General features: G+C 71.5%; 51 protein-coding genes (1 of these 51 only partly in view). 35 read left to right on the top strand and 16 right to left on the bottom strand.

Annotated features, from left to right (window positions below):
* Window positions 1-6 carry the 5' end (the start) of a tetratricopeptide repeat protein gene (locus GXP76_RS00250; protein ID WP_242569309.1) on the bottom strand. Its footprint begins 3,897 nt before the window's first position, so 6 of the gene's 3,903 nt are visible here — the first part of the coding sequence; the start codon lies at window positions 4-6; its stop codon lies off the left edge, out of view.
* Window positions 7-68: 62 nt separating this feature from the next.
* On the opposite strand from GXP76_RS00250, the gene GXP76_RS00245 reads away from it, so the two are divergent.
* Complete coding sequence (locus GXP76_RS00245; RefSeq protein ID WP_242569308.1) at window positions 69-413, top strand: trypco2 family protein; 345 nt, start codon at window positions 69-71, stop codon at window positions 411-413.
* Window positions 414-489: 76 nt separating this feature from the next.
* Here the strand turns inward: GXP76_RS00245 and GXP76_RS00240 are convergent, their stop codons facing one another.
* The 3 genes from GXP76_RS00240 to GXP76_RS00230 all read right to left on the bottom strand — a co-directional run bounded on the left by GXP76_RS00240 (window position 490) and on the right by GXP76_RS00230 (window position 4,064).
* A complete protein-coding gene (locus GXP76_RS00240; RefSeq protein ID WP_242569307.1) occupies window positions 490-1,617 on the bottom strand; it encodes a type III polyketide synthase in 1,128 nt (375 codons plus the stop codon).
* A 10-nt stretch (window positions 1,618-1,627) separates the two neighbouring features.
* Entirely contained in the window at window positions 1,628-2,836 is a 1,209-nt protein-coding gene (locus GXP76_RS00235; protein ID WP_242569306.1) for a cytochrome P450, read from the bottom strand.
* A gap of 445 nt (window positions 2,837-3,281) precedes the next feature.
* Window positions 3,282-4,064: a calcium-binding protein gene (locus GXP76_RS00230; RefSeq protein ID WP_242569305.1), complete on the bottom strand. Its 783-nt coding sequence runs from the start codon at window positions 4,062-4,064 to the stop codon at window positions 3,282-3,284.
* A gap of 215 nt (window positions 4,065-4,279) precedes the next feature.
* Here GXP76_RS00230 and hemC point away from each other — a divergent pair, with 215 nt between their 5' ends.
* From hemC to GXP76_RS00215, 3 genes are all read left to right on the top strand, one after another.
* Complete coding sequence (gene hemC / locus GXP76_RS00225; RefSeq protein WP_242569304.1) at window positions 4,280-5,215, top strand: hydroxymethylbilane synthase; 936 nt, start codon at window positions 4,280-4,282, stop codon at window positions 5,213-5,215.
* Window positions 5,216-5,415: 200 nt separating this feature from the next.
* A complete protein-coding gene (gene ligA, locus GXP76_RS00220; RefSeq protein ID WP_242569303.1) occupies window positions 5,416-7,563 on the top strand; it encodes an NAD-dependent DNA ligase LigA in 2,148 nt (715 codons plus the stop codon).
* Window positions 7,564-7,573: 10 nt separating this feature from the next.
* Window positions 7,574-8,155 carry a GNAT family N-acetyltransferase gene (locus tag GXP76_RS00215; RefSeq protein ID WP_242569374.1) on the top strand — a complete coding sequence of 194 codons (582 nt, stop codon included), beginning with the start codon at window positions 7,574-7,576 and terminating at the stop codon, window positions 8,153-8,155.
* A gap of 68 nt (window positions 8,156-8,223) precedes the next feature.
* Here the strand turns inward: GXP76_RS00215 and GXP76_RS00210 are convergent, their stop codons facing one another.
* Window positions 8,224-9,216 carry a GlxA family transcriptional regulator gene (locus GXP76_RS00210; RefSeq protein ID WP_242569302.1) on the bottom strand — a complete coding sequence of 331 codons (993 nt, stop codon included), beginning with the start codon at window positions 9,214-9,216 and terminating at the stop codon, window positions 8,224-8,226.
* 52 nt (window positions 9,217-9,268) lie between these two features.
* Here GXP76_RS00210 and GXP76_RS00205 point away from each other — a divergent pair, with 52 nt between their 5' ends.
* Window positions 9,269-9,673 (top strand): cupin domain-containing protein, encoded by a 405-nt coding sequence (locus GXP76_RS00205; protein WP_242569301.1) that lies wholly within the window; start codon window positions 9,269-9,271, stop codon window positions 9,671-9,673.
* Between the two features lie 155 nt (window positions 9,674-9,828).
* Here GXP76_RS00205 and GXP76_RS00200 read toward each other — a convergent pair whose 3' ends face one another.
* Window positions 9,829-10,302, bottom strand: coding sequence for a hypothetical protein (locus tag GXP76_RS00200; RefSeq protein ID WP_242569300.1), 474 nt, complete (start codon window positions 10,300-10,302; stop codon window positions 9,829-9,831).
* A gap of 167 nt (window positions 10,303-10,469) precedes the next feature.
* The gene (locus GXP76_RS00195; protein ID WP_242569299.1) at window positions 10,470-10,784 is read right to left on the bottom strand and encodes a nuclear transport factor 2 family protein; all 315 of its coding nucleotides are present in this window, start codon (window positions 10,782-10,784) and stop codon (window positions 10,470-10,472) included.
* A gap of 232 nt (window positions 10,785-11,016) precedes the next feature.
* Here GXP76_RS00195 and GXP76_RS00190 point away from each other — a divergent pair, with 232 nt between their 5' ends.
* The 5 genes from GXP76_RS00190 (at window position 11,017) to GXP76_RS00170 (ending at window position 19,945) form a co-directional block, all read left to right on the top strand.
* The gene (locus GXP76_RS00190) at window positions 11,017-13,422 is read left to right on the top strand and encodes an AbfB domain-containing protein (RefSeq protein ID WP_242569373.1); all 2,406 of its coding nucleotides are present in this window, start codon (window positions 11,017-11,019) and stop codon (window positions 13,420-13,422) included.
* Window positions 13,423-13,442: 20 nt separating this feature from the next.
* Window positions 13,443-13,646: a hypothetical protein gene (locus GXP76_RS00185; RefSeq protein ID WP_242569298.1), complete on the top strand. Its 204-nt coding sequence runs from the start codon at window positions 13,443-13,445 to the stop codon at window positions 13,644-13,646.
* 809 nt (window positions 13,647-14,455) lie between these two features.
* Window positions 14,456-17,335, top strand: coding sequence for a carbohydrate-binding protein (locus tag GXP76_RS00180; protein WP_242569297.1), 2,880 nt, complete (start codon window positions 14,456-14,458; stop codon window positions 17,333-17,335).
* 20 nt (window positions 17,336-17,355) lie between these two features.
* Window positions 17,356-19,083 (top strand): ThuA domain-containing protein, encoded by a 1,728-nt coding sequence (locus GXP76_RS00175; protein WP_242569372.1) that lies wholly within the window; start codon window positions 17,356-17,358, stop codon window positions 19,081-19,083.
* Window positions 19,084-19,240: 157 nt separating this feature from the next.
* Window positions 19,241-19,945 carry a GntR family transcriptional regulator gene (locus tag GXP76_RS00170; RefSeq protein ID WP_242569296.1) on the top strand — a complete coding sequence of 235 codons (705 nt, stop codon included), beginning with the start codon at window positions 19,241-19,243 and terminating at the stop codon, window positions 19,943-19,945.
* Here the strand turns inward: GXP76_RS00170 and GXP76_RS00165 are convergent.
* Together GXP76_RS00165 and GXP76_RS00160 are read right to left on the bottom strand one after the other, a co-directional pair.
* The gene (locus tag GXP76_RS00165; RefSeq protein WP_242569295.1) at window positions 19,884-21,599 is read right to left on the bottom strand and encodes an alpha-glucosidase; all 1,716 of its coding nucleotides are present in this window, start codon (window positions 21,597-21,599) and stop codon (window positions 19,884-19,886) included. The two genes, GXP76_RS00170 and GXP76_RS00165, sit on opposite strands and share 62 nt — an antisense overlap.
* A gap of 57 nt (window positions 21,600-21,656) precedes the next feature.
* A complete protein-coding gene (locus GXP76_RS00160) occupies window positions 21,657-23,825 on the bottom strand; it encodes an alpha-galactosidase (RefSeq protein ID WP_242569294.1) in 2,169 nt (722 codons plus the stop codon).
* A 2-nt stretch (window positions 23,826-23,827) separates the two neighbouring features.
* Between GXP76_RS00160 and GXP76_RS35480 the strand changes: the two genes are divergently transcribed.
* Complete coding sequence (locus GXP76_RS35480; protein WP_277992820.1) at window positions 23,828-23,959, top strand: hypothetical protein; 132 nt, start codon at window positions 23,828-23,830, stop codon at window positions 23,957-23,959.
* Window positions 23,960-23,999: 40 nt separating this feature from the next.
* On the opposite strand, the gene cynS is transcribed toward GXP76_RS35480, so the two are convergent.
* The 3 genes from cynS to GXP76_RS00145 all read right to left on the bottom strand — a co-directional run bounded on the left by cynS (window position 24,000) and on the right by GXP76_RS00145 (window position 25,895).
* Window positions 24,000-24,443 carry a cyanase gene (gene cynS / locus GXP76_RS00155; RefSeq protein ID WP_242569293.1) on the bottom strand — a complete coding sequence of 148 codons (444 nt, stop codon included), beginning with the start codon at window positions 24,441-24,443 and terminating at the stop codon, window positions 24,000-24,002.
* 70 nt (window positions 24,444-24,513) lie between these two features.
* A complete protein-coding gene (locus GXP76_RS00150) occupies window positions 24,514-24,978 on the bottom strand; it encodes a hypothetical protein (RefSeq protein WP_242569292.1) in 465 nt (154 codons plus the stop codon).
* On the bottom strand, window positions 24,975-25,895 hold the full coding sequence (locus GXP76_RS00145) for an alpha/beta fold hydrolase (RefSeq protein WP_242569291.1): 921 nt from the start codon (window positions 25,893-25,895) through the stop codon (window positions 24,975-24,977). Before GXP76_RS00145 ends, GXP76_RS00150 begins: the two co-directional genes overlap by 4 nt.
* A 163-nt stretch (window positions 25,896-26,058) precedes the next feature.
* On the opposite strand from GXP76_RS00145, the gene GXP76_RS00140 reads away from it, so the two are divergent.
* The 4 genes from GXP76_RS00140 (at window position 26,059) to GXP76_RS00125 (ending at window position 29,815) form a co-directional block, all read left to right on the top strand.
* Window positions 26,059-27,387 (top strand): PLP-dependent aminotransferase family protein, encoded by a 1,329-nt coding sequence (locus GXP76_RS00140; protein ID WP_242569290.1) that lies wholly within the window; start codon window positions 26,059-26,061, stop codon window positions 27,385-27,387.
* A gap of 90 nt (window positions 27,388-27,477) precedes the next feature.
* Entirely contained in the window at window positions 27,478-28,167 is a 690-nt protein-coding gene (locus GXP76_RS00135) for an ABC transporter permease (RefSeq protein ID WP_242569289.1), read from the top strand.
* A complete protein-coding gene (locus GXP76_RS00130; protein WP_242569288.1) occupies window positions 28,164-28,838 on the top strand; it encodes an ABC transporter permease in 675 nt (224 codons plus the stop codon). Before GXP76_RS00135 ends, GXP76_RS00130 begins: the two co-directional genes overlap by 4 nt.
* Entirely contained in the window at window positions 28,835-29,815 is a 981-nt protein-coding gene (locus GXP76_RS00125; RefSeq protein WP_242569287.1) for an ABC transporter substrate-binding protein, read from the top strand. Before GXP76_RS00130 ends, GXP76_RS00125 begins: the two co-directional genes overlap by 4 nt.
* 15 nt (window positions 29,816-29,830) lie before the next feature.
* Here the strand turns inward: GXP76_RS00125 and GXP76_RS00120 are convergent, their stop codons facing one another.
* Window positions 29,831-30,802: an acetylxylan esterase gene (locus GXP76_RS00120; protein ID WP_242569286.1), complete on the bottom strand. Its 972-nt coding sequence runs from the start codon at window positions 30,800-30,802 to the stop codon at window positions 29,831-29,833.
* A 206-nt stretch (window positions 30,803-31,008) separates the two neighbouring features.
* Between GXP76_RS00120 and GXP76_RS00115 the strand changes: the two genes are divergently transcribed.
* The 6 genes from GXP76_RS00115 (at window position 31,009) to GXP76_RS00090 (ending at window position 39,109) form a co-directional block, all read left to right on the top strand.
* Window positions 31,009-32,109, top strand: a complete 1,101-nt coding sequence (locus GXP76_RS00115; RefSeq protein WP_242569285.1) for a LacI family DNA-binding transcriptional regulator — start codon at window positions 31,009-31,011, stop codon at window positions 32,107-32,109.
* A gap of 80 nt (window positions 32,110-32,189) precedes the next feature.
* Window positions 32,190-33,803 (top strand): FAD-dependent oxidoreductase, encoded by a 1,614-nt coding sequence (locus GXP76_RS00110; protein ID WP_242569284.1) that lies wholly within the window; start codon window positions 32,190-32,192, stop codon window positions 33,801-33,803.
* 145 nt (window positions 33,804-33,948) lie between these two features.
* Window positions 33,949-36,078 carry a hydantoinase/oxoprolinase family protein gene (locus tag GXP76_RS00105; RefSeq protein ID WP_242569283.1) on the top strand — a complete coding sequence of 710 codons (2,130 nt, stop codon included), beginning with the start codon at window positions 33,949-33,951 and terminating at the stop codon, window positions 36,076-36,078.
* On the top strand, window positions 36,075-36,716 hold the full coding sequence (locus tag GXP76_RS00100; RefSeq protein ID WP_242569282.1) for a hypothetical protein: 642 nt from the start codon (window positions 36,075-36,077) through the stop codon (window positions 36,714-36,716). The genes GXP76_RS00105 and GXP76_RS00100 overlap by 4 nt, the downstream gene beginning before the upstream one ends.
* Window positions 36,717-36,720: 4 nt before the next feature.
* Complete coding sequence (locus tag GXP76_RS00095) at window positions 36,721-38,001, top strand: TRAP transporter large permease subunit (protein WP_242569281.1); 1,281 nt, start codon at window positions 36,721-36,723, stop codon at window positions 37,999-38,001.
* A 28-nt stretch (window positions 38,002-38,029) separates the two neighbouring features.
* Complete coding sequence (locus GXP76_RS00090) at window positions 38,030-39,109, top strand: hypothetical protein (RefSeq protein WP_242569280.1); 1,080 nt, start codon at window positions 38,030-38,032, stop codon at window positions 39,107-39,109.
* A gap of 59 nt (window positions 39,110-39,168) precedes the next feature.
* On the opposite strand, the gene GXP76_RS00085 is transcribed toward GXP76_RS00090, so the two are convergent.
* Window positions 39,169-40,332 carry an ATP-binding cassette domain-containing protein gene (locus tag GXP76_RS00085; RefSeq protein WP_242569279.1) on the bottom strand — a complete coding sequence of 388 codons (1,164 nt, stop codon included), beginning with the start codon at window positions 40,330-40,332 and terminating at the stop codon, window positions 39,169-39,171.
* Window positions 40,333-40,439: 107 nt separating this feature from the next.
* On the opposite strand from GXP76_RS00085, the gene GXP76_RS00080 reads away from it, so the two are divergent.
* From GXP76_RS00080 to GXP76_RS00020, 13 genes are all read left to right on the top strand, one after another.
* Window positions 40,440-41,738, top strand: coding sequence for an alpha/beta fold hydrolase (locus GXP76_RS00080; protein WP_242569278.1), 1,299 nt, complete (start codon window positions 40,440-40,442; stop codon window positions 41,736-41,738).
* A 58-nt stretch (window positions 41,739-41,796) separates the two neighbouring features.
* Window positions 41,797-42,537: a PIG-L deacetylase family protein gene (locus GXP76_RS00075; RefSeq protein ID WP_242569277.1), complete on the top strand. Its 741-nt coding sequence runs from the start codon at window positions 41,797-41,799 to the stop codon at window positions 42,535-42,537.
* A 131-nt stretch (window positions 42,538-42,668) separates the two neighbouring features.
* Window positions 42,669-43,784: a PP2C family protein-serine/threonine phosphatase gene (locus tag GXP76_RS00070; RefSeq protein ID WP_242569276.1), complete on the top strand. Its 1,116-nt coding sequence runs from the start codon at window positions 42,669-42,671 to the stop codon at window positions 43,782-43,784.
* Between the two features lie 45 nt (window positions 43,785-43,829).
* Window positions 43,830-44,816, top strand: a complete 987-nt coding sequence (locus tag GXP76_RS00065) for an NADPH:quinone oxidoreductase family protein (protein WP_242569275.1) — start codon at window positions 43,830-43,832, stop codon at window positions 44,814-44,816.
* Window positions 44,813-46,015: an acyl-CoA dehydrogenase family protein gene (locus GXP76_RS00060; protein WP_242569274.1), complete on the top strand. Its 1,203-nt coding sequence runs from the start codon at window positions 44,813-44,815 to the stop codon at window positions 46,013-46,015. The genes GXP76_RS00065 and GXP76_RS00060 overlap by 4 nt, the downstream gene beginning before the upstream one ends.
* A gap of 44 nt (window positions 46,016-46,059) precedes the next feature.
* Entirely contained in the window at window positions 46,060-47,202 is a 1,143-nt protein-coding gene (locus GXP76_RS00055) for an acyl-CoA dehydrogenase family protein (protein WP_242569371.1), read from the top strand.
* Window positions 47,203-47,311: 109 nt separating this feature from the next.
* Entirely contained in the window at window positions 47,312-48,910 is a 1,599-nt protein-coding gene (locus GXP76_RS00050; RefSeq protein WP_242569273.1) for an ABC transporter substrate-binding protein, read from the top strand.
* Window positions 48,911-48,933: 23 nt separating this feature from the next.
* Window positions 48,934-49,899, top strand: coding sequence for an ABC transporter permease (locus tag GXP76_RS00045; protein ID WP_242569370.1), 966 nt, complete (start codon window positions 48,934-48,936; stop codon window positions 49,897-49,899).
* Window positions 49,892-50,809: an ABC transporter permease gene (locus GXP76_RS00040; RefSeq protein ID WP_242569272.1), complete on the top strand. Its 918-nt coding sequence runs from the start codon at window positions 49,892-49,894 to the stop codon at window positions 50,807-50,809. Before GXP76_RS00045 ends, GXP76_RS00040 begins: the two co-directional genes overlap by 8 nt.
* Window positions 50,806-51,807: an ABC transporter ATP-binding protein gene (locus tag GXP76_RS00035; RefSeq protein WP_242569271.1), complete on the top strand. Its 1,002-nt coding sequence runs from the start codon at window positions 50,806-50,808 to the stop codon at window positions 51,805-51,807. Before GXP76_RS00040 ends, GXP76_RS00035 begins: the two co-directional genes overlap by 4 nt.
* Entirely contained in the window at window positions 51,800-52,462 is a 663-nt protein-coding gene (locus GXP76_RS00030; protein ID WP_242569270.1) for an ABC transporter ATP-binding protein, read from the top strand. The genes GXP76_RS00035 and GXP76_RS00030 overlap by 8 nt, the downstream gene beginning before the upstream one ends.
* A 122-nt stretch (window positions 52,463-52,584) precedes the next feature.
* Entirely contained in the window at window positions 52,585-53,439 is an 855-nt protein-coding gene (locus GXP76_RS00025) for a phosphatidylinositol-specific phospholipase C/glycerophosphodiester phosphodiesterase family protein (RefSeq protein ID WP_242569269.1), read from the top strand.
* Window positions 53,440-53,540: 101 nt separating this feature from the next.
* Entirely contained in the window at window positions 53,541-53,735 is a 195-nt protein-coding gene (locus tag GXP76_RS00020; protein WP_242569268.1) for a hypothetical protein, read from the top strand.
* Window positions 53,736-53,746: 11 nt separating this feature from the next.
* Here GXP76_RS00020 and GXP76_RS00015 read toward each other — a convergent pair whose 3' ends face one another.
* On the bottom strand, window positions 53,747-54,103 hold the full coding sequence (locus tag GXP76_RS00015; protein WP_242569267.1) for a DUF779 domain-containing protein: 357 nt from the start codon (window positions 54,101-54,103) through the stop codon (window positions 53,747-53,749).
* Window positions 54,104-54,299: 196 nt separating this feature from the next.
* On the opposite strand from GXP76_RS00015, the gene GXP76_RS00010 reads away from it, so the two are divergent.
* Window positions 54,300-55,070 (top strand): SGNH/GDSL hydrolase family protein, encoded by a 771-nt coding sequence (locus GXP76_RS00010; RefSeq protein ID WP_242569266.1) that lies wholly within the window; start codon window positions 54,300-54,302, stop codon window positions 55,068-55,070.
* Window positions 55,071-55,154: 84 nt separating this feature from the next.
* Here the strand turns inward: GXP76_RS00010 and GXP76_RS00005 are convergent.
* A partial coding sequence (locus tag GXP76_RS00005; RefSeq protein WP_308354011.1) for an ABC transporter ATP-binding protein occupies window positions 55,155-57,003 on the bottom strand: 1,849 nt, incomplete at its 5' end.

Genomic DNA, 57,003 nt, shown 5'->3' with positions numbered 1-57,003 from the left:
CCTCATACTGCACAACAATAGCCACGGGGGGTGACAAGTCGCCCTCGCTGCGTAACGGGAGGATCGAAATGGGCGCGGGTGACGGGCGTGGCGCACGTGGTGGGCACGGCGGTGCGGAGACCGCCGGTCTCGCCGAGGTGATCGGCCGGATCCGCGAGGAGCTGGAAGAGGCGCAGCGCGACGGCCGCGAGAGCAGACTCCAGTTCCGGGTGGAGCGCGTGCACGTCGAATTCGCGGTGCAGGTAAGGCGCGAGGGCACCGGCAAGGCGGGGCTGAACATCGGCGTCATCACGGCCGAGGCGGGCGGGACGGCGTCGAGCGAGAACCTGCACCGGATCGAGATCGAGCTGATGCCGCACGACAGGGACGAGCGCCCGGAGGGCCCCGGGATCAGCATCGGTGGCCCGAGCTAGCTCGGGAGCGTGCCGTCGGGTTGTCGTACGGGCCGACGGCACGTACGACAACCCGGCGGCGACATCGGCCGAGAGGTCAGCCGACCGCGTCCGACTGCGACATCAGGGCCGGCGCCGGCAGGATCACTTCCCGTTCGATGCCGCCGCTCTCGTGGCCGCTCACCGACCAGGTGCCGAGGGCGAGTTCGGCGGTGATGCCGGGACCGAAGCCCGCGATCACCCCCCGGGCGCCGTGCTCGGCGCCGCCGTCCTCGAAGAAGCGGTCCAGGGCGTCGAAGATGACGCCGCTGGCGATGTTGCCCCGCTCGGTGAGGGTCGCCCTGCTGTAGCGGAACATCTCCGCCGGTACGTCGAGGTAGTGGCAGAGGTCGTCCAGGATCCTGGGCCCGCCGGCGTGCACGATGTAGAAGTCGAGTCCGGAGACGTCCCAGTCGTGCGGCTCGGCCATCTCCCGCATGGCGGGGGCGAGTACGGACATGGTGCCGGGCACGCGCTTGTCGAGCATGAAGTGGAAGCCGGTGTCGCGGACCGCGTAGGAGATCCAGTCCTCCGTCTCCGGCACCAGATGGGACCCGTTGCGCTCCAGCCGCACGCCCGTGCCGCCCTCGCCCCGGACCACCGCGGCGGCGACGGCGTCGCCGAAGAGGCCGTTGGAGAGCAGATTGCCCACGGCGAGATCCGTCGGCTGGTAGCACAGCGAGCAGAACTCACAGGCCACGATCAGCACGTTCGACTCCGGGTACGCGGAGCAGAAGTCGTGCGCGCGGTTGATCGCCGCGCCGCCCGCGGCGCACCCCAGCTGAGCGATCGGCAGCTGCCGGGTGTTCGATCCGAAGCCCATCGTGTTGATGAGCCACGCGGTCATCGAGGGCATCATGAAGCCCGTGCACGACACGTAGACGATCATGTCGATGTCCCGCGGCGTGAGTTCGGCGTGGGCCAGGGCCCGCTCCGCGACCTCGGGCACCCTGGCCTTCGCCTCCACCTCGTAGGCGTCGTTCCGGGCGGTGAATCCGGGATGGCGGAGGGTCTCCTCGATGGGCCGCACCAGACGTCTGGTGCGCACGCCCGTGTTGCTGATCAGCCGTACGGCGAGGTCGAGTTGAGGGTGATCGGGATGCAGCGACCGCGCCAGCTCCACGGTCTGTTCCATGGTGATGACGTGGTCGGGGACGGCGATGGCGGGCCTGCACAGAGTTGCCATGATCAGCTCCTTACCAGGTGACCGGCAGGGCGAGCGGGTATCGCCAGATCGAGACGGTGTTCCACCGCACCTCCTCCGCCGGTACGGCCAGACGAAGGTCGGGGAAACGGTTGAGCAGTGTGCCGATGGAGACCTGGAGCACCATGCGTGCGAGATGGGCGCCCAGGCAGTGGTGGCTGCCCCACCCGAAGGTCATGTGCGGGGCGGGGTCCTCGCGGTCGAAGTCCAGCTCGTCCGGCCGCTCGTAGGCGAGTTCGTCGCGGTTGGCGGTCAGGTAGGACACGTGCACCGTGTCGCCCGCCCTGATGACCACACCGTCGAAGTCGACATCCTCCAGGGCCACACGGGGGATGCCGACTCCCTGGCGGAAGGGGATGTGACGCAGCAGCTCCTCGAGGGCCTGCGGCAGCACCTCGGGCCGGGCGCGCAGATCCGCCGCCAACTCGGGCCGGGTCAGCAGCGTGTAGACGATGTTGCTGATGTTGTACGTCGTGGTGTCGTGGCCGGTGATCACCAGGAGCATGGCCAGCACGGCCAACTCGTCCTCGTCGAGCATCTCGTCGCCGATGCGCGCGGTGGCGAGGGCGCTGATCAGGTCCTCGCCGGGCGCGCGCCGCCGCTCCGCCGTCAGCTCGGAGAAGTAGGCCCGCAGCCACGCCTTCGCTTCGACGGCCGTGTTCCGGTCGGCGGCGTTCATGGACATCATCTCCATGGCGCGCTGCCGCAGTTGGGGGCGGTCCGCCTCCGGCACGTCCAGCAGTTCGCAGATGGTCAGCAGCGGCAGCCGGTCCGCCAGGTGGTCCGCGATGTCGACCGTGGGGCCGCTCGCGGCCATGGCGTCCAGCAGCTCGTCCACGGCCCGCTGTGTCCACGGGCGCAGCGCCTCCACCTGTGGGGTGGTGAAGGCCTTGTTGATCAGCCTGCGCACCCTGTTGAGCGCGGGTGGGTCCATGAGGTTGATCGACTCGGACTGCGCGATGGGCGCCGGGGTGATCCGGGGGAAGTCCCGCCCGACCAGGGCGGCTCGGCTGAAGCGGCGGTCCGAGGTGACGGTCTTCACGTCCTCGTACCGGGTCACCAGCCAGCACTCGCCCTCGCCGTACGGCATGCGTACGCGGGTGACGGGTGCCTCGGTCCGCATCCGGGTCATGAAGGGGTCGGGTTCCAGGGCGTCGTCGTGACGGAAGGGGCAGGTCTGTACTGAGTCAACGCCGGTCATCACAGCACTCCCACAGCGAAGATGGTCACTTACGGTGACGTTGGGCAACCTTGAGTTCATTCCGCATCGGGGGAGCCGCCATGCGCGGAAAATGCCAAGCTCACCTGTACGGGTAACTGGTGGCCCGGGGCACACGTCGCCGTCGCCGTGCGCCCACCTCGAAGGGAGGTGGGCGCACGTTCGGCCATCTGCTTACGGCGCCTTTATGGCGCGCGAAGTCTCGCCCGGCGTGGCGCGAAGCCCGCCGAACGCGCCGGAGCGCGGTGTCGGGGCGCTGGTCAGCCCCCGCGCTCGCTCGTTCCGGTGGAGCGGCGGGCCGTCACGGTTCGGGAGGGCCCGCCGGGGCCAGAACCCCTGTGGTCGGGCGCGTGGGGCGCCCACAGGTCAGGGCCGCGACGTGACGCGTACTCTTCCGCACGCTGCCGGCGGCGCGGCCTGTCGTCCGTCAGCGGACGTCGACGAAGTCGCCCGTCGCCTTCTTCGGGGCCGTGGTGGTCGTTCCGGCGAAGTTCCACCGCCAGTAACCGTCGGTAGCGGCCTTGACCGTCGTACGGAGGTTGCCGGTCCCGTCGGTCTTGAGGGATTTGACGGTGGTGTAGGTGTCGCTGTTCTTCGGCCGGAACTGGAGCGTCACCGTCTGGCCGGTGTACCCGGCGTAGCGGTACGAGTCCCAGTTCGCGCGGGTCAGTTTGCCGGTGACCGTGATGGTGCGCCCCTTCGCGACCGGCTCGGGCGCGGCGTTGACGGTGAGCCTGGCGGCACGCTGGAGCCGGAAGCCACCGGCGTGTCTCACGTAGAGGGAGTCGCCGTCGACGGTGTCCACCAGCGTGTCGACGTACCAGGCACCCGCGTTGGCGTTGCTGAGATCGAAACCCTCGTTGTACACGTCACGGTGCGGATCCACGGTGAAGCGGGTGGTGCAGGCGGTGGCGCTCTCGCAGTAGGTGTCGGTCGTGTAGAAGCCGACGTTCGGCCCCAGCAGGTCGACGTCGGCGAAGTCGAGCCCGGGGACGTCGCTTCCGTGGACGGTGACGGTGAAGGTCTTGCGCTCGGTAGTGCCGACGACCACGTCCTTCCCGCCGTTGACGGTGACGCCCGTGACGACGGGGTCGGCGGGGAGGATGGAGGCGGAGGAGGGGACAGGGATGCTGTCGGCGAATGCGGTCGGTGCGGTGAGCCCGCCCACCGCCGCGGCGAGGGTCAGGGCGACAACGGCGTGTCTGGTCATATCAGGTATGACCGCCGAAAGCGGCAAAGGTTGCGGACGTCCCGGACGCCCGGGCCGTGTCCGACAGATCCGCCCGGCAGGCGGTCGGCGCCATGTGTCGGACACGGCCCGGCTCGCACACCTGCCCGAGGCGTTCAACGTATCCGTCGCACGGGGGGAGATGGGCCCCGGGGCGGATGACGGAAGCACCCGCCGGAGGCTCTATCGTGTCCGCCATGTCCACCCCTGAACTGATCCGCATCGTCTCCCGCGACTCGCCGATGGCGCTCGCCCAGGTGGAGCGTGTGCGCACCGAACTCACCGCGCTCCACCCGGGCATCGTGACCGAGGTCGTCCCGGTCAAGACGACCGGCGACAAGTGGATGGGCGACCTCTCCTTGGTCGAAGGGAAGGGCGCCTTCACCAAGGAGGTCGACGCCGCGCTCCTCGCCGGAGAGGCCGACCTCGCGGTGCACTGCGTCAAGGACGTGCCCGCGGACCGGCCGCTGCCCGCCGGTACGGTCTTCGCCGCCTTCCTCAAGCGCGACGACATCCGCGACGCCCTGATCCACCCCGCCGGACGCACCCTCGACGAGCTGCCCGCGGGCACCCGGGTCGGTACGTCGTCGGTCCGGCGCGTCGCGCAGCTCGCCGCGTCCCACCCGCAGCTCATCTGCGTACCGATGCGGGGGAACGCCAACCGCCGGCTGGAGAAGCTCGCGGCCGGCGAGGCCGACGCGCTGCTGCTGGCCGCGGCCGGCCTGGAGCGCATCGGGCGCAGCGACGTCATCACCGAGATCCTGCCGGTGGACCTCATGTGCCCGCCCATCGGAGCCGGGATCCTCGCGCTCCAGTGCCGCGAGGAGGACACCGACACCATCGACGCCGTCTCCGCGCTCGGCGACCGGGACACCTACAAGGAAGCGTCCGCCGAGCGGATGTTCCTGCACGTTCTCCAGGGGCACTGCAACAGCCCGATCGCCGGATTCGCGCACGCCGAGCGCAGCGGTGGGCTCTCCCTGCGCGCGAGGGTCTTCACCCCCGACGGCAAGACGGTCCTCAACGCACACGAATGGGCCGGTCCGCTCGACCCCGCCACCCTGGGCACGTCGGTCGCGGTGGCCCTGCTCCGCCAAGGGGCGCGCGAACTGATCGACTCCATCGCGCACTGAGGCCCGGCAGGCCCCGGGGAGCCCCCCGTCCCCCGGGGGCCGTGGCCGCCACAGTTGACACAGCTGTCACACACCATGGTCGGAATCCGTCGCGTCGCTCTCGCCGGCTGACGGCCGCTGCGCCGTCGGAAGGGACAAAACAGCTGTTCAGGACCCTGCCCGACGTTCGGGCAGGGGCGTTGTCAGTGGTGGGCGGCAAGATGAGACGCATGACGACACCCGCAGCCGTTCTTGTCGACGCAGCCGCCTACGCCGTCGCGGTGGAGACCGCGACGAAGGCCGCCGCTGCCTACTACGCGACGGGCGAGAGTGCCCTCGACGACGACGCCTACGACCGCATGGTGCGGGGCATAGCGGCCTACGAGGAAGCCCATCCCGACGAGATCTCCGCCGACTCGCCGAGCGGCAAGGTCGCGGGCGGCGCGGTGGTCGGGGACGTACCGCACACGGTGCCGATGCTGTCCCTGGACAACGTGTTCGGCGGCGACGAGTTCACCACCTGGGCCGCGTCCGTGGAGCGGCGGATCGGGCGGCCGGTCGAGCACTGGAGCGTGGAGCCGAAGCTGGACGGTCTGGCTGTCGCCGCCCGGTACGAGACCGGTCGGCTGGCCCGGCTGATCACGCGCGGGGACGGGCTCGCGGGCGAGGACGTCTCGCACGCGATCGGGATGATCGCGGGCCTGCCCGACCGGCTCACGGAGCCCGTCACGCTTGAGGTGCGGGGCGAAGTCCTCATGACCACCGAGCAGTTCGAGCGGGCCAACACGCTCCGTACGAGCCACGGCGGGACCCCGTTCGCCAACCCCCGCAGCGCCGCCGCCGGCAGCGTCCGGGCCAAGGACCGTCCGTACCAGGTGGAGATGACGTTCTTCGCGTACGCGGCCCTGCCCCTCGGCGAATCCGGTGACGGCCTCACCACCTCGCTCACCGAACTGCCGCACAGCGAGGTGCTCGCCCTCGTGGCGGGTCTGGGTGTGCTCACGACGGCGGGCACCACGGTTCCGCCCCGGACGGTGACCGACGCCGAGGCCGTGCGCGTGCGGGTGGAGGAGATCGGGGCGCTCCGCCCCGAGCTGCCGTTCGGCATCGACGGCATCGTCATCAAGGCCGACGCGGCGGCCGACCAACTGGCGGCGGGATCGGGCTCCCGCGCGCCCCGCTGGGCCATCGCCTGGAAGCTTCCGGCGGTCGAGAAGGTGACACGCCTGCTGGACGTGGAGTGGAACGTGGGCCGTACGGGCACCATCGCACCCCGTGCGGTCCTGGAACCGGTCGAGATCGACGGGTCGACCGTCACCTACGCCACCCTCCACAACCCGAACGACATCACCCGCCGTGACCTGCGCATCGGCGACCACGTCATGGTGTACAAGGCGGGCGACATCATTCCGCGCGTGGAGGCGCCCGTGGCGCATCTGCGGACGGGGGACGAGAAGGCGATCGTCTTTCCCGAGGTGTGTCCGCAGTGCGGTTCCGACATCGACACCTCGGAGCAGCGCTGGCGCTGTGTGCGGGGCCGCAACTGCCGTGTCGTGGCATCCATCTCGTACGCGGCCGGGCGCGACCAGTTCGACATCGAGGGCCTGGGCGCGACCCGTGTCGTCCAACTCGTCGACTCCGGACTCATCGCGGACATCGGCGATCTCTTCACCCTCACGCGTGAGCAGATCCTCGGCCTCGACCGGATGGGGGAGACCAGCACGGACAACCTCCTGGCCGCGATCGAACGGGCCAAGGGGCAGCCGCTGTCCCGCGTGCTCGCCGCGCTCGGGGTGCGCGGCACCGGCCGCTCCATGTCCCGCCGGATCACACGCCACTTCGCGTCCATGGACGTGCTGTGCGCGGCGGACGCGGAGGCGATGCAGCGTGTCGACGGGATCGGTGGGGAGAAGGCCCCGACGATCGTCGCGGAACTGGCCGAGCTGGCCCCCCTCATAGAGAAACTGCGTGCCGCCGGGGTCAACATGACCGAGCCCGGCGCGACGCCGCCGTCCGACGATCCGACAACCCCCGAGGACGGCGAATCGGCGGCGGACGCCGGTCCGTTGGCCGGGATGACGGTGGTGGTCACGGGCGCCATGACCGGACCGCTGGAGAAGCTGTTGCGCAACCAGATGAACGAACTGATCGAGCGGGCGGGCGGCAAGTCGTCCTCCAGCGTCTCCAAGCGCACCTCCCTCCTGGTCGCGGGGGAGAACGCCGGATCCAAGCGGGAGAAGGCCGAACAACTCGGGACGCGCGTGATGGCCCCCGACGAGTTCGCGGAGCTGATCGCGTCGCTGCTCACCGGCGACGGTGGCGGTGACGGCGGCGTCGGCGGTGACTCCGAAGCCGAAGCGGTTCGGTGAGGGCGGCGCCGTGCCGTCACTGGTGCCTCCCGTGATACCCGCAGGCTCGCTCGCGGCGCTCGGCCAGCCGACACTCGAAGCCGGCGGCGGGGCGCTGCTGCGGCCCTGGCTGATCAGCGACGCCGGCGCAGTCGTGGAGGCTTTCCGGGATCCGGCGATCCAGCGCTGGCATGTGCGCAGTGCCGACTCCCTGGAAGAGGCACAGGGCTGGATCCGGCGATGGCAGAGCACTTGGGAGGACGAGACGGAAGGCCACTGGGCGGTGGCCGGGGCGGAGAGCGGCGCACTGCTCGGCCGGCTGTCGATGAAGGCGTGGAACCTGACCGACGGCACGGCCGAGGTCGCCTACTGGACGGTTCCGGCGGCCCGCGGCACCGGCGTCTGCCCGCGCGCCGTCACGGCGCTGGCCGACTGGGCCTTGGACGAAGGCCGTTTCCACCGGCTGGAGCTGGCACACTCCACCGCCAACCCGGCGTCCTGCCGCGCCGCCGTCAAGGCCGGGTTCACGGAGGAGGGCGTCCGGCGAGGGGCGGCGCTGCACGCGGACGGCTGGCACGACATGCATCTGCACGCGCGCCTCGCCCAGGACTGACGAAGCCGGGCCCGTCCGGCGACTGAGGACACCATCGACCGGGGTGAATCCGTCTCAGTACGTGCCGGTTACCGGCCGGGCCCGGGGCCGAACCGGCGTTGATAGGCCGACGGGGTGAGGCCGGTCTCGCGGCGGACGAGCGCACGCAGATTCGTCGCCGTACCGAGTCCGCTGCGCCGCGCGACCAGCTCGAAGCGTGACTCGCCCCGCTCGATCAACCGGCATGCGAGGGCCACCCGTTCACCGGTGAGCCAGGCCAGCGGCGTCGTGCCGAGCTGAGCCTGGAAGCGGCGGTGCAGCGTCGCGGGACTGACCGACGCCCGCGCCGCCAGGTCGGCCACCGCGAGCGGGGAGCCCAGCCGCTCCTGCGCCCAGGCGAGGACGGGCGCCAGCGACTCGTCGGGCAGGTCGGGCACCGGGCGTTCAACGAACTGCCGTTGCCCGCCGTCCCGGTGGGCCGCGAAGACCAGCCGGCGGCTGACGGAGTTGGCGATCTCGGCGCCGTGGTCGCGGCGGACCACATGCAGTCCGAGGTCGAGTGCGGCGGCGCTCCCGGCCGCCGTGAGGATGTCGCCGTCGTCGACGAACAGCACGTCCGATTCGAGCCGTACGGAGGGGAAGCGGGCCCGGAAGGCGTCCGCCCACTGCCAGTGAGCGGTGGCCCGGCGCCCGTCGAGCACCCCCGCCTCGGCCAGGGTGAAGGCGCCACTGCAGAAGCCGACGAGGCGCGCGCCGCGCGCGTGCGCCCGGCGGACGGCGTCGAGCACGGCCGTGCGGCGAGGCACCTCGACATCGGGCCGGTTGGGGACGATCAAGGTGTCCGCCGTGTCGGCCGCCGCCAGCCCGGCGACCCCCGTGAGCGCGAAGAAACCGTCCCGCATCCGGATGCTCGGCTCGGGGGAGCAGAGACGGAAGTCGTACAGCTCACGCCCGATCTCCGGTCTGCGCAGGCCGAAGACCTCGGTCGCGCAGCCGAGTTCGAAGGGATTCGAGTTCTCGTCCACGATTACGACGACCCGATGGAGGCCCCGGTCCGGAGCGTGCGAGGAATCTTGTGCCATATGCGATTACTAGCACTCACGGCGGCCGGGCGGAACGGACGACCATGGGCCCATGAACAACGAACCCAACGGCCCCGTCCCCCTCGGCGAGGCGCTGGCCTCCTTCGACGCCCTGTGGAGCCCTCGTATCGTGACGCGCGTCAACGACTACGACGTGCGCGTCGCCAAGGTCGAGGGCGAGCATGTCTGGCACGTCCACGAGGACACCGACGAGTTCTTCCTGGTGCTCGAAGGGGAGCTCCGCATCTCGTTGCGCGAGCCCGGGGGTGAGCGCACGGTCGTGCTGCCGCGGGGCGCGGTCTTCACCGTTCCGCGCGGCACGGAGCACAAGCCGTACGCCCCGTCACAGGCGGCCATCCTGATGTTCGAGCCGTCCGGGACGTCGACGGTCGGGGACCGGCACGACGAGGTCCCGGACCATGTCGACGCCACGACGGGCCACGCGCTCGGCTCCTGACGCCGCCCCGCCTCGGCTCCGGAGGGCGATGCCGGCCCCTCCAGCCGGGTCGTGTCGGGTCCACGGCAGGCCCTGGGGGGTGTCCGCGAAGTCGCGCCGTCCGCCCGTAGGGCGGGGTTCGCGGCGCGGGCCAGGCGGGACTTCGCGGACACGCCCTAAGGCCGGACGCCGGGCCGGACGTACGTCACGTCGAAGTCGGTCATCCAGACTTCGCCGTCGTCCGAACGCTCCCAGCCGCCCCTGATCCTCTCTCCGCCGTCCTCGAAGGTCGCGCTGAACCGCTGGTGGAAGCCGGGCGCCGCGCGCCACTGCTTCCATACGCCGGCGGTCAGGCTCGTACGGTAGACACGCGCGACCCCTCGGCCGTCGGCGTACAGCGTCGTGAACTCGTCGGCCGTGTCGTCGTAGCCGGTGACCGTCGTCGTGGGGAAGGGCGCGTGCCCCTGCCACTCGGGCGGCAAGGCCGTCCCGGGCCCCGCGTCCGCGCGCTGGACCAGCACGGTCCCGCCCTCCAGCCAGACGAACTCGGTCCGGACCGGGCCCGCTTCATGTCCGGCGGCCCACATGTCCCACTCGCCCACGAGACCGTCCAGCCGGCGCAGGGCGGGGTGGGGTGTCGGTCGGCGCATCGGATTCTCCTTCTTCACCGTGCGGGGGAGTGCTCTCCCTGTGTCGGTAGTGACCTCCGTAGTGACTCGGAAGTGCTCCCGGACTCATCGGTCCGCGTGGTGATCCGCCGAGGAATCGGCGGACGGGACGGCCGGGCCCGACGAACGCGCGATCCCCGGCCTGCTGTCTACGCCTGGCCCGTCTCGAACCGGCTGATACGGCCGTCGGTGACCGTGAAGGCCCAGCGCGTCCGCATCGTGCCGTACGTCGAGTTGGTGAACGTCGCCGTCAGGGCGCGGCCATCGTCGGAGGCGGTCTCGATCTCCATCCGGCCGCCGGCGGAGAAGATCTCCTTGTCCACCCAGGCCGCGAGGTCACGTTCGCTTCCGTCGTCGGACATCGTGGCGTCCGGTGCCAGGACGGCGAAGAAGGCGTCCCGGTTTCCCCCGTTGATCGCCGAGATGAACGCGGCGACCGCCGGGTCCTCGGGGATGGCGCTCATGGCTGGTCCTCCTGGTGGTGTGCCGGTGGTGGACGGCCGGCTCGCGGCCGGGCGGACACGACGGACCGCTGCGGCGGGCAGTGCCATCATCACGCCTGCCGCGCCACCGCGCAGCCCGGCGGAACCGGCCCGTGCGGGGAGGGTGTACAGCCCACTTCCAACGATGTAAAAGATGCCTACGGGCCGCACCAGCACCGTCCTCGCCCGTATCACCGAGGAGGGCACATCCACCATGCACGCCTCGTACGTCCCGGACGCCTCACTGCGACGCCCCACCCCCACAGCCACCCGTAACGGCCCGGCGGGCGCCCGCCGGGCCCGGAACCGAGCGACCGCCTGGCTCGGCGCACTGCTGCTCCTGTGCGCGAGCCTGGTGGTGGCCGGCGGCCCCGCCGAGGCGAAGGCCGCCGCCTGGCAGCCCAAACTCTCCCCCATGACCACCCCGTGGACCGATCAGGTCCCGGTCGACAACCCGCTGCCGGAGTACCCCCGCCCCCAGCTCACGCGCCCCGACTGGCTCAACCTCAACGGCATCTGGGACTTCGCGGTCACCGGCGCGAACGCCGGACAGCCCGCCGCCTTCCCCGAGCAGATCAGGGTCCCGTTCGTCGCCGAGTCGGCCCTCTCCGGCATCCAGCGCAGAATCACCCAGAGCGACAAGCTCTGGTACAAGCGCGACTTCACCGTGCCGGCGAACTGGGACGGCCGCCGCGTCCAGCTGAACTTCGGGGCGAGTGACTGGCAGACCACGGTCTGGGTCAACGGCCGGCAGGCGGGCGCCGCCCACAGCGGCGGCTTCGACGCCTTCGCGTACGACATCACGCCGCTGCTGACCACCGGCGCCAACACCGTCGTCGTCTCCGTCTTCGACCCCTCCCAGACCGGCGGCCAGGCCGTCGGCAAACAGCGGATCAACGACGTCACGCCGCATCCCGGCGGAGGCATCTTCTACACGGCCGCCTCCGGAATCTGGCAGACCGTCTGGCTGGAGCCCACCGCCTCCGCCCACATCACCCGGCTCGACATGGTGCCCAGCCTCGCCGACAACACGCTGAAGGTCACCGTCCGGGGCGCCGGGATCGCCGGCCAGACCGCACGCGTGACGGTCTCCTCCGGCGGCACGACCGTGGCCACCGCGACCGGCCCCGTGAACAGCCAGTTCTCGGTGGCGATCCCGAACCCGCGCCTCTGGACCCCCGAGGATCCGTTCCTCTACGACATCAGGGCCGATCTGCTGTCGGGCCCGGGCGGCACGACCGTCGACTCCGTCGGCAGCTACACCGGAATGCGCTCCGTCTCCGTGGGCAAGGTCGGCGGCGTCCAACGCCCGCTCCTCAACGGCAAGTTCGTCTTCCAGACCGGCACGCTCGACCAGGGCTACTGGCCGGACGGCATCTACACCGCGCCCAGCGACGAGGCGCTGCGGTACGACCTCCAGAAGCACAAGGACCTCGGCTTCAACATGGTCCGCAAACACATCAAGGTGGAGCCCCAGCGCTGGTTCTACTGGGCCGACCGGCTCGGTCTGCTGGTGTGGCAGGACATGCCCTCGATGGACACCCGGACACCGGACGGCGCCGCGCGCGTGCAGTGGGAGGCCGAGTACGACCGGATCATCGACCAGCACCGCAGCTCACCGTCCCTGATCATGTGGGTGAACCAGAACGAGGGCTGGGGCCAGTACGACCAGGCCCGCATCGCCGACGAGGTCAAGGCGTACGACCCCTCCCGCCTCGTCAACAACATGAGCGGCGTCAACTGCTGCGGCTCGGTCGACGGCGGCAACGGTGACGTCATCGACAACCACATCTACGTCGGTCCCGGCACCACGACACCGACGGCCACCCGCGCGGCCGTCCTCGGCGAGTTCGGCGGGCTCGGCTGGAAGGTGCCGGGGCACGAGTGGTACCCGGGTGGCGGCTTCAGCTACGAGGACCAGTCGAGCGTGGCCGCGCTGAACAACCGCTTCGTCGGGCTCATCGACACCATCCGTGAGAACCAGATGCCCAGCGGTCTCTCCGCGTCCGTCTACACCGAGATCACCGACGTCGAGAACGAGGCCAACGGCCTGCTGACGTACGACCGGCAGGTGGTCAAGGTCGACGCGGCCCGCGTCAGGGCCGCCAACCTCGCCCTCGTCGACGCCTCCCGCAACCCGCCGCCACCGGTCACGCTGCCCACCGGCCAGAACAAGTCGCTACGGGTCACCACACCAGGCCACACCGGCAAATACCTGCGCCACCAGGACGGGCTCGCGTTCACCGCGCCGGTGGACGCGAACAGCGACAGCCTGCTGAAGAACGACGCCACCTGGAAGATCGTCCCCGGCCTCGAGGGCAGCGGCTGCTACTCCTTCGAGTCCCGCAACTATCCCGGCCAGTATCTGCGCCACCGCGACTTCCGCGTGTACAAGGAGGCGGGTGACGGTTCGGCGCTCTTCCGGGCCGACGCCACGTTCTGCGCGCTGCCCGCGACCGGGGGAGTGCGGCTGGCCGCGTACAACATGCCCGGCGGCTATCTGCGGCACATCAACTCGGAGGTCTGGATGGCCACCCGGGGCGGTCCGCGCGCCTGGGACAACGCGGCGTCGTTCTCGCAGGACACGACCTGGTCCGTCGACAACCCGTGGTCCGGCTGAGCGTGTGCGAGCATTCCGGTATGGATCTGCCCAGCCTCGAACTTGCCGTACAGCGACTGCGTGACGCCGAGGCGGCCCTGGACGCCGCACGCGCCGATGTGGAGATCGAGGCGGTACTCGCCGTGCGCCGGGGCGAGGCCGTCGAAGACGTCTCGACGGCCTCGGGAATCACGCCGCACGACCTGATGAGACTGGAGAAGACGGCAGACCGGCACCCGGCCTGACCGCCGGGCGGCCCGCGACGGCGGGCCGCCCGGCGAGTCCGCTCGTCGTGCGTGGCCCCGGCCCCGTCCCGGTGAGCCTGCTGGACGTGGAGGCGGAGCGTCGGGAACGCGTACAACCCGTCTGCCCGACGACGGCCCCCCTTCCGGCATCGGTCCCGGAGGCGGGGCGAGCTCTGGGACCAGACTCCCGGAGGTATCGGACGCTCAGAAGGCACGCCTTCCGGTCTGTTCGTGCCGGCCGGTTCGAGGGGCAGAGGCCGAGTTGCGGAGCGTGGCCGACAGCTGCGGCCGACTACAAGGTCCGGAGGGCCGGAAACCCGGACGGCGGGCGCGCCGAGAAGGGGCGCGATCAACTCGCCAGGCTGCGCGAGGAACGTGACGCGAACCGGCCGTAACGGTGCTCGTCGGGGGATACCGGGGTGACCGGCGCGTTCCCTGCCGTGCCGCAGTGCCGTTCCTGCGGCATTTGTTCAGTGTGCGAACGCAATCCGGGTCGACCGTCAACAGCCTTGAGCCCTAGGCCGGGCCGCCGCTCGCGCGTGCTCGGCGCAGGTGCAGGTCACAGCTATTTGGATAGGCTCTTGACAAATTATGATCCCGTTGCCAGCATGCGAAACTCTCGCGGGTTTTCCGCGAATGTTCGGTGCCGCATCACATGCCCTTGCACGGACGCACGGACGCACGGCTGCTCACCGGGTGACGGGACATCACCCGGTCGGCAGGTTCCTCCCTGAGTGAGACACGGTGGCGCGCTCGCCCGCGCTTCCGCCTGCCTCGCTCCCCTTGGATCAGGTAAGGAAGGAAGCTCGATGTCAGGACTCTCAGGACGGCCGCGCCCGAGACAGAAGTGGCTGAGGTGGCTCGCGGTGCTGGGTCTGGTGGTGGGTGGAGGCGCGATCAGTGTTCCCACCGCCGCCGCCCATCCCGGTCACCCCGGCCACGAGGCAGCACCCGCCGCCCCTGCCGTCATCCCGGCGGGCGACTATCAGCAGGTACAACTCGCTCTGGGCTCGGCCGAGTTGGGTGAGGCGATGTCACTCGCCGTACTGCCCGACCGCGCCGTCGTGCACACGGCGAGGGACGGAACGGTCCGCTACACGGACGCCGCGGGCAACACCAAGTCGGCGGGCAAACTCGACGTCTACACCCATGACGAGGAAGGTCTCCAGGGGATAGCCGCCGACCCGAACTTCCAGAGCAACCGGTATCTGTACCTGTACTACTCGCCCAAGCTGAACACGCCGGGCGGCGACGCGCCCGTCACCGGCAGCGCCGCGGCCTTCGAGCCGTGGAAGGGCCATCTCAACCTCTCGCGCTTCACGCTCAAGGCCGACAACACACTCGACCTGGCCAGCGAGAAGGTCGTGCTCGAAGTCCCCAACGACCGCGGCCAGTGCTGCCACGTCGGCGGTGACATCGACTTCGACGCGCAGGGCAACCTCTACCTGACCACCGGCGACGACACCAACCCGTTCGAGTCCTCGGGCTACTCGCCGATCGACGAACGCACCGACCGCAACCCGCAGTTCGACGCCCAGCGCTCCTCGGGCAACACCAACGACCTGCGCGGCAAGGTCCTGCGGATCAAGCCGACCGCGGCCGGCGGCTACACCGTTCCCTCCGGCAACCTCTTCGCCCCCGGCACCGCGCGCACCCGGCCCGAGATCTACGCGATGGGCTTCCGCAACCCGTTCCGGATGTCCGTCGACAAGGCCACCGGCATCGTCTACCTCGGCGACTACGGCCCGGACGCGGGAGTCACCAACGCGAGCCGGGGCCCCAGCGGCCAGGTCGAGTTCAACCGCATCACCGGACCGGGCAACTACGGCTGGCCGTACTGCACCGGCACGAACACGGCCGCCGAGACGTACAGCGAGTTCACCTTCCCGAGCGGCCCGTCCGCGGCGAAGTACAACTGCGCCGCGCCCGCGAACAACTCATTCCGCAACACCGGCCTGGCGACCCTGCCCGCCGCCAAGTCGAGCTGGATCAAGTACGGCGGCGACGCGGGCTCCCCGCCCGAGTTCGGCGGCGGCTCCGAATCGCCCATGGGCGGCCCCGTCTACCGCTACGACCCCAACCTCAACTCCAGCGTGAAGTTCCCGCAGTCGCTCGACGGCCGCTTCTTCGCCGGTGAGTACGGCCGCAAGTGGATCAAGGCCATCGAGGTCAAGTCCGACGGCACCCCGGGGGTCATCGAGGCGTTCCCGTGGACCGGTACGCAGGTCATGGACCAGGCGTTCGGCCCGGACGGCGCGCTGTACGTACTCGACTACGGCACCGGTGGCAACAACCAGGCCCTCTACCGCGTGGAGTACCTCGCGGGAGCCAACCGCAATCCGGTCGCCAAGGCCGCCGCGGACAAGGTGTCCGGACCCACGCCGCTGACCGTCGCGTTCTCCTCGGCCGGCAGTTCGGACCCCGAGGGCAAGGCCCTCACCTACTCGTGGAACTTCGGCGACGGCACCACCTCCACGGCCGCCAACCCCAGCCACACCTACACCACCAACGGCACCTTCCGGCCGACGCTGACCGTGCGGGACCCGGAGGGACTGACCGGTACGGCGAGTCTGGTCGTCACGGCGGGCAACACCGCGCCGACCGTGACCCTCCAGACCCCCAAGGACGGCCAGCTGTTCTCCTTCGGTGACACCGTGCCCTTCCAGGTCACCGTCAGCGACCCGGAGGACGGGACCATCGACTGTTCCAAGGTCAAGGTCACCTATCTGCTGGGCCATGACGAGCACCGTCACCAGATCACCCAGGCCACCGGGTGCTCCGGCAATCTGAACGTGCCCGCCGACGGTGAGCACGACAGCGCGGCCAACATCTACGGGGTCTTCGACGCCGAGTACACCGACGGCGCCGGGCTGACCACGCACAGCGCCCGTATCCTCCAGCCCCGGCACCGGCAGGCCGAGCACTTCGGCGCCCAGTCCGGTATCCAGGTCGCCGCGCACGGCAACGCCGAGGGCGGCAGCACCGTGGGCTTCACCGACAACAACGACTGGGTCTCCTTCAAGCCGTACAACGTCTCCAACGCCACCCGGTTCACCGCCCGCGTCGCCTCCGGCGGCGTCGGCGGCACCCTGGAGGTACGCTCCGGCTCCGCGACGGGCACGCTGCTCGGCTCGGTGGCCGTGGCGCCGACCGGCGGCTGGGAGAACTTCGTCGACGTCTCGGCGAACATCGCGGGCGCCCCCTCCGCGACGACCGAGCTGTTCCTGGTCTTCAAGGGTGTGACCGGCCAGGGCAACCTCTTCGACGTCGATGCCTTCACCTTCACCACCGGCAGCGGCGGCTCCAGCCAGACCGTCGAGGGTGAGTCGTTCAGCTCGGGGCAGGGGGTCCAGGCCGCCGACCACGCTCCGGCGAGCGGCGGCAAGACCCTCGGCTACATCGAGAACGGTGACTGGGCGGGGTACGCCTCCGTCCCGACGGCCGGGACCAAGACCTTCTCCGCGCAGGTCTCGTCGGCCGGCGCCGGCGGCACCGTGACGATCCGCTCGGGCTCGGCCACCGGGGCCGTCCTCGGCACCGTCGCCGTCCCCAACACCGGTGGCTGGGAGACCTTCAGGAACGTCTCCACCACACTGACCGGTACCGGATCGTCCGGGGCGCTGTTCCTCACCTTCTCCGGTGGGGCCGGCTCCCTGTTCGACATCGACACCCTCACCCTCACCAAGTGACGCGAGTCAAGGAGACGATGATGCTCCGTCAGCTCCGCACGCTGCCGAAGACCGCCGCCGCGGCCTTCGCCCTCACCCTCGGCCTCGCCGCCTCACTCCTGGCACCGGCCACGGCGGCCCAGGCCGCCGACCCCGCGTACAAGGTCCTCGTCTTCTCCAAGACGGCGGGCTTCCGGCACGACTCCATCCCCGTCGGCATCCAGACCATCCGCGACCTCGGCGCGGCCAACAACTTCACCGTCACCGCCACCGAGGACAGCAACGCCTTCACCACGTCCAACCTGGCCGGCTTCAAGGCCGTCGTCTTCCTCTCCACCACCGGCGACGTGCTGAACACCAGTCAGCAGTCCGCGCTCCAGGGGTACGTGGACGGTGGCGGCGGATACTTCGGCGTCCACGCGGCGGCCGACACCGAGTACGAGTGGCCGCAGTACGAGCAGCTCGTCGGCGCCTGGTTCAAGAGCCACCCGGCGACCCAGCGGGCCACGGTGAAGACCGAGGACCGGTCGCACGCGGCCACCTCCCACCTCGGCCAGACCTGGTCCCGTACGGACGAGTGGTACAACTACCGCACCAATCCCCGCCCGCAGGTCCGCGTCCTCCAGAGCCTGGACGAGTCCAGCTACAGCGGCGGGGAGATGAGCGGCGACCACCCGATCACCTGGTGCCACCCGCAGGGCAACGGCCGGTCCTTCTACACCGGACTCGGCCACACCCAGGAGTCGTACGCGGAACCCGCGTTCCGCTCCCTGCTCCTCGGCGGCATCCGTTACGCGGCGGGCTTCGCCAAGGCCGACTGCCGTGCGGAGACCGGCTACACCACGCTCTACAACGGTTCGACCACCGGCTGGTCCCAGGCCGGACCGGGCAGCTTCACCAACACCGATGCCACGCTGAACGCGCAGGGCGGCATGGGCCTGTACTGGTACCGGGCGAAGGAGTACGCCTCGTACTCCCTCAAGCTGGACTGGCGCATGGCCGGGGACGACAACTCCGGTGTGTTCGTGGGCTTCCCGGCCTCCGACGACGTCAACACCTCGGTGAACCAGGGCTACGAGATCCAGATCGACGCCACCGACGCGGCCGACCGGACCACCGGGTCCGTCTACGGCTTCAAGGCGGCGGACCTCGCAGCCCGCGACAACGCCCTCAATCCGCCGGGGAGTTGGAACACCTACGAGATCCGGGTGGAGGGGGAGCGGCTCCAGGTCTTCCTCAACGGCGTGAGGATCAACGACTTCACCAACACCGACCCGGTGCGGTCCCTGAAGCAGGGGCACATCGGGATCCAGAACCACGGCACCGGTGACGACGTGTCCTTCCGCAACATCCGGATCAAGGAACTGGGCGGCACCACACCGCCGCAGTCGGCCACCTACGAAGGGGAGTCCTACACCTCCGGGCAGGGCGTCCAGCCCGCCGACCACGCTCCGGCGAGCGGCGGCCGAACCCTCGGCTACATCGAGAACGGCGACTGGGCCGGCTACTCCCAGGCGTCGCTCACCGGCGCGAAGACCTTCACCGCGAAGGTCTCGTCGGCCGGTGCGGGAGGCACCGTGACGATCCGCTCGGGCTCGGCGACCGGACCGGTCCTCGGTACGGTCGCGGTGCCCAACACCGGTGGCTGGGAGACCTTCCGCACCGTGTCCACCAATCTGTCGGGCACACCCACCGGACCGCTGTTCCTCAGCTTCACCGGTGGGGCCGGCTCCCTGTTCGACATCGACACCTTCACGATCGGGACGTAGCGTGCCCGTCGACGGCTCCGACTGACAGGCCGTAAGCGACCTGCGGCGAAGCCGAGTCGGCCCCGGGGGATCCCGATTCCCCGGGGCCGACCCATAATCGTGCATGCTTTTCCTTGACGGCGTTGACGCGTCGTACTTCATACGTCATATATGACACATGACCTTTACGCCCACCCCGATACCGTCCCGCACCCAGTACGTGCTGGAGGCGATCAAGCACGCCATCCTCACGGCGCGGCTCCCACCGGGGCAGGCACTGGTCGAGGCCGAACTCGCCGCCCAGTTCGGCGTGTCCAAGACTCCGGTACGCGAAGCGCTCAAGACCCTCGCCGGTACCGGACTCGTCGTCATGAGCCAGTACAAGGGCGCCGTCGTGCGGCACGTCGACGCGGCCATGGCGCGTGAGGTGTACGACGTACGCCTGCTGCTCGAACCGGAGGCGCTGCGCCGCTCGGTGACCCGGCGGGCCCGGCTCGACGCGGCCCAGGAGGCCCTGGACCGGGCCGAGTCGGCGGCCGACCGGGCCGACAGGTCGCTCGCCAACCGTGACTTCCACCGGGCGCTCTACCTGCCCTGCGGCAACCCGCTCCTGGCGAGGATGCTGGACGAGGTCCGCGACCAGGCCGCCCTGGTGTCCACCGTGGCGTGGGCGGCGGTCCCGACGTGGGAACGCGAGGCGGCCGAGCACCGCGAGATCCTGCGGCTCGCGCTCGCGGGCGACGCGGCGGCCGCCGGGGACGCCCTCCACCACCACATCGCCTCGTTCGTGCGCCGCGCCTTCCCCGAGGAGGCGCCGCCCGTCAGCCCGGCGGCCGTGTCCGACGGCGGCGGTGGACCCGTGCCTCCCAGGGGGCGAGCGTGAGCGTCGTGGCGAGCGGACCGGACTCCGGGACGTTGCCGATCAGCAGCTCGGCGTCCCGCCAGCCGTCGTCCGGCAGGGCGATCTCGGCCGTGTCCGCGGTGAAGTTCCCGAGGACCAGCAGCTCGGTCGCCGTACCGTCCGCCGTCATCAGCCGCCGGGTGAAGGCGTACACACGCGGGTCGTCCGGCAGCAGCATGGTGAAGTCGCCGTGCGCCACGGCCGGTTCGGAGTGCCGGAGCGCGATGAGCCGCCGGTAGTGGTGGAAGACGGACGAGGGATCCGCGTACGCCGCCGCCGCGTTGACCTCGGTGTGGTTCGGATGGACCGGGATCCAGGGGGTGCCGGTGGTGAACCCGGCGTGCGCGGTGGCGTCCCACTGCATGGGCGTACGGGCGTTGTCACGTCCCATCGCCCGCAGCCCCGCCAGGACGCGCGCCGGGTCGGCGCCACCGCCGACCGCCTCCGCGTAGTGGTTGAGGGATTCGATGTCGCGGAAGTCGTCGACGGAGGTGAACGGGGCGTTGGTCATGCCCAGTTCCTCGCCCTGGTAGACGTACGGCGTGCCCCGGTGCAGATGCAGGACGGTGGCGAGCATCGTCGCGGACCTGACCCGGTGGGCGGGCCCGTCGTCGCCGAAGCGGGAGACGACACGCGGCTGGTCGTGGTTGTTCCAGTAGAGACTGTTCCACCCCCTCTCGCCGAGTCCGTCCTGCCAGCGGCCGAGGGACGCCTTCAGGTCGATCAGGTTCAGCGGCCGTACGTCGAACTTGCCGTCGCCGTGGTCGAGTCCGACGTGCTCGAACTGGAAGACCATGTCCACCTCGGCGCGGGCGGGATCGGTGAAGAGCCGGGCCTCCTCGACGGTGACGCCCGGCATCTCGCCCACGGTCAGAAGCCGTTCGGAGCGCCCGGCGAAGACCTCGCGGTGCATCTCCTGGAGGAATTCGTGGATCCGCGGGCCCGCGCCGTGGTGGGTGCGGTCGGCCAGCGCCGGATCCTTCGAGATCAGGTTGACGACATCCATCCGGAAGCCGTCGACGCCCCGGTCGAGCCACCAGTTCATCATCCGGTGGACGGCCGCGCGGACCTCGGGATTCTCCCAGTTGAGATCGGGCTGCTTCCGGGAGAAGAGATGCAGGTAGTACGCGTCGCCGGGCTCGTCGTACTCCCAGGCGGGGCCGGAGAAGAAGGAGCGCCAGTTGTTGGGCTCGGCGCCCGGCGCGCCGGGCTCGGCACCGTCCCGGGCGGGCCGCCACCAGTACCAGTCGCGCCTCGGGCTGTCCGGCCCCTGCCGTGACTCGGTGAACCACGGATGTTCGTCGGAGGTGTGGTTGACGACGAGGTCCATGACCAGCCGCATGGAGCGCGCGTGGACGGCGGCCAGGAGGTCGTCGAAGTCCGCGAGCGTGCCGAAGGCCGGATCGATGTCCTGGTAGTCGCTGATGTCGTAGCCGTTGTCGTCCTGCGGGGACGGGTACACCGGTGACAGCCACAGGACGTCGACGCCGAGAGCGGCGAGATGGTCCAGCCGGCCGATGATGCCGCGCAGGTCCCCGACGCCGTCGCCGTCGGAGTCGGCGAAGCTGCGCGGATAGATCTGGTAGACGACGGCGGACTTCCACCAGGCTTCCTGGGAAGGGGAGTCGCTGCTCATGTGGCTGAACCTCGTGTGATGGCGGACAGGTGGCGGTGGCCGTTGCCGTGGCGGTGGTCAGAGTCGGTGCGCCTCCACGAGCACGAGACGTTCCGGGAAGAGCGTGGGAGCCCGTACTCCGGCGACCGCCAGCATCCTGCCTGTCAGCTCCACGCCCGCCGGGCGCTCCCACCACGGCGGGTCCGACCGGCGGGGTCCTTCGGGCCGGTCGCCGGGCCGGCGGGGCAGCAGCCGGTAACGGGCGTCCGGGTCGAGTCCCGGCAGCCGTACGGGGCCCGCCGGGGACATCACGCTCGTCGCCGTCTGGACGAGGGCGTACAGCGCGTGCGAGCGGTCGGCCGCCACCACGCCGTGCACCCGCAGCGCCGGATCGGGATGGTCGCCGTGGACGACGGTGCCGGTGTGCAGCAGGGGTCGCAACTCCTTGTACGCGGCGACCCACTCGGCGAGCCTGGCGCGCTCGCCGGGGTCGGCCGCGGTGAGGTCCCACTCGATGCCGAAGTGCCCGAACAGGGCGGTCCCGGCCCGGAAGTCGAGGGTGTGGGCGCGCCCGGTGGTGTGTGCGACGGGTGAGCCGACATGCGCCCCGAGGAGTTCGGGCGGCAGTAACAGCCCTGTCCAGCGCTGTATTCGCTGCCGTTCCAGCGCGTCGATGCAGTCGCTGGTCCAGACGCGGTCGGTGCGCTCCAGGATGCCGAGGTCGACCCTTCCTCCGCCGGAGGAGCAGGACTCGATCTCCAGACGGGGGTGCCGGGCGCGCAGCTCGTCCAGCAGCCGGTACGCCGCCGCCGTCTGCGCGTGGACACCGGCCGCGCCCGTCGGGCTGTGTCCGGCCTCGACGAGATCCCGGTTGTGGTCCCACTTGAGGTAGTCGATGTCGTACTCGCCCACCAGCGCGTCGAGCCGTTCCAGCAGGTACGCGTAGGCCCCGGCGTGGCCGAGGTCGAGCACCTGCTGCTGCCGGGACTCGGGCGGGAGCCGGCCGCCCGTCGCGAGGATCCACTCGGGGTGCGCGCGGGCGAGGTCGGAGTCGGGGCTGACCATCTCGGGCTCGACCCAGAGCCCGAACTCCAGCCCCAGGGAACGGACATGGCCGACCAGCGGCCCCAGCCCCTCCGGCCAGACGGTCTCGTCCACGTACCAGTCGCCGAGTCCCGCGCGGTCGTGCCTGCGGCCCTTGAACCACCCGTCGTCCAGGACGAACCGCTCGGCGCCCACCTCCGCCGCGGCGTCCGCCAGCTCCTTGAGCGTGTCGATGTCCTGCCGGAAGTAGACGGCTTCCCAGGTGTTGAGGGTGACGGGCCGGGGCCGTCGTGGGTGGTGGGTCCTGGCACGCAGGTGCTGGTGGAAACGCCCGGCCAGTTCGTCGAGTCCGCGGCCGTACGATCCGACCAGCCACGGGCTCGTGTACGACCGGCCCCCGGCCAGCAGGACTTCGCCCGCGAGCAGGGTCTCGCCGCCGCCGAGCAGGGACACCCCGGCGGGGGTGCGTTCGGCGAGGGTGCGGTGGTTGCCGCTCCAGGCCACGTGCACGCCCCAGACCTCACCCGTACGGAAACCGAAACCGCGCTCGCCCGCGAGGTGCAGCAGTGTCGCGTCGGTGCCGGTGCGCCCCCGGCGGTTCTCCCTGAGATGCGTGCCGAGGGTGAACTCGTGCCGCTGCGGGCCGCGTTCGCGCAGATGCCGGCCGGTGAGGTCGAGGATGTCGGTGGCATGGGCGGGAACGGGGAGGGCGAGCAGCAGACCGTCGAGGGTGAACGGCCGCTCGCCGGTGGCCAGGTTGGTGACGGTGGCGCGCTGCCGCACGAGCCCGGAGGCGGTCAGCTCGATCTCCAGCACCAGTGCGAGACGGGCGTGTTCGTCCACGGCGTCGACGGTGAGCTGGTGCGGTTCGAGCAGGTCGGGCGTGCGGACGGTACGGATCGAGCGGACGGTGAAGGCCGTCGAGAAGTCGGCGCCGTCGCGGTGTCCGGTGAGACCCGGTGTGCCGAGCCAGCCCGCGGAGTGCTCCGGCAGGAGGGAGAGCGGGACGGGCAGGTCGAGGGTGTTGGTCATCGGCCGCGCGGCGCTCGCGGCCACCAGATCGGCGAGTTCGGCTCCGCCGGGGTCACCGAGGTCGTCGCCCCAGTGGACCACCCGGGGCAGCCGGGTGCCGGAGCAGTCGAGGACCAGGCTCGTCCCGGCGGCACGCAGGTGGCGGTAGTCACGGGAGTGACCGGTGGGCATACGTGCTCCTCAACTCGTCCGGTGTCTCGCTCGACGTACGGCCGGTGGACTTCGGCCTGTGGGCACGCGGCGCGGCGGTGACGGCCGTCCGGGCGTACGTACAGGGGCGGGTCGGCGGCCGGGCCGCGCCGTGACCCCGTCACGCTCGTACGTGACGGGGCCACCGACTGGTGGTCACCACTGGTAGGGGAGGTACTTCCCGTCGAGCGTGATCACCACGCGGTCACCGGCCGGGTCGGGGACGCGCCGGACATCGAGGCGGAAGTTGATGGCGCTCATGATGCCGTCGCCGCACTGCTCGTGGATCAGTTCCTTGATGGTCGGACCGTAGACCTGGACGACTTCGTAGAGCCGGTAGATCGTCGGATCGACCGGTACGGCCGCGTCCAACGCCCCGCGTGACGGCTGGAGTCGGAAGGCGAGAGCCGCGTCGTCGCCGAGTTCGAGGAGTGCCGCCGCCGTGACGGCCTCGTCCTTGCCCATCGGGTGCTGGCCGAGGAGAGCGGCGGTGGTCCAGGCCAGCGGTCTGCCCACGGCTTCGGCGAGTTGGGCCCAGGTCACTCCGGTCTTCACCTTGGCCTGTCGGACGGCCTCGGCGGCTTCGTGCTTGCTCAGCATGTGCGTCTCCATTCCCGGACGTCGGTCCTGTCGCACCCGGCCACAGCATAGGAGACGCACGTCCCGCCGGTCAGGCCGCCGACTCGCGCGCCCTGCGCAGCCCGTAGAACTGGAGATCGGCGAAGCCCAGTACCGCCACCGCCTGGATCACGATCATCACCGTGCCCAGCCCGGTCGGACCGAGCCAGCCCGCGGCGGCCGTCACGGCGCTGAGCGCGAACCACGCCAGATTGCCGCCGATCACCACCCACACCGCTCCGCGGTCCGGGACGGGCGCGGAACCGGCCCGCGCCACGAAGAGCGCGTACAGCACCAGGAATACGCCGATCCCGGCGAGGAACGCGGCAGGCAGGCCGAGCGCCGAGTCGAGCGCGGCGCAGCCGATCAGCGCGGCGGCCCCCACGGCTCCGGTGGCCACGGCGTCGAGCCGCAGCGCCAGACGCAGCAGGCCGGTGTCACCGCGCAGGACCCCGGCACCGGTGGGCGGGGAGGTACGGGACGGGGCGGGGACACCGAACGAATCCGACGAACTCATGGGTTCCTCCTCGGGGAAGCGGCTTGACCCCCCTGATGGTTCTCGAAGCCGCGGGCCCGGTCGATTACCCCGGAGGTAATGGGCGGCAGGGAGCCGAGGAACGCGCCGAGCGCGGCGTCGAACTCCGCCCGCCGCTCCAGGTTGGGCAGGTGCCCGGCGCCCTCGACGACCGCGAGCGTCGCGTCCGGTATCCCCTCGCTCATCACCCGCGCGTCGGCGACCGGCGTGTACTCGTCCTCGCTGCCCACCACGACGAGCGCCGGTACCGCGACACGCGCCAGCATGCCGACGTAGTCGGGCCGTTCGGCCCGGCCGCGCAGTGCAGCCGCCGCGCCCTCGGGCGGTGCGCCGCGCATCATGCCGCGCACGTGCCCGGCCACCCCGGGCAGGGCCTCGACGTTGTGCGGCGCCATTATCTTGGTCAGCACCTCGTCCGCGTAGGGCCCCATGCCCTCCCGCAGCAGCCGGTCTGCCATCGCGTTGCGCGCCGCCTTCCCCTGCTCCGTCTCGGCGGCGGCGAAGGTGTCGGCCAGCACCAGTGCGCGGACCCGCTCCGGGAACAGCCGGTAGAACTCCAGGACGATCTGGCCGCCCATGGAGAGTCCGCCCAGCACGACCCTGTCGACGCCCAGCCGGTCGAGCAGGGCGGCGATGTCCCACGCGAAGGTGGTCAGCGTCGTCTTGCCGGGCAGGACCGTGGATCCGCCGTAGCCGCGCAGGTCCGGGGCGATCACGCGCCGTCCGGGGCCGGCGAACGTCTCGATCTGGGGGCGCCACATCGAGCGGTCGAACGGGTGGCCGTGCACGAGGACCAGCACCTCACCGCCGCCGTCCTCGCCTCCGTCCCCGCCCGCACTCTCGTTCCCGCCCTCGTCGTCGTACGTCAGGGTGATGTCGTGCAGCGTCATGGAGCTCATGTGCGCGTCCTTCGTCGTTCGTCCGGCGCTCGGTCCGGATGCCCGGCTCCGTGCGGTCCCCCTTGCTTTCTCGATGCTAAGTGGTGCAATATCTCGATGCAATATTGAAATTGATCTCGGTGCAATGTTCTGCCGTCAAGCGCGGCAGCGGGAGGGGAGCGCCATGGAGGACTACCGGCTCATCGCCGACCAGCTCGCGGCCGACATCCGGGCCGGCCGGCTGCGCCCCGGCGAGCGGCTGCCACCGCAGCGGCCGTTCGCCCGGAGCCGCAACATCGCCAACTCCACGGCGGCCAGGGTCTACGGCGAGCTGATCCGGCGCGGACTCGCCGTCGGCGAGGTGGGCCGGGGCACCTTCGTGCGCGCCGCGCCCCCCGGACCCCAGCCGATCCTCACCGAGCCCAGCGAGGCCAGGGTCGATCTGGAGGTCAACTTCCCCGTACTGCCCGGGCAGGCGGACATGCTCGCCGCCGGTATGGCACGCCTCCAGCGCCCCGACGTACTCGCCGCGAGCCTGCGGCCCCTCGGCCGGTCGGGGGCCGCCGCCGCCCGCGAGGCCGCCGCGCCCCTCCTCGCGCGCGCCGGCTGGACGCCGGAACCGGAGCGGATCCTCTTCGCCGGAAACGGCCGCCAGGCGATCGCGGCGGCCCTCGCTGCCTGTGTCCCGGCCGGGGAACGGCTCGGAGTCGAGGAGTACACCTACCCCGTCGTCAAGGGCATCGCCGCCCACCTCGGCATCACCCTCGTCCCGCTCGCCATGGACGAGGACGGGCTCCTCCCCGAAGCCCTCGCCGACGCCCCGCCGCTGCGGGCCGTCTATCTGCAACCCACCCTCCACAACCCGCTGGGCATGACGACACCGCCGCGCCGCAGGGCTCAACTCGTGGAGACGATCCGGGCGTCGGACCTGTACGTCGTCGAGGACGCCATCTACGGATTCCTCCGCGACGACGTCCCCCCGCTCGCCACCCTCGCCCCCGAACGCACCATCGTCCTGGACAGCATGTCCAAGCGGCTCGCGCCCGGTCTGACGCTCGGCTTCGCCGTGGCCCCGCCCGCGTTCGAACAGCGCCTGGCCTCCTCCCTGCGCTCGGGCGCCTGGTCGGCGGCACGGTTCGCCCTCGACGCCGCGACGCAGTGGATGGCCGACGGCACCGCGGACGCGATCGGCCGGGCCAAGCGCGCCGACGCGGTGGAGCGGCAGCGGATCAGGACCGAGAGCCTGGCCGGCTTCACCGTGCGCGCCGACCCCCGGGCCTACCACTGCTGGTGGGAGCTGCCCGATCACTGGCGCGCCGAGACCTTCGTCGCCGCCGCGGCCCGCCTCGGTATCGCCATCGCGCCCGGCGCCGCGTTCACCGTCGGTACCGGCCGCGCCCCGAACGCCGTCCGGCTGGCCCTGGGCACCCCCTCCCACCGCGCCCTCTCCGACGCCCTGGACCTCCTCGCCGCTCTGGCACGCGGCACACCCGAGGACGCCGCGCCCGAATGACCCCCGGCGCACCGGCCGCCGCCATCGCGCCCGGTCACGTACGGGCCAACCCCGCGCGCGACACCCCCGGAACAGCGCTGGAATGGGCGGGTGACCGCACCTCCGGACGACTGCCTCGCACGCAACGACTGGATCTGCGGCGCCTATCTCACCAGCCGCAGGGGAATCCTCGGGGAAGCCGTCCTCCAGCACCTCCAGCTCACGGCCGTCGCCGTCCTCGCCGGGCTCGTGCTCGCCGTACCGCTCGCCGTCGCGGCCCGGCGGTGGCGCTGGGCATCCGCCCCGGTGCTCGGCCTCACCACCGTGCTCTACACGATCCCCTCGCTCGCGATGTTCTCGCTGCTGCTGCCCGTGTACGGGCTGTCCGCGTCGCTCGTCGTCGCCGGACTCGTCCTCTACTCGCTCACCCTGCTCGTTCGGAACATCCTGGCCGGGCTGCGCGCCGTCCCCGAAGAGACCCGGCAGGCCGCGCGCGGCATGGGATACGGACCGGTTCGACTGCTCCTCGCCGTCGAGATGCCGCTGGCGCTGCCCGCCGCCATGGCGGGCCTGCGCATCGCCACCGTCTCGGCCGTCTCCCTCGTCACCATCGGCGCGATCGTCGGCCACGGCGGACTCGGCAATCTCATCTACGCCGGGATGAACACCTTCTTCAAGGCGCAGGTGCTCACCGCGTCCGTCCTCTGTGTGATCATCGCGGTCCTCGCCGACCTGCTGCTGCTCGCGATCCAGCGGGCGCTCACCCCCTGGACGAGGCGGCCGAGGGGGCGGGGCGCGTGAACACCCTCGCCGACGCCTGGTCCTGGCTCACCAGCGCCTCCCACTGGTCCGGCTCCGACGGCATCTGGAACCGCCTCGGCGAACACCTCTTTCTCACCGTCGTCTGTCTGCTCATCAGCTGCGCCGTCGCGCTGCCCGTCGCACTCGTCCTCGGCCACCTCGGCAGGGGCGGCGCGTTGGCCGTCAACATCTCCAACACCGGCCGGGCCGTCCCCACCTTCGCCGTACTGGTCCTGCTGCTGCTCACCCCGATCGGGCAGCACGGCCAGTGGCCGACGATCATCGCGCTCGTCCTCTTCGCCGTCCCGCCGCTGCTCACCAACGCCTACGTCGGGATGAGCGGTGTGGACCCCGACGTCGTACGGGCCGCCCGGGGGATGGGCATGACGGGACGTCAGGTGCTGCGCCGGGTCGAACTGCCCCTGGCGGCGCCGCTGATCCTCACCGGTGTACGCGTCGCGGCCGTCCAACTCGTGGCCACCGCGACGATCGCCGCGCTGGTGGGCGGCGGCGGGCTCGGCAGGATCATCACGGCGGGGTTCAACCTGGCGTCCACGCCGATGGTCGTCGCGGGCGCGGTGCTCGTCGCGCTGTTCGCGCTCCTGGTCGAGGCGGTTTTCGAGGTGGCGCGGCGGCTGGCCCCGCGGTGGGTGAGGGAAGGCGCCGGATGAGCCCGCGCTTGAGGGCCTTCGGCGCACCCGTCGCGCCCGCTGTCGCCGCGCTCCTCGCGCTGGCCGCGACCGCCGCGGCCTGCGCCACCGGACCGTCCCTGGAGAACCAGGGCACGGTCACCGCCCCACCCGGCGACAGCAGGGACCTGACCGTCGGATCCGCCGGCTTCACCGAGAGCGACCTGCTGGCCCGGATGTACGCGATCCTGCTGGGCCGGGCGGGCTACCGCACCCGGATCCTCTCCGTCACCAACCGCGAGCTGTACGAACCCGCCCTGGAGAGCGGCCAGATCGACATCGTGCCGGAGTACGCCGCCACCTTCGCCGACTGGCTGAACGCCAAGGCCAACGGCGCCGACGCGAAGACCGTCGGCTCACCCGACCTGGACGCCACCATGAGGGTCCTGCGCGAACTGGCGGCGAAACGGGGGCTCGACGTACTGGACCCGGGCCGCGCCGTCGACCAGAACGCGTACGCGGTCAGCGCCGCGTACGCGAGGAAACACCGGCTCAGGACCCTCTCCGACCTCGGGCGCGCGGGGCTGCCCGTACGGCTGGCGGCGGGCGACGAGTGCGTGCGACGCGCCTACTGCGCACCGGGGTTGAGGAAGACGTACGGGATCCGTATCACCTCCCTCGACCCCAAGGGGCTGGGCACCACACCGTCCAAGCGGGCCGTGCAGAGCGGGCAGGACCAGATGGTGGTCACCACGACCACCGACGGGACGCTCGCCGCGTTCGGGCTCGTCGTCCTCACCGACGACAAGCACCTCCAGAACGCCGACCACATCGTGCCCGTCGTCAACCGGTCCCGGGCGGGCGGCGAGCGCGTGCGGAACACGCTCGACAAGCTCAACGCCGTGCTGACGACCGAGGATCTGAGGTCGATGAACGAGCAGGTCGACAGCTGGCGGCGGCTGCCCGAGGACGTCGCCGAGCGCTATCTGAGGAGCGAGGGGCTGATTCCCGCCGGATGAGGACCCGTTGGGCCGTCAGGCCCTCATCCGGCCCGGCAGCCAGGCAAGTTGGGCCTCTTCCTGGTACGCCTGGCCCCCCTCGTGGCCGTTGAACTCGTACACCTCGATCGTCCGGTCCTCGTGGGCGTAGACGTTGAAGGCCCCGAACACCGTCGACGGCGGACAGGTCTGGTCCTCCAGAGCCGCCGAGAACAGCGCCGGTGCCCGGCCGCGCGCCGCGAAGTGAACCCCGTCGAAGTAGCTGAGCGTCCGCCGGACCTGCTCGCCCCGGCGGCGGTAGGTGTTGAGGTACTTGCCCACCTCGCGGTAAGGGTCCCTGTCGGTGAGCGTCGTCGCCCGGGGGAAGTCGCACAGGAACGGCACGTCGGGCGAGATCGCCACCAGATCCGGTATCAGCCCGGCCACCGCCAGCGTGATCCCGCCGCCCTGGCTGCGGCCGATGGCGGCCGTGCGGGAGGCGTCGGCGAGCGGATGCGAGCGGGCGGCCTCCACCGCGCGGACCGCGTCGGTGAAGACACGGCGGTAGTAGAAGTCGTACGGATCCTCGATGCCCCGGGTGAGGAATCCGGGGAACGACGAGGCGCTGCCCACCGGGTCGGGGGTGTCGCCGCCGCCCCAGCCCGCCCCCTGCCCCCGCGTGTCCATCACGAAGTACGCGAAGCCCGCGGACGGCCAGAGCAGCCGGGCGAACGGCATGCCGCGCCCCCCGCCGTAGCCGACGAACTCGACCACCAGAGGCAGCGGTTCACGCGTCCCCGCCGGCACGACGAACCAGCCCTTGACCGGGTGGCCGCCGAAGCCGGCGAAGGTCACGTCGTACACCTCCACGGTCGACAGCCCCGTCGCGACAGGCGCGAAACGGGCGTCCAGATCGTGGGTGCGGGCCTCGGCGAGGGTCGTCGCCCAGAAGGCGTCGAAGTCGGCCGGTTCCACGGACCGGCTGCGGTAGCTCCGCAGCTCGTCGAGGGGGAGATCGAACAGGGCCATGTGCGGGATCACCTCTGGTTTCGCGGGCGGACGATCACACCGTACGGCCCGCCTCACCGCCGCAGAAGAGCCGGTGAGGCTCCGGAGGCGAGTCAAAGAGGTGTGCGGAACAAGTCCGGCTCGATCTATTGACCGGCGCCGTCCGAAGGTCCACAGTACTCGCTAATGCGCATAACTAATACGCATTAACGATCCGGAGGAACACGGTGGAGGAACCCAGGAAGCGGGCCCGGCCGGGCCGGACCCCCGCACCCGCGGGCCGGACGTCACGGCCGCGCCAGGCCGAGGTCGCCAGACTCGCCGGGGTCTCGCAGGCCACGGTCTCGCTGGTGCTCGGGGCGCGGAAGCAGGGCGCCACGATCTCCGAGGAGACCCGGCGCAAGGTGCTGGACGCGGTACGCATCCTCGGCTACGTCCCCGACCCGGCGGCCAGCCGGCTGGCCGCCGCCCGCAACAACCTGCTCGGGGTCTTCAGCTTCACGTCCACCTTCCCGACCGACGTGCAGCACTCGTACTACCCGTTCCTCGTCGGCGTCGAGCAGGAGGCGGCGGCACGCGGGTACGACCTGGTGCTCTTCACCGGCTCCAGCACGGGCGGCGCGGGGGCCTCCGGACCGCACGCCCTGGGCCGTGTACGGCTCGCCGACGGCTGCCTCTTCCTCGGCCGCCACGCCCCCGCCGGTGAACTGCTGCGGCTGGTCGCCGACGGCTTCCCCGTGGTCCACCTCGGCCGGCGGGACGAACTGGAAGGGCTGGCCTGGGTCGGCGCCGACTACGTCAGCGCCAGCCAGGAGGTCGTCGCGCACCTCGCCGCGCTCGGCCACCGGCGGATCGTGCTCGTACGGGAGGACGACGACGCCCCCGCGTCCACCGACCGTGAGCACGGCTTCCTCAAGGGCCTGGAGGAGGCGGGGCTGCCCGGCGGCCCGGACGCCGTCTTCCGCTCCGCCGACCCGGAGCACGACCTCACCGCCGCACGGCTGCGCGGCTGGCTCGACGACGGCGTGACCGCGTTCGTCGCCGAGGAGACCGACACCGGCGACGCCTGGCGCGCGCTGCACGGCGCCGCGCACTTCGTCGGTATCGACTGCCCGCGCGACGCCTCGCTCGCGCTGCTCGGCAGCCCGCCGCCGGACCTGTCGGACGGGCCGGTGCCCACCGGATTCGACATCCCCCGACCGCAGTTGGGCGCCGCCGCCGTACGGATGCTCGCCGCGCTGGTCGCGGGGGAGCAGGCCACGGAACCGCTCGTCGCCTGCGCCTTCAGGCCCGGCACGACGGCGGCGCCACCACCCGCCCACCTCTGACCCGCCCACCGGGCACCCACCGCACCGACCGCACACCGCGACAACCGCACCAGGAACCACACAGCTATTCAAGGAGACCCGTGACATCCGCACCCGACATCCTCATCGTGGGCTCCGGACTCGGCGGCGTGGCCGCCGCACTGGCCGCCTGCCGTGCCGGACGCACCGTCGTCCTCACCGAGGAGACGGACTGGATCGGCGGCCAGCTCACCTCCCAGGCCGTCCCGCCGGACGAGCACCCGTGGGTCGAGCAGTTCGGCACCACCGCCTCCTACCGCACCCTGCGCCAATCCATCAGGGACCACTACCGGCGGTGGTACCCGCTGCGCTCCGAGGCGCTGGCCCTCACCGACCTCAACCCGGGCGCGGGCCGCGTCAGCAAGCTCTGCCACGAACCGCGCGTCGCCCTCGCGGTGATGGAGGCGATGCTCGCCCCGCACCGCTCGTCGGGCCGGCTCACGCTCCTGACCGAGCACTGCGCGGTCGCCGCCGAGGCGGGCGACGACGACACCGTACGGTCGGTCACGCTCACCGATCTGCGCGACGGCACCCGCCGTACTATCGCCGCCCGTTACGTCATCGACGCGACCGAGACCGGTGAACTGCTCGAACTCGCCGGTGTCGAGCACGCGATCGGCGCCGAGGCACGGAGCGAGTACGACGAGCCGCACGCCCCCGACGAGGCACAGCCCCTCAACCAGCAGGGCATCACGGTGTGTTTCGCGCTCTCCCACCACGAGGGCGAGGACCACACCATCGAGCGGCCGGCCGACTACGACTTCTGGCGGAGCTACCAGCCGGACTTCTGGCCCGGACCGCTGCTCGGTTTCCTCGCGCCCGACCCCCGCACCCTTCAGGCCGTACCGCGCACCTTCGTCCCCAACCCGGACCTCGACCCGCTCGACGTCACCGCCGACCAGTCGGCCGACGCGGGCGACAAGGAACTGTTCGGCTTCCGCCGGATCCTCGCCCGCAAGCTGCACCGGCCCGGCGCGTTCGACTCCGACATCACGCTCGTCAACTGGCCCCTGAACGACTACTGGCTCAAGCCCCTGATCGGCGGCGGCGAGGAGACGTCGGCCGCCGCGCTCGCCGAGGCGCGCCAGCTGTCGCTGTCCGTCCTGTACTGGCTCCAGACCGAGGCGCCCCGCGCCGACGGCGGCCAGGGATTCCCCGGGCTGCGGCTGCGCCCCGACGTCACCGGCACGCGCGACGGGCTGGCCAAGGCGCCGTACGTACGCGAGTCGCGCCGTATCAAGGCGGTCACCACCGTCACCGAGCACGACGTCGCGATCGACATCGTCGGACCCTACGGCGGCACCCGCTACCGGGACTCCGTCGGCGTCGGCAACTACCGCATCGACCTGCACCCCTCGACCGGCGGCGACAACTACATCGACATCGGCTCGGTGCCCTTCGAGATCCCCCTCGGCGCCCTCGTACCGCGCCGCGTCCGCAATCTGCTGCCCGCCGGAAAGAACATCGGCACCACCCACATCACCAACGGCTGCTACCGGCTCCACCCGGTGGAATGGAACATCGGCGAGGTCGCGGGCGCACTGGCCGCGCACTGCGTCGCCGAGGGCGTCGAACCGCACCAGGTCCAGGCCGAGGACAAGCGGTTCGACCAATTCGCCCGGCTGCTCGACCGCGAAGGAGTTCAGCGCCACTGGCCGGACGTACGCGGCTACTGACAGAGCCGCCACTCACGCGGCGGCCGTTCACAGCAGTTCACAGAACGACAACGGCGGCGGACAGCCGGGCAGGAGCAGCTCCACCTGCCCCGCCCGGCCTCACCGCCCGCGCCATGCCCACCCTGCACAAGGAGGTGCCCAAGCCATGAACACCCACCGCATCCGCGTCGGCATCGACGTGGGCGGAACCTTCACCGACGCCGTGGCCGTAGACGCCACGACCCTGCGACTTCTGGGGCAGGTGAAGGTCCCCACCAGCCACCATCACGAGGACGGCGTCGCCCACGGCATCGTCGAAGCTCTCGACCGCCTGCTGGAACAGACCGGACACGCCCCGAAGGACGTGGCCTTCCTGGCCCACGGCACGACCCAGGCTACCAACGCCCTGCTGGAGGGCGACGTCGCCACCGTCGGTCTGATCGGCATCGGCGCCGGTCCGAGCGCCGCGTTCACCCGCAGGCTGGCCGCCTTCCGGAAGCTCGAACTCACCCCCGGCAAACGGCTTCCGCTCGCCTACGCCCATGTCGCCGACCCGGACGACGCGCCCGCCGTACGCGCCGCCGTCGACGCGGTCGTCCAGGAAGGCGCCCAGGCCGTCGTCACCAGCCAGCCGTTCAGCGTCGACCGCCCCGAGGGCGAGGACGCGGTCGTCGCCGCCGCCGGGGAGCGGGGACTGCCCACGACCGCCGCGCACGAGATCACCTCGCTGTACGGGCTCCACAAGCGCACCCGGACCGCCGTCGTGAACGCCGCGATCCTGCCCCGCATGCTCGCCACCGCCGATCTCGTCGACACCTCCATCGTCAAGGCGGGCGTGAGCGCGCCGCTGATGGTGATGCGCTGCGACGGGGGAGTGATGTCGCTGGACGAGATGCGGCGCAGGCCGCTGCTGACGGTGCTGTCCGGACCGGCGGCGGGTGTCGCCGGCGCGCTCATGCAGGAGCGCGTCAGCGAGGGCCTGTTCCTGGAGACCGGCGGCACGTCCACCGACATCAGCGTCGTACGGCGCGGCAAGGTCGCCGTCCGGCACGCCACCATCCTCGGCAAGACGTCGTACCTGTCGGCGCTCGACGTGCGGACCGTCGGTGTCGGCGGCGGCTCCATGGTCCGCATCGGCGGCGGCAAGGTCACCGGCGCCGGACCGCGCAGCGCGCACATCGCCGGGCTGCCGTACGCCTGTTACGCGACACTCGACGACCTGCGGGACGCGAAGGTCACCACGATCCGGCCGATGGACGACGACCCCGCCGACTACGCCGTGCTCGACGCCGCCGGGGGACGCTTCGCGATCACCATGACGTGCGCGGCCAACGCGCTCGGCCGGGTCCCGGAAGGGGACTTCGCCCACTGCGACCCGGCCGTGGCGAAGGCCGCGATCGAACCCCTGGCGGCCACGCTCGGCACCGACGTCGCCACGGCGGCGGCCCGCGTCCTGGACGCCGGCACCGACCAGGTGAAGTCCGTGGTCGACGCGATGATCCGCGACTACCGCCTCGACAAGGACACCGCCGTGCTCGTCGGCGGCGGCGGAGGCGCGGCCGCCGTCACCCCGCACCTCGCGGCCGTCTCCGGCCAGGAGGGCAGGATCGCCCGCCACAACGAGGTCATCAGCCCCATCGGTGTCGCCCTCGCTCTCATCCGTGAGCAGGTCGAACGCATCATCCCCGGCGCCGGGCAGGAACAGATCCTCGCCGTCCGGGCCGAGGCCGAGGCCGCCGTGGTCGCCCAGGGCGCCGCCGCCGACGGTGTCGAGGTGGAGGTCACCGTCGACCCGCAGACCAGCACCGTGCGGGCCGTCGCGACCGGCGCCACCGAACTGCGCACGCAGGACCGTGCCCACCGGGCCGACGACGCCGACCGGCTGCGCGCCGCCGCCGAGAGCCTCAAGACCGACCCGGCGTCGGTGCGCGTGCTCGCGGGCACCCCCGCGCACACCGTCTACGGCACCGACGTGCGCCGCCGGTTCCGCGCGGACCGCCACCCCGTGCGGGTCGTGGACGCCGACGGGGTCGTACGGCTCCACGCGCCGGACGCCCATGTCGAGACCACGACCGTCGGCCGCGCCCCCGAAGTCCTCGCCGGGCTGGTCAAGGACGCCACGTCGTACGGCGACGGCGGCGTCCGCGCCCCCGCCCTGCGGCTCCTCCTCGGCTCCCGGATCGCCGACCTCTCCGGCGTACTCGATCCGCAGCCCCTGCTGGCGCTCGCCCGCAGCGAACTGCGCGCACGCGCCGCCGACGAACCCGTCGTCGCCGTGCTGGAGGTGCGGTCATGACCGCCTCGCTGCTCGACCGTGTCCGGCCGGGGACGCTCGAAGAACTCGACGCGCTCGTGGCGACCGACGACATCGAGTTCGGCGTCCGGCTGCTCGCGAACACCCCCACGCACGAGGGCCGCGACCCCGGGCGCCTGCGCCGATGGGCGCGTACCGCCGACGAGTTCGGCGCCGCACTCGCCCATGTCGAACCCACCGCACGCGTCGTGGAGCGCGGCGACGGCCTCGCGAAAGGTCTCCTCGCCCGCTACACCTCCCGGCCGGTCCCGACCGTCGAACTGTTCACCGACACCCTGGCCCTCGCCGAGGAGTTGACCGACCGGCTCGGCTGGCGCCACTGGTATCCCGCCGGTTCGGTACGCGCGGCGGCGATCGCCCACGAGGCCGTGCACGAACAGCTCCACCACGGCCCGGCGAAGACGGCCCTGAAGCGGTCGCTCGGCCATGTCGTGCTCCGCGCCGGACGCCACCGTCTCCACGGCCATGTCGCGGGCGCCGACGAGATCGCCGCCCATGCCTACGCCCGCACCGTATGCGGCCTCGGCCGCAGCCCGCTCATGCTGACGGCCGCCCTCGCCGCCGTGGCCGAACCGCAGCACGGGACCCCGCAGAGGCCCTCGCACGGAAGAAAGAAGTAACGCCATGGGCGTCGTCATCCTTCTCGTCATGGCGGCCGGTGTCGCCGCGATGCTCACCCGCAGACTCCCCACCGCCTTCGCCCTCGTCATCCTGGCCGTCGCCATCGCCTTCCTCGCGGGCGCCCCGCTGACCGGCGAGAACAGCGTCCTGGACACGGTCATCCAGGAGGGCGCGCCGGCCCTCGCCGCCACGATGATCGCGATCCTGCTGGGCTCCTGGCTCGGCAAACTCCTCGACGAGACCGGCATCGCGGGCACCCTCGTCCGCAAGATCGTCGAGTTCGGCGGCGACCGCCCGGTCGTGGTCGCCCTCGGGGTACTCGGCGTCTCCACCCTCGTCGGTACGGTCACGGGCTCGGCGCCCGCCGCGATGCTCGCCGGGATCATAGGCATCCCCGCCATGATCGCCGTCGGCATCCCCAAGGTCACCGCCGCCGGCACGATCCTGATGGGCATCGCCGCGGGCATGCCCTTCGAACTGCCCATCTGGCAGTTCTTCTCGACCGCGCTCGAACTGCCCGTCGAGACGGTGCGCGGCTTCATGCTGAAGCTGTTCCCGTTCGCCCTGGCCGCCGCCGTCCTCTTCGTCCTCATCGAGACGCGGCGGCGCGGCGTCGAACACGCCTGGTCGCTCAAGTCCGCCTCCGCGAAGCCCGCTTCACGCCGCAAGCAGCTCGGCGACGCACCGTGGTACGCGCTCCTCACCCCGCTCGTCCCACTGGTCCTCGCTCTCGGCTTCGAGATCCCGATCCTGCCGTCGATGCTGGCCGGTGTCCTGTACGCGCTGTTCACCACCACCCGGCCGGGCGAGATGAACAAGCGGCTGCTGCGCACCCTGTACGGCGGTTTCGAGATCGCGGCGGCGCCGATCGTGCTGTTCATCGCCATCGGAATCCTGCTGGCCGCGGTGAAGCTGCCCGGCGCGGTGGAGGCGCTGGAGCCGCTGATCAAGGCGGTCAGCCCGCAGAACCCGGTGCTGTTCGTCGTGGTCTTCACCCTGCTCGTGCCGCTCTGCCTCTACCGGGGACCGCTGAACGTCTTCGGCCTCGGCGCCGGAATCGCCGGTGTCCTCATCGCCGCCGGCATCTACCCGGCCGTCGCGGTACTGGGGCTGGCCACCTCGTACAACCAGGTCTTCGGTGTGTCGGACCCGACCAGCACCCAGACCGTATGGAGCGCCCAGTACAGCGGGGTCACACCGCAGCAGGTGATGGTGCGGACCCTGCCGTACGTCTGGGCTGTCGCCCTCGGCGGATTCTGCGTCACCGCCGCCACCTATCTGTGATCTCTCAACTCCCGGAACGGAGAACGACATGACACAGCACGACAGCAACGCGCACCGGCACGAGACGTCCGAGCCGCGGAACCCCGGCCGGCGGATGTTCCTGCGCGCGGCGGCGGCGACCGCGGCGGTGGCCTCAGGCGTGGCCGCCACCGGCGCGGCGGCGGGCAGCGCCGCCGCGGCTCCCGCCGGGGCCGCCCCCGCCCCCGCGGCGGCGCCCGGCGGATTCCCCGACTACCGCTATCTCAAGACCCTCCTGACGCCCTCCCAGCTCAAGTACAACCCCACCGGCGAGATCATCTTCCCGTGCATCCGGGGCGTCTACGACAAACTGGCCAATCCGCTGGGCCGTTACTACCTCTACTACGGTCCGCACGACGCGCCCGGCGGTATCTGCCTGGCCTACGGCGACTCCCTGGAAGGGCCGTTCACCGAGTACACCGCCAACCCGATCGTCTCCAACAACTGGCAGCCGCACTACAAGGTCAGCCACGTCGCCTCACCGCACGTCATCTGGCGGGCGGACCTCAAGGAGCTGTGGCTCTACTTCCACGGCGAGAACGGCACGACCCGCCTCGCCCGTTCCAGGGACGGGATCACCTTCACGTACGACAAGGTGGTCCTCACCACCGCGATGATGCCCGCCGGCAGTACCGAGACCTCGTACGCCCGTGTCTTCGCGCACGAACTGCCCTCGCGCGGCGCGCACTACGTGATGCTCTTCATGCTGAACAACACGTCCAACCACCGTGACATCGCCTGGGGTTGGTCGAGCGACGGCCGCAACTGGACCTTCGACCAGACGCCGCTCGTCCGCCACTCCGACGTCGGCGCGAACAACATCGGCGGGCCGCACCTGCTCAGCCGCGGCGGCAGCACGTACGTCGTCTACAACAACAGCAAGGAGAACGGCGGCAATCTGCTGATCACCGAGGTCGGCAACGACTTCGGCCGCCGCAACCACCTCGGTCTGTTCTACGACTCCGCCAACACCGCGCCCGACAACGGGCGCAGCGCCGCGCCGAGCTTCGGGACCGACCGCGGTGTGCCGTACATGGTCTACGAGGCGGGCGAACGGCTCAAGGGCTCGATCGCCGTCGCACGGGGCTGAACCGTCGTCGCCGGGCGGGGTCCTTGCCACACACCCCCGCCCGGCGGCACGGGCATGTCCTACGCGTCCGCCACCGAGTCGAACCCGACCTCGCCGCGCGCGATCCCGTGCGCGTCCGCGCCCACCGCCCGGCGCAGCGCCTCGTGCAGCTTCGCCGGCGTCAGCACACCCGCGAACCGTGAACCGTCCACCACCGCCACCCACCCCGCGTCATGCTGGAGCATCTCGCCGAACGCCTGCTTCAGCGGCGCCCCGACCGGCACCCGGGCCTCCATACGGCGCGCCGTGTCACCCACCGTCCCGTACCCGTCCGTGCTCTCCAGCGCCCGCGCCGACACCCAGCCGTGCAGCTCACCGCCCCCGTTCAGCACCACCGCCCAGCGCGCGCCCTCCTCGCGCAGCCGCCGCGCCGCGTTCGCGGCCGGCTCGTCGAGCCGCGCCACCGGCGGCTGCTCCAGGTCGGCCGGCTCGATCGTGGTGACCGACAGCCGTTTCAGCCCCCGGTCGGCGCCGACGAACTCCGCGACGTACGGGGTGGCCGGTCTGCCGAGCACGGCGGCCGGGGTGTCGTACTGCTCGACGCGCCCCTCCCCGTACACCGCGACGCGGTCGCCCATCCGCACCGCCTCCTCGATGTCGTGCGTGACCATGAGCACCGTCTTGCGGACCGTCGCCTGAAGCCTCAGGAACTCGTTCTGGAGGCGCTCGCGCACCACCGGGTCCACCGCGCCGAACGGCTCGTCCATCAGCAGCACCGGCAGATCGGCGGCCAGCGCGCGTGCCACCCCCACCCGCTGACGCTGCCCGCCCGACAACTGCGCCGGGTAGCGCGGCCCGTACCGCTTCGGATCGAGACCCACCAGGTCCAGCAGCTCGGCGGCCCGCTCGCGCGCCCTGGACCGCTTCCAGCCGGTCAGGGCGGGCACGGTCGCGGTGTTGTCGAGAACCGTGCGGTGCGGAAAGAGCCCCACCTGCTGGATGACATAGCCGATACGGCGGCGCAGCCTCACCGGGTCCACGGTGGAGATGTCGTCCCCGGCCACCAGGATGCGCCCCGAGGTGGGCTCGATCAGCCGGTTCACCATCATCATCGTGGTGGTCTTGCCGCAGCCGGAGGGGCCGACCAGCGTCACCAGCTCGCCTTCGCCGACCTCGAAGGACAGGTCGGCGACGGCTGCCGTACCGTCCGGGTAGACCTTGCCCACCTGCTCGAACCGGATCATGCGCCCACGCTAGGAGCGGGCGCGGACCTCCGCACACGGGCAGCGGCCGAACGGTCGCGGTCCGCCCACGGACCAGTACGGAACACCGCACCGAACCAGGAGCACCGTTGACCAGCTACCGCCAGCCCGGCGTCACCCTCACCGACCACCGCTTCTCGGTCCCGCTCGACCACGCGAACCCGTCGGGGGAGCGGATAGAACTGTACGGCCGCGAGGCCGTGGCCACCGCGAAGGCCGGCGCCGACCTGCCATGGTTGCTCTACCTGGAAGGCGGACCCGGCTTCGGCGCCCGCCGCTTCACCGGCAGGCAGGCATGGCTCGGGCGTGCCCTGGAGGACTTCCGGGTGCTCTTCCTCGACCAGCGCGGCACCGGCCTCTCCACGCCCGCCAACCGCCAGACGCTCCCGGCGCGCGGCGACGCCCGGCAACAGGCCGACTACCTCGCCCACTTCAGGTCCGACAACATCGTGCGGGACTGCGAGGTGGTCAGGCGCGAGGTCACCGGCGGCGCCCCGTGGACCCTCCTCGGCCAGAGCTTCGGCGGTTTCTGCGCCGTCCGCTATCTCTCGACCGCGCCCGAGGGACTGCGTACCGTACTGATCACCGGCGGCCTGCCCTCGCTCGGCGGCGGCCCCGACGACGTCTACCGCGCCGCCTACCCGCGCATCGAACGCAAGGTGGCCGCGCACTACGCCCGCTACCCGCAGGACGTCGAACAGGCACGGCGGATCGCCGGACACATCGCCGAGCACCACCCCGTCCTGCCGAACGGCTACACCCTCACGCCCGAGGCGTTCCAGTCCCTCGGCATCCTCCTCGGCGTCGGCGACGGCACCCACCAGCTGCACTACCTCCTGGAGAACGCGTTCGTCTCCACCCCCGGCGGCCCCCAGCTGTCCGACACTTTCCAGGAGAGCGTCGCCGCCCGGCTCTCGTTCGCCGGGCACCCCCTGTACGCGCTCGTCCACGAGGCGATCTACGCCCAGGACGGCCGGCCCACCGCCTGGTCGGCCGAGCGGGTACGCGCCGAGTTCCCCCGCTTCGACGCGGCCCGGACCCTCGCCGGTGACACGCCGCTGCTCTTCACCGGCGAGACCATCCACCCCTGGCACTTCACCGCCGACCCGGCGCTGCGCCCGCTGCGCGAGACCGCCGAGCTGCTGGCCGCCCGCACGGACTGGCCCGCGCTGTACGACCCCGACCGGCTGGCCGCCAACGAGGTCCCGGTCGCCGCCGCCGTCTACCACGACGACATGTACGTCGAGACCGCCCACTCGCTTCAGACGGCACGCGCCGTCCGGGGACTGCGCACCTGGGTCACCGACGAGTACGAGCACGACGGCGTCCGCGCCTCGGGCCCACGGGTGCTCGACCGGCTGCTGGCCCTGGCACACGACGAGATCTGACCGGCGCCCCGGCCGCGGGCGCACCCGCCCGGGGCCGCGCGGGACCTACCCTGCGGACATGACTGATACGACCGGACAGCTCGCCCCCATGCCCGCCGACTGGCGGCGCGCCCTCGCCGTGGTCGCGCACCCGGACGACCTGGAGTACGGCTGCTCGGCCGCCGTCGCCGTGTGGACCGACGAGGGCCGTGAGATCACCTATCTCCTCGCGACCCGGGGTGAGGCGGGTATCGACACGGTCGACCCCGTCACCGCGGCCCCGCTGCGCGAGCGGGAGCAGCGGGCGAGCGCGGCCGTCGTCGGTGTGTCCGAGGTGGTCTTCCTGGACCACCGGGACGGGGTGATCGAGGAAGGGCTCGCGCTGCGCCGGGACATCGCGGCGGCCATCCGCCGCCACCGCCCCGAACTCGTCATCACCCTCAACCACCGTGACACCTGGGGCGGCACCGCCTGGAACACCCCGGACCACCGCGCCGTCGGGCGCGCCACGCTCGACGCCGCCGGTGACGCGGGGAACCGGTGGATCTTCCCCGAACTGGCCGAGCAGGGGCTCCAGCCGTGGGACGGGGTGCGCTGGGTGGCCGTCGCCGGCTCCGCCACCCCGACCCACGCCGTCGACGCGACGGCCGGGCTGGAACGCTCCGTACAGTCGCTGCTCGAACACCGCAGCTATATCGAGGTGCTGACGGACGAGGACCCCGAGGCGTACTGCCGTACGTTCCTCACGGCCAACGCACAGGGGATGGCCGCGCGGTTCGGCGGACGGCCCGCGGTGGCCTTCGAGGTCTTCGGCCGCTGACACGGCGCCCCGCCGGTTGCCTTTTCCTCTGGTTTTGGTGGTTTCGCAGCACGGTGGGCGCATCTCTCCCGTGATGTGGTTACCGGATGGAGAGACGGGCGCGACGGGCGCGGCGGAGAAGGACCGGTGACATGGACGAGGGGCACTCCCGTATCCAGCAGTACCCCTGGTTGCCCCCGGTGCTGCTCGTCGGTTCCGTCGGCCTCGAACTGGTGACACCCAAGATCGTCAGCGGCGCCGCGCTGATCGCCGTCGCCGCCATGGCGGCGGCCATCAGCGGCACGTTCCGCTACACCCTGATGATCGTGGCCGTCGGTATCGGGCTCACCAGCGTCTCCGCGATCCAGAGTCACCACGGCTACGCGTCCGCGACCGTGCAGCTTCTGGAGATCGTGATCGCCTCGGCTCTCGCGCTGGCCGTCCGGCGCATGCTCGACAGCCAGAGCGCGAAGTTCTCCGTCGTCAGATCCACCGCCGAGCAACTCCAGCGGGCCGTGCTGCCGCCGCTGCCCAGGATCGCAGGCCCGATGGCCGTCGCCTGCCGCTACGAGGCCGCGGACGCCGCCGCCCGGATCGGCGGCGACCTCTACGCCGTGGAGGAGACGCCCTTCGGGCTCCGGCTGCTCATCGCCGACGTGCGCGGCAAGGGCCTCGGGGCCGTGTCCGCCGTCTCCATCATCGTCGGCGCGTTCCGGGAGCGCGCCGAGTCCGAGCCCGATCTGGTGGAGCTCGCGAAACGGCTCGACCGTGCCGTCGTCCGTTCCGTCGAGCAGTACTCCGACCCGTTCGCCGTCGACGCCGCCGAGGCGTTCGCCACCGCGCTCCTGGTCGAGATCGACCGGCGCGGCACCACCGTGCGGCTGCTGAGCTGCGGCCATCCCGCCCCCTATCTCGTACGCGACGGCGAGGTGCGCCGGCTGGACACCGGCCAGGCGACGCCGCCGCTGGGCATGCGTGACCTCGCGCCCGGCATCGGCGGGACCCGCTCGTACGACTTCCCCGTCGGCGCCGCCCTGCTCTGTGTGACGGACGGAGTGACCGAGGCGCGGAACGCGGCCGGGGTCTTCTACGACCCCCGCACCGAGCTGAAGCCGGTCCCGGGCGGGGATCCCGAGCGGCTGATCGGGGCCCTGTTCTCGTCGGTCGGCCGGTGGACGAAGGGCGGACGCGACGACGACATGGCGGTGCTCGCCGTCGCACGCTACGACGCCGACGAGCCTGTTCCCCCCGGACAAGCGACCGCTTAGTATGCGAGGAAGCGCGTACCGATCCTCATCTGTGGAGGCCCCCGAATGCAGGCATGGCGAGTGCACCGGAACGGCGAGCCGAGCGAGGTGATGCGGCTGGACGAGGTGGACCGCCCCACACCGCGTGACGGTCAACTCCTGCTGAAGGTCCTCGCGGCGGACATCAACTTCCCCGACGCCCTGCTCTGCCGGGGCCAGTACCAGGTCCGCCCGCCACTGCCCTTCACGCCCGGCGTCGAGGTCTGCGGCGAGACGGGGGACGGGCGGCGCGTCATCGCGACCCCGGCGCTGCCCGACGGCGGACTCGCCGAGTACGTCGTCGCCGACGAGGCCGCGGTGCTCCCCGCGCCCGACGCGCTCGACGACGCCGAGGCGGCGGCCCTGCACATCGGCTACCAGACGGGCTGGTTCGGACTCCACCGCAGGGCGCGCCTCCAGGCGGGCGAGACGCTGCTCGTGCACGCCGCCGCCGGAGGTGTCGGCAGCGCGGCCGTCCAGCTCGGCAAAGCCGCCGGCGCCACCGTCATCGGCGTGGCCGGCGGGCGGAACAAGGTACGCGTGGCGAAGGAGTTGGGCTGCGACCACGTCATCGACCGGCGCACCGACGACATCGTCACCGCCGTGAAGGACCTCACCGGCGGGCGCGGCGCGGACGTCGTGTACGACCCGGTCGGCGGCGACGCGTACACCAAGTCCGCCAAGTGCGTCGCCTTCGAGGGCCGCATCCTCGTCATCGGCTTCGCGAGCGGCACCATCCCGGCCCCCGCTCTCAACCACGCGCTGGTGAAGAACTACTCGATCGTCGGGCTGCACTGGGGGCTCTACAACCAGAAGGACCCCGCCGCGATCCTCCGCTGCCACCAGGAACTGACCGAACTCGCCGCCAAGGGCACCGTCAAACCGCTCATCAGTGAGCGGGTGCCGATGGCGGACGCCGCGTCGGCAGTCCAGCGCGTGGCGGACGGCACCACCACCGGCCGGCTGGTCGTGGTCCCGGGCCTCGCGGCGGCAGCGAGGGCGGGCGCCCGATGACCGCGCCTGAAGCGGCCGAACTGCGCCGCCGCACAGGGGACTTGCTCGCCGCGCACCCGCCGGCCGGCACGGCGCCGACCGACTTCCTCAAGGCCCGTTTCGACGCCGGACTCGCCTGGGTGCACTTCCCGCCCGGTCTCGGCGGACTCGGCGCCCCGCGCTCGCTCCAGTCGGTCGTCGACACCGAACTGGCCGCCGCGGGCGCCCCCGACAACGACCCGCGCCGCATCGGCATCGGACTGGGCATGGCCGCGCCCACCATCCTCGCGTACGGCACCGACGAGCAGAAGCGCCGCTTCCTGCGGCCCCTGTGGGTCGGCGAGGAGGTCTGGTGCCAGCTCTTCAGCGAACCCGGCGCCGGATCCGACCTCGCCGCGCTCGCGACCCGCGCCGTACGCGACGGCACGGGCGAGCGGAGCGGCGACTGGATCGTCAACGGACAGAAGGTGTGGACCTCCAGCGCCCATCTCGCCCGCTGGGCCATCCTCATAGCCCGCACCGACCCCGCCCTGCCCAAGCACCAGGGCATCAGCTACTTCATCTGCGACATGACCGACCCCGGGGTCGACGTACGGCCACTGCGCCAGATAACCGGCGAGGCCGAGTTCAACGAGGTGTTCCTCACCGACGTCCGGATCCCCGACGCCCACCGGCTCGGCCCGGTCGGCGAGGGCTGGAAGGTCGCGCGGACCACCCTCATGAACGAACGCGTCTCGATCGGCGGCGCCCGTCTCCCGCGCGAGGGCGGCATGATCGGCCGGCTCTCCCGGACCTGGCGCGAGCGCCCCGAACTGCGCACCCACGAACTGCACCAGCGTCTCCTCGCGCTCTGGGTCGAGGCCGAGGTCGCACGGCTGACCGGTGAACGCCTGCGCCAGCAGCTCGCCGTGGGCAGGCCGGGCCCCGAAGGCTCGGGACTGAAGCTCTCCTTCGCCCGGCTCAACCAGGAGATCAGCGGACTGGAGGTCGAACTCCTGCGCGACGAGGGCCTGTTGTACGACGACTGGACCATGCGGCGCCCGGAGCTCGTCGACTTCACCGGCCGCGAGGCGGGTTACCGCTATCTGCGCTCGAAGGGCAACTCCATCGAGGGCGGTACGAGCGAGGTACTGCTCAACATCGTCGCCGAACGCGTCCTCGGTCTGCCCGCCGAGCCGCGCGACGACAAGGACGTCGCATGGAAGGACCTCGCCCGATGAGCACGGTGGACGACATGAACACGGACGCGGATGTGGACACGGACATGGACGCGGAGACCGGGCCGGCCGGGGCCGCACCCGACCTGCTGTACTCCGAGGAGGAGGACGACCTGCGCGCCGCCGTACGGTCCCTGCTCACCGGCCGCGCCGACCTCCCCGCCGCGCTCGGCCGCGCGGAATCGGGCGCGCCCCACGACACCGCGCTCTGGACCTCGCTCGCCGCCGGGATCGGCGCGGCCGGGCTGCTCGTCCCCGAAGACCTCGGCGGCCAGGGGGCGAGCCACCGCGAGGCCGCGGTGGTGCTGGAGGAGCTGGGCCGGGCGGTCACGCCCGCGCCGTTTCTGACCAGTTCCGTGATCGCGACGCAGACGCTGCTCGCCCTGAAACCGGAGAGCGCGGCCGTCGGGGAACTGCTCGGCGCGCTGGCCGCGGGCCGTACGGTCGCCGTGCTCGCCGTCCCGCTCTCCACCGGGCCGGACGGCCCGCTCCCCACCGCCACCACGAGCGGCGGCATCAGGGCCGTCGCCGATGCCACCGTCGCCGATGTCCTGCTCGTCCTGGCCGACGACGGGCTGTACGCGGTCGGGACGTCGGCGCCCGGCGTCACCGTCCGCCCGGGGACCCCGCTCGACCTCACACGCCCGCTCTCCACCGTCACCGTGGACCCCGCCGCCCTCGCCGCCGGGACACGGCTCACGGACGCCGGCGCCGCGGAGGCCGCCGTACGCCGTGGACTGCTCGCGGGCGCCGGACTGCTCGCCTCCGAGCAACTCGGGCTCGCGGAATGGTGCTTGGAGGCGACGGTGCGCCACACCCGCGAACGGCACCAGTTCAACCGGCCCATCGGCTCGTTCCAGGCGCTCAAGCACCGGATGGCGCACCTCTGGCTGGAGATCGTGTCGGCCCGTGCCGCGGCTCGCGGCGCCGCCGACGCGCTGGCCACCGACAGCCCCGACGCGCCGCTCGCGGTGGCGGTCGCCCAGGCGTACTGCGGCCGGGTCGCCGTCCACGCGGCCGAGGAATGTGTGCAACTGCACGGCGGCATCGGCATCACCTGGGAGCACCCCGCGCATCTGTATCTCAAACGCGCCAAGTCCGATGAGATCGCGCTGGGTTCGACCGGATCGCACCGCGAGAGGCTCGCGACCCTGACCGCCCTGCCCGCGCCCGGCGCCCCCGCACCGTAGTTCCGGCCGCCGGTCGGCCGCATATGACCTGGACAAGCACCCCTTTACATACTGTTTAATTGCGAGTCGTTCGCAATAACGTGTGATCTTCAGTAGGGGTGTGGAATCCATGACCGCCCGTTCGATACGTGGCACGGCCGCGGCGACGCTGGCCGGTTCGCTGGCCTTCTCCGTCGCGGCCTGCTCGAACCCGGACAGCGGCTCCGGCCCCGACGGCCGGGACCAGGAGAGCGCGGTCGTCGGGATCGCCTACGAGCCGGACAGTCTCAGCCCGCTGCTCGGCTACGGCAAGGACGGCAACTCCAAGATCTTCGACGGACTGCTCGCGGTCGACGGCGACATGAACCTCAAGCCCGCCCTCGCCTCCGCGCTCCCCGAGGTCGGGGCGGGCGGCACGAGGTACACCTACCGGCTGCGCGACGACGTGAAGTTCAGCGACGGCAAGCCCTTCAGCGCCGCGGACGTCGTCTTCACCTACCGCACCATCCTGGACGCGAAGACCAACAACCCGTCCAAGACCGAGCTGGCGGCGATCAAGGACGTCACGGCCGAGGGCGAGGACACCGTCGTCTTCACCCTCAAGTACCCCTACGCGCCCTTCGCCCAGCGGACCGTGCTGCCCATCGCGCCGGAGCACCTGGCGGGCAGACAGGACGTCAACTCCGGCCCGTTCACCACCAAGCCCGTCGGCACGGGGCCCTACACCCTCACCAACTGGTCCAAGGGCGAGAAGATCAGCTTCAAGGCCAATCCCGACTACTGGGACGGCGAGCCCGAGGTGAAGAAGTTCACCATGGCCATCATCAAGGACGACGACATCCGCGCCACCCGGCTGCGCGCCGGAGACCTCGACGGCGCGATCCTGCCGCCCAACCTCGCCAGGGGCTTCAAGAGCGACAAGGGCAAGCGGACGTACGCGGCCACGTCGTACGACTACCGCACCGTCACCCTCCCGACCCACAACAAGGTCGCGGGCGACAACGCCGTGCGCCGCGCGCTCGACGTCGCCGTCGACCGGGACACCATGGTCGACAAGATCCTCGACGGCGCGGGCAAGGCCGCCTACGGACCCGTCCCCACCGACAGCGAGTGGTTCACCCGGGGCACCGAGCGCGAGCACGACCTCGCGAAGGCCAGGCGGATCCTCGACGAGGCGGGCTGGAAGGCCGGCCGGGACGGCATCGTCGCGAAGGACGGCGTCCGCGCGAGTTTCCCGCTCTGGTACCTGACCGGTGACAAGCTCCGCCAGGACCACGCCCTCGCCTACGCCTCCGACGCCAAGAAGGCCGGCATCGACATCAAGACCCAGGCGGGCACCTGGGAGGTCATCGAGCCGCGGATGAAGACGGACGCGGTACTGGCCGGCGGCGGAGCCCCCGGCGACCCGGACTTCGACCAGTTCAGCCTGCTCAACTCGGGCCTCGCGGGCGACGGCTTCAACAACATGGCCTGGTACGACAATCCGGCCGTCGACAAGGCCCTCGACGCCGGCCGCGAGAGCGGTGACAAGCCGGCCCGCAAGGCCGCCTACGACACCGTCCAGCGTGAGCTGGCGAAGGACCCCGGCTACACCTTCCTCACCCACATCGACCACGTCTACGTCGTGAACGACACCTGGGGCACCCTCACCACCCAGGTCGAACCGCACGACCACGGCCTCGCGTCCGGCCCGTGGTGGAACATCGAGAAGTGGGCCCGCACCCCGTGAACCGACGCCTCCCGTGGGGGGCGATGGCCCGTATGACGGGGCGGCGGCTGCTGTTCGCCGCCCCCGTCCTGCTCGTCGTCACCTTCGGCGTGTTCGCCGTCGCCGCCGCCTCACCGTTCGACCCCGTCAAGGCGTACGCCGGCACCGCCGGCCTCACCGCCTCCCAGGAGACCCTCGACCAGCTGCGCGCCAACCTCGGCGTCGACCGGCCGCTCGTCGCACGCTGGTGGGAGTGGCTGACCTCGGCCGTCACCGGCGACCTCGGCGACTCCAGCGTCATGCGCAGACCGGTCGCCGACGTGATCACCGAACGCCTCGGCTGGTCCGTGCTCCTGGCCACCACCGCCTTCGTCCTCGCGATCCTGCTCGGCACTGCGCTCGGTGTCGCCGCGGCACGGCGCCCCGGCGGCCCGCTCGACCGCTGCGTCAGCTCCGCCGCGTACACCCTGGAGGCCGCGCCCGCGTTCTGGCTCGGACTCCTCGCCATCTGGTTCTTCGCCCTGCGGCTCGGTGTCCTGCCGGCCGGCGGGCTCACCGACTCCGGCAGCGACACCGTCACCTTCGGCCAGGTCGCCACGCACCTGGTGCTGCCCGCGGCCGTACTCGGCGTCTCGCAGATGCCGTGGTTCTACCTCTACGTACGCCAAGGGGTCGCCGACGCGCTGGAGGAGGACCCCGTACGCGGGGCGCGCGCCCGCGGGCTGAGCGAACGCACCGTACTGATCGGTCACGCCTGGCGCTCCGGCATGCTGCCGATGCTCACCCTCATCGGCTCCCGCGTCCCCGAACTCATCACCGGCGCGCTCCTCATCGAGACGGTCTTCAGCTGGCCGGGGATCGCGGCGGCCACCGTCGAGGCGGCGACCTCCGTGGACTTCCCGCTGCTGGCCGCGCTCACCGTGCTCGCCACGGCCGCCGTCCTCATCGGGAACCTGCTCTCCGACCTGCTGTACGGACTCGCCGACCCGAGGGTGGGCTTCGATGGCTGACACCACCACGCCCTCCACCCGTCCCCCGAACGCACCGAAGGCGGCGGACGGCCCGCTGTGGCGCTCACGCGGGCGCAGCCGCCGCTCGACCAGGAACGTCCGCGCGCTCACCTCGGCCGTCGTCGTCACCGTCGTGGCCCTCGCCGTCCTGGTCGTCCCGCCGGTTGTCCAGCTCGACGAACAGGCCGTCGACCTCGCCCTCAAACTCCAGCCACCGTCCCTCGCCCACCCGTTCGGCACCGACGACGTCGGCCGCGATCTGCTCCTGCGCTGTGTGTACGGGCTCCGCGTCTCCCTCCTCGTCGGACTGGTCGCCGCCCTCGTGGCCACCGTCATCGGCACGGCCGTGGGCGCCGCCGCCGCGGCCTTCGGCGGCTGGACCGACCGCGTCGTGATGCGGCTCGTCGACACCTTCTCCTCGGTGCCGCACCTGCTCCTCGGCATCTTCATCGTCGCGATGTTCCGGCCCGGCGTCTGGCCGGTGATCGTGTCGGTCGCCCTGACCCACTGGCTCTCCACCGCCCGCATCGTCCGCTCCGAGGTCCTCTCGCTGCGCGCGCGGCCGTACGTCGACGCCGCGGTCTCCGGCGGCTCCTCGCGGTGGCGGATCACCGTGCGACACCTGCTGCCGGGGGTCCTGCCACAGGCGGGGCTCGCCGCCGTGCTGATGGTGCCGCACGCCATGTGGCACGAGTCGGCGCTCTCCTTCCTCGGCCTCGGTCTGCCCAGCCACCAGGCGAGCCTCGGCAATCTGGTGCAGACGGCGCGCGGTTCGCTGCTCGCGGGCGACTGGTGGCCGACGCTGTTCCCCGGTCTCTTCCTGATCGTCCCGACGCTCGCCATCGCCGGTCTCGCCGGGGTGTGGCGGGAACGGATCAATCCGCGCCGCCGATCGGAGCTGATGCTGTGACCACGCCCGAGCCCTCGCCGGCCGCCCCTCCCGTGCTCTCGGTACGGGGCCTCGGCGTCCGCTTCCGGATGCGCGGCGGACGGCACATCGCCGCCGTCACCGACGCCACATTCGACCTCGCCGCGGGCGAGTGCCTCGCGCTCGTCGGCGAGAGCGGCTGCGGCAAGTCGGTCCTCGCGTCCGCGCTGCTCGGCCTGCTGCCGGGCAATGCGCAGACCACCGGGGCCGCCCTGCTCACCGGACCGGACCCGGCGGCGCCCACCGATCTGCTCGCCGCCGGTGAACGGACCCTGGCCCGTACGGTACGCGGCCGGCGCATCGGCCTCGTACCGCAGAGCCCCGCCGCGCACCTCACCCCCGTACGCACCGTCCGCTCCCAAATCGGAGAGGTCCTGCGCGAGTTGACCGGCGTCCGGGGTCCGGCGCTCACCGAGGCCGCCGAGACCGCCGCCGGGCGGGCGGCCTTCCCCGCCGACCACCTCGACCGCTACCCGCACGAACTCTCCGGCGGCCTCGCACAGCGCGCCGCGACCGCACTCGCGCTCATCGGCGACGCCCCGCTGCTGCTCGCGGACGAACCGACCACCGGACTCGACCGTGAACTGGTCGACCGCACCGCCGACGAGCTGCGGCGCCACACAGACGACGGCCGCGCCCTGCTGATGATCACCCACGATCTGGCGGCGGCCGAACGCATAGCCGACCGGGTCGCCGTCATGTACGCGGGCCGGATCGTCGAACTCGGCCCCGCGGCGGACTTCTTCGGCAGCCGCGGCCCGCGCCACCCCTACGCGCGCGGGCTGCTCGACGCGCTGCCCGAACGGTCGTTCACCGCCATCCCCGGGATGCCGCCCGAGCTGGGCGACCTCCCCGACGGCTGCGCCTTCGCCGCCCGCTGCACCCGGGCCACCGACATCTGCGCCGATCCGCCCGCCCTGACACCCGGCGACGGCTCGTCCGCCGCCTGTCACCACGCCGAGGAGCGCGTCGATGCTTGAACTCCTCGGGATCACCGCCGGCTACGAGCGCGGCGCCCCCGTCGTCAGGGGAGCGTCGGTCACCGTCGCCCCCGGTGAGTCGGTCGGTCTCCTCGGGCCGAGCGGCTGCGGCAAGTCCACTCTCGCCCGGGTCGCCGCCCTGTTGCACCGGCCCGACGCGGGCACCGTCACCCTCGACGGCGAACGCGTCACCGGCTGGCGCCACGGCGCGCCGAAGGCGCGTCGTACCGCGATCGGGGTGGTCTTCCAGCAGCCCCGGCTGTCGGCCGACCCCCGGCTCCGGCTGCGCGACCTCATCGCCGAACCCCTGCGTGCCAATGGCCGCCGCGACGAAGTCGCGGACCGGGTCGGGGAGCTGGCGAGCACGGTCGGACTCACCGACGACCTGCTCGGCCGCAGACCGCACGAGGTCAGCGACGGGCAGCTCCAACGCGCCTGTCTGGCCCGCGCGCTGGTGCTGCGCCCGCGCTGGCTGGTCTGCGACGAGATGACCGCGATGCTCGACGCGTCCACCACGGCCGCGCTGGTCACGGTCGTCGAGGAGTACCGGAGCGCCCGGGGCGCCGGACTGCTGGCCGTCGGCCACGACCGGGTGCTGCTGGAGCGCTGGTGCGACCGCACGGTCCGCTGGCCCGAGATCGCCGAGTCCGTCTGAATCACAGCCGTCGGCCGGCCGTCGGCCGGCCGAACTCTTCGTAGGACCCTGCCCCTTGAGGCGGTCGGCGGCGGATACTCGGCGAGTCGTCCGTCCCCGTCCCCACCGACCTCGGAGGCATCATGGCCCTCACCACCCGACGCAGAGCGGTGACCACCATCGCCGCCGCCTTCGCCGGAGCGGTCGCCGTCCCCTCGTACGCGCAGGCGACGGAGCGTGGCGGCCCCGCGCCGCTGCGCCGTGCCCACGCCCACAACGACTACCTGCACGAGCGGCCCCTCCACGACGCGCTGTCACACCGCTTCACCAGCGTCGAGGCCGATGTCTTCCTGGTCGACGGCGAGTTGCTGGTCGCCCACGAGCCCGAGACGCTCGACCCCACGCGTACCCTCCGCTCGCTCTACCTCGACCCGCTGCGCGACCGGGTGAGGGCCAACGGCGGGGCCGTGTACCGGGGCCACCACCGGCCGGTGCAACTGCTGATCGACATCAAGGCGGACGGCGCCGCCGCCTATCTGGAACTCCACCGCCAACTGCGCTCCTACCGCGCCATGCTGAGCACCTACTCCCACGGCGCGGTCCGGTACGGGGCCGTCACCCCCGTCATCTCCGGTGACCGCGCCGCCCGCGTCCCGATGGAGGCGCAGCGGGTGCGCCACGCCTTCTACGACGGCCGGCTCGACGACCTCGGCGGCACGGCGCGCGCCTCCTTCATCCCGCTCATCAGCAGCAACTGGACAACGAGCTTCACCTGGCGGGGAGTCGGGCCGTTCCCCGCCACGGAGCGCGACGAACTGCACCGCGTCATCCGCACCGCCCACCGGCGGGGACAGCGCGTCCGGTTCTGGGCGACCCCCGATCTCGCCGGACCCGCCCGCGACGCCGTCTGGACCGAGCTGCTCGACGCCGGTGCCGACCACATCAACACCGACGACCTCGCCGGCCTGGAACGCTTCCTGACCGCGAACGACCGGTAGTCAACCCGTACGGCCTACACGCCAGTTGCACGAACAGCCCCTCCGCTCCGCCAGACTGGCGGCCGAATGCCGCAATTCCGGCGCGGCGGAGGAGGTTGGCGATGGCCATTACGATCTCTCTGGTCCTGCTTCTGTTGCTACTCACCGTGATCTTCGTGCGCAACGGCGGGCTCAAGCTGGGGCACGCGATCGTCTGCGTGCTGCTCGGGTTCTTCCTCGCGGGCACGAGCATGGCCCCCACGATCCAGGACGGCATCAATTCCACGGCGAACGTGGTGAGCAGCCTCCAGCCGTGAGGACAGGCGCCTCAGACCAGCCGTGAGCGGATCAGGAACCGCACCCCTTCCGGCGCCTCCAGTGAGAAACCGCTGCCGCGTCCCTCCACGACGTCCACGATCAACCGGGTGTGCCGCCACGCCTCGTACTGGCTCACCGACATCCAGAACGGCACCGGCTCCCCGACGCCTTCGACCTCCAGGGACTGGAGCAGTACGTCCGAGTTCCCCGTACGGAACTCGCCGTCCGGGTAGCACATGGGCGCGCTGCCGTCGCAGCAGCCGCCCGACTGGTGGAACATCAGCGGTCCGTGGTCCGCCCGCAGTCGCCGTATCAGATCGGCGGCGGCGGGCGTCACCTCCACGCGCGCGGTCTCCTCTTGACTCATTCCGCCAGTGAACCGGACGCAACGTTGCATGAAGGTTGCGTACCTGACGGTGCGCCTCCTGAATTGCCATCAGATAATTTATGGCGAGGTATTCCGCAGGGTGTCAGGTGGTGCTATTTATATAGAGTCCATGACCCCACTCATCGGAGAAGTATTCGTGCGCTCAAAAAGACCACTCATCGCCGCACTTCTGGCAATGGTCGTAGCCGCGACAGTCGCCCCCACTGCGACCGCGGCCCCGAAGGCGGCCGGTAAGTACGTGGCCATCGGCGACTCCTACGCCGTCGCTCCCGGTACGCGTACCTACGACAACCCCGACGACCCGTGCCGGCGCGGTCCGCTGACCTACCCACGGCTCTGGGCCGCCCAGCACCCGTCCGTCGGTTTCGTCGAGGCATCCTGCTCCGGCGCGACCACGGCCGACGTCGTCAGCACCCAGATACCGCAGCTGACCGCGGACACCACACTGGTAACGGTGCAGGTCGGAGGCAACGACGTCGGTTTCGTCGATGTCCTGACCAACTGCATCCTGACGATCGACGACGAGGACTGCATCGCCGGCGTCGAGCTCGCGAAGCAGGCCGCACAGGGCGCTCTGTCTCCCGCGCTCGCGCAGACCTACGGCGCGGTGCGGGCCGCCGCCCCGTCGGCCAAGGTCGTCGTCGTGGGCTACCCGCGCCTCTACAAGATCGGTGGTTCCTGCGGAATCCTCGGTCTCAGCGACGCGGAGCGTTCGGCCATGAATTCAGCGGCCGACGTGCTGAACGACATTATGGCGAGCCGGGCGTCCGAGGCCGGATTCACCTTCCTGGACCCGCGTCCCTCATTCGACCAGCACGCGCTCTGCTCGGGCGGTTCGGAATGGGTGACGAGTCTGGAGTGGGACAAGCTCAACGAGTCCTACCACCCGAATGTGGAAGGTCACAGGGACGGATATCTCGCGTCCTTGAACGCCATTACCGGCTGAACCGATCGCATTGATCGAGAACGCTGAGAACGGCTGAGGAAAGTGAGGGCATTCCGCTCGGAAGCGGAATGCCCTCACCGCGTTTCACCGATTCACCGGCACCGGCTCCCCGGCCGCCCCGCCGACACCGGACGCGCCAGGGACCCCCGCCACGTCCGGGACCTCCGCGCCGCCGTCGTCGCCGACCAGCATCTGGGACGCGGCGAGTTCGCGGTACAGCACATCGGCCTCGACCAGCTCCTCATGCGTCCCCGTGCCACGCACCCGGCCGTGTTCGAGCACCACGATCTGCTCCGCGCCCGTCACCGTCGAGAGCCGGTGCGCGATGAGGATCACGGTGCAGCGCCGCGCCGCCTGCTCGACCGCCTCCCGCAGCGCCCGCTCGTTGCTGGCGTCGAGCTGCGCCGTCGCCTCGTCCAGCAGCAGCACCTCGGGACCGCGCAGCAGGGCGCGCGCGATCGCGAGCCGCTGCCGTTCACCGCCCGACAGTGCGACGCCCCGGCTGCCGACCTCCGTGCGCAGCCCGTCGGGCAGCCGCTCGATCAGTGAGTCGAGCCGCGTCAGCCGCAGGACCTCCGCCACTTCCCCGTCCGACACGTCCGACGCCGCGTACGTGAGGTTGTCCTCGATCGTCCCCGCCATGACGGGCGACTCCTGCTCCACATAGGCGATCCGGCGGCGCACCTCCGCGCGCGGCAGCGTCGCGATGTCCACACCGCCGATCAGGATCCGGCCGGCCGCGGGCTCGTAGAACCGCTGGAGCAGGGCGAACATCGTGGTCTTGCCCGCCCCCGACAGCCCCACCAGCGCGCTCTGGGTGCCGCCGCGCACCGTGTAGGAGACTCCGCGCAGCGCGGGGGACCGGTCCGGGTAGGAGAAGTGGACGTCCCTGAACTCGACCGGCGGCGCGTCCTTGCCGTCCCAGCGGCCCACGCCCCCCGGCCCGTCCGCATCGCCGTCGACATCGTTCTCGACCGGCATCCGCCCGACCTGTTCGATACGCCCCACGGCGCCGAGCCCCTGCTGGAGCATCCCGAGCCCCGCGACCAGCGAGCCGATCGGGCTCGCCAGATAGAACACGTACAGCAGGAACGCGATGAGCGCCGACGCCTCCAGGCTCCCCGAGGCGACCAGCGCGCCGCCCACCCCGAGCACGGCGAGGAACGCCGCCTGGATGGAGACGCCGGACAGCACCTTCACCATCGCCACGTACCGCGCGCCGACCAGGCCCGCCCGGTACGCGCCGTCGACCGCCTCTCCCGCGCGCGCCGTCTCGCGGCCCTCGGCGCCGTTGGCCTTCACGGTCCTGGCCGCGCCCAGCGCCCGGTCGAGCGCCGCGCCGACGGCGCCGATCGACTCCTGCGAACGGGCGACCGCCTCACGGATCCGGGGCAGGATCAGCATCATCACCAGCGTGACGGCGAGCAGCACCCCCACGGTCACTCCGAGCAGTCCCAGATGCACCAGCCCCATCAGGACCACGGCCCCCAGGATGCTGAGCACACCGTTGGCGACCATCACCAGGCCCTCGGTCGCGGCGTTCTGCACGAGGGTGCTGTCGGAGGTGACACGGGAGATGAGATCGCCCGGCGCGCGGCGGTCGAGTTCGGGCACCCGCAGCCGGATCAGCCGGAACACCAGGTCCTTGCGGATCTGGCGCACCACCCGCTCCGAGGTGCGCTGCTGCCACCAGGACTGGAGCCCGGTGAGCAGGGCGCCGAGGACGACCAGGGCGGCCAGGAGCAGTACGGGCCCCATGACGCCGTCGCCGTCGGCCAGTCCGTCCAGTACGTGCTGCGCCACGAGCGGCTGTACGAGACCGGCGCCGCTCGCCGCCAGGAGGAGGAGCAGGGTGGCGCACAGTACGAGCCGGTGCGGCCGGGCGTAACCGAGCAGGACGCGCAGGGGAGTTGTGCCTGACGTGTCGTCAGTC

The organism is Streptomyces sp. NP-1717 (assembly GCF_022695985.1).
Lineage (GTDB): Bacteria > Actinomycetota > Actinomycetes > Streptomycetales > Streptomycetaceae > Streptomyces.
This window is presented reverse-complemented; position numbering and strand designations above follow the sequence as displayed.

What these genes read in the sequence shown, in the direction of transcription:
- GXP76_RS00240 (WP_242569307.1), bottom strand. Translation starts at nt 1,617, where the DNA reads ATGGCAACTCTGTGCAGGCCCGCCATCGCCGTCCCCGACCACGTCATC.
- GXP76_RS00140 (WP_242569290.1), top strand. Translation starts at nt 26,059, where the DNA reads ATGGAGGACTACCGGCTCATCGCCGACCAGCTCGCGGCCGACATCCGG.
- GXP76_RS00190 (WP_242569373.1), top strand. Translation starts at nt 11,017, where the DNA reads ATGCACGCCTCGTACGTCCCGGACGCCTCACTGCGACGCCCCACCCCC.
- GXP76_RS00180 (WP_242569297.1), top strand. Translation starts at nt 14,456, where the DNA reads ATGTCAGGACTCTCAGGACGGCCGCGCCCGAGACAGAAGTGGCTGAGG.
- GXP76_RS00185 (WP_242569298.1), top strand. Translation starts at nt 13,443, where the DNA reads ATGGATCTGCCCAGCCTCGAACTTGCCGTACAGCGACTGCGTGACGCC.
- GXP76_RS00210 (WP_242569302.1), bottom strand. Translation starts at nt 9,216, where the DNA reads ATGGCACAAGATTCCTCGCACGCTCCGGACCGGGGCCTCCATCGGGTC.
- ligA (WP_242569303.1), top strand. Translation starts at nt 5,416, where the DNA reads ATGAGACGCATGACGACACCCGCAGCCGTTCTTGTCGACGCAGCCGCC.
- cynS (WP_242569293.1), bottom strand. Translation starts at nt 24,443, where the DNA reads ATGCTGAGCAAGCACGAAGCCGCCGAGGCCGTCCGACAGGCCAAGGTG.
- GXP76_RS00070 (WP_242569276.1), top strand. Translation starts at nt 42,669, where the DNA reads ATGGACGAGGGGCACTCCCGTATCCAGCAGTACCCCTGGTTGCCCCCG.
- GXP76_RS00120 (WP_242569286.1), bottom strand. Translation starts at nt 30,802, where the DNA reads ATGGCCCTGTTCGATCTCCCCCTCGACGAGCTGCGGAGCTACCGCAGC.
- GXP76_RS00090 (WP_242569280.1), top strand. Translation starts at nt 38,030, where the DNA reads ATGACACAGCACGACAGCAACGCGCACCGGCACGAGACGTCCGAGCCG.
- GXP76_RS00055 (WP_242569371.1), top strand. Translation starts at nt 46,060, where the DNA reads ATGGACGCGGAGACCGGGCCGGCCGGGGCCGCACCCGACCTGCTGTAC.
- GXP76_RS00075 (WP_242569277.1), top strand. Translation starts at nt 41,797, where the DNA reads ATGACTGATACGACCGGACAGCTCGCCCCCATGCCCGCCGACTGGCGG.
- GXP76_RS00195 (WP_242569299.1), bottom strand. Translation starts at nt 10,784, where the DNA reads ATGAGCGCCATCCCCGAGGACCCGGCGGTCGCCGCGTTCATCTCGGCG.
- GXP76_RS00060 (WP_242569274.1), top strand. Translation starts at nt 44,813, where the DNA reads ATGACCGCGCCTGAAGCGGCCGAACTGCGCCGCCGCACAGGGGACTTG.
- GXP76_RS00160 (WP_242569294.1), bottom strand. Translation starts at nt 23,825, where the DNA reads ATGCCCACCGGTCACTCCCGTGACTACCGCCACCTGCGTGCCGCCGGG.
- GXP76_RS00045 (WP_242569370.1), top strand. Translation starts at nt 48,934, where the DNA reads ATGGCCCGTATGACGGGGCGGCGGCTGCTGTTCGCCGCCCCCGTCCTG.
- GXP76_RS00245 (WP_242569308.1), top strand. Translation starts at nt 69, where the DNA reads ATGGGCGCGGGTGACGGGCGTGGCGCACGTGGTGGGCACGGCGGTGCG.
- GXP76_RS00170 (WP_242569296.1), top strand. Translation starts at nt 19,241, where the DNA reads ATGACCTTTACGCCCACCCCGATACCGTCCCGCACCCAGTACGTGCTG.
- GXP76_RS00020 (WP_242569268.1), top strand. Translation starts at nt 53,541, where the DNA reads ATGGCCATTACGATCTCTCTGGTCCTGCTTCTGTTGCTACTCACCGTG.
- GXP76_RS00025 (WP_242569269.1), top strand. Translation starts at nt 52,585, where the DNA reads ATGGCCCTCACCACCCGACGCAGAGCGGTGACCACCATCGCCGCCGCC.
- GXP76_RS00105 (WP_242569283.1), top strand. Translation starts at nt 33,949, where the DNA reads ATGAACACCCACCGCATCCGCGTCGGCATCGACGTGGGCGGAACCTTC.
- GXP76_RS00095 (WP_242569281.1), top strand. Translation starts at nt 36,721, where the DNA reads ATGGGCGTCGTCATCCTTCTCGTCATGGCGGCCGGTGTCGCCGCGATG.
- GXP76_RS00100 (WP_242569282.1), top strand. Translation starts at nt 36,075, where the DNA reads ATGACCGCCTCGCTGCTCGACCGTGTCCGGCCGGGGACGCTCGAAGAA.
- GXP76_RS00175 (WP_242569372.1), top strand. Translation starts at nt 17,356, where the DNA reads ATGCTCCGTCAGCTCCGCACGCTGCCGAAGACCGCCGCCGCGGCCTTC.
- hemC (WP_242569304.1), top strand. Translation starts at nt 4,280, where the DNA reads ATGTCCACCCCTGAACTGATCCGCATCGTCTCCCGCGACTCGCCGATG.
- GXP76_RS00065 (WP_242569275.1), top strand. Translation starts at nt 43,830, where the DNA reads ATGCAGGCATGGCGAGTGCACCGGAACGGCGAGCCGAGCGAGGTGATG.
- GXP76_RS00015 (WP_242569267.1), bottom strand. Translation starts at nt 54,103, where the DNA reads ATGAGTCAAGAGGAGACCGCGCGCGTGGAGGTGACGCCCGCCGCCGCC.
- GXP76_RS00205 (WP_242569301.1), top strand. Translation starts at nt 9,269, where the DNA reads ATGAACAACGAACCCAACGGCCCCGTCCCCCTCGGCGAGGCGCTGGCC.
- GXP76_RS00145 (WP_242569291.1), bottom strand. Translation starts at nt 25,895, where the DNA reads ATGAGCTCCATGACGCTGCACGACATCACCCTGACGTACGACGACGAG.
- GXP76_RS00150 (WP_242569292.1), bottom strand. Translation starts at nt 24,978, where the DNA reads ATGAGTTCGTCGGATTCGTTCGGTGTCCCCGCCCCGTCCCGTACCTCC.
- GXP76_RS00030 (WP_242569270.1), top strand. Translation starts at nt 51,800, where the DNA reads ATGCTTGAACTCCTCGGGATCACCGCCGGCTACGAGCGCGGCGCCCCC.
- GXP76_RS00050 (WP_242569273.1), top strand. Translation starts at nt 47,312, where the DNA reads ATGACCGCCCGTTCGATACGTGGCACGGCCGCGGCGACGCTGGCCGGT.
- GXP76_RS00235 (WP_242569306.1), bottom strand. Translation starts at nt 2,836, where the DNA reads ATGACCGGCGTTGACTCAGTACAGACCTGCCCCTTCCGTCACGACGAC.
- GXP76_RS00040 (WP_242569272.1), top strand. Translation starts at nt 49,892, where the DNA reads ATGGCTGACACCACCACGCCCTCCACCCGTCCCCCGAACGCACCGAAG.
- GXP76_RS00125 (WP_242569287.1), top strand. Translation starts at nt 28,835, where the DNA reads ATGAGCCCGCGCTTGAGGGCCTTCGGCGCACCCGTCGCGCCCGCTGTC.
- GXP76_RS00010 (WP_242569266.1), top strand. Translation starts at nt 54,300, where the DNA reads ATGGTCGTAGCCGCGACAGTCGCCCCCACTGCGACCGCGGCCCCGAAG.
- GXP76_RS00085 (WP_242569279.1), bottom strand. Translation starts at nt 40,332, where the DNA reads ATGATCCGGTTCGAGCAGGTGGGCAAGGTCTACCCGGACGGTACGGCA.
- GXP76_RS00200 (WP_242569300.1), bottom strand. Translation starts at nt 10,302, where the DNA reads ATGCGCCGACCGACACCCCACCCCGCCCTGCGCCGGCTGGACGGTCTC.
- GXP76_RS00165 (WP_242569295.1), bottom strand. Translation starts at nt 21,599, where the DNA reads ATGAGCAGCGACTCCCCTTCCCAGGAAGCCTGGTGGAAGTCCGCCGTC.
- GXP76_RS00230 (WP_242569305.1), bottom strand. Translation starts at nt 4,064, where the DNA reads ATGACCAGACACGCCGTTGTCGCCCTGACCCTCGCCGCGGCGGTGGGC.